The organism is Arthrobacter sp. UCD-GKA (assembly GCF_001863355.1).
Taxonomy (GTDB): Bacteria; Actinomycetota; Actinomycetes; order Actinomycetales; family Micrococcaceae; genus Paeniglutamicibacter.
In genome coordinates this window covers 170,428-225,745 of record NZ_MOLR01000004.1, presented here as the reverse complement: position 1 = coordinate 225,745, position 55,318 = coordinate 170,428, and the positions used below count along the sequence as shown (strand labels likewise).

The following is a 55,318-nucleotide window of genomic DNA, read 5'->3' as shown; positions in this document are numbered from 1 at the left end:
TCGTAGGTTTCGGCCTCGAAGGCCGCCACGTGGTTGGCCACCACCGGAAGTGCCTCGTCCATGTAACCGGAGTTGATGTGCATCTGGCCGCAGCATGCCTGGCCGGAGGGGAAGATGACCTCGTGGCCCAGCCGTTCAAGGATCTTGACCGTGGCACGCGCGGTTTGCGGGTACATGGCATCAACGATGCAGGTGGCGAAAAGTGCGATTTTCATTCAATGGCCCTTCCGGCGTGCTGTGCCGAGGATTTGATGTGGTCTGACCATACTATGGCGTGATCGGGCCCACGTCCAGCGAGTGCGCACCGCGAAAAATTTCTGTGACACCACTCACCATCGGGCCGGATCCTGGGTTATGCTGTTGTGGTCGGACCATAGTGGTCCGACCACGGATGTCTACAGGCGTCCACCACAAATCCCTTATCCGCGCTCCACTCCCAACGCGAAGGACGCCCAGTGGACACTTTCACACCATCCACAGATCCGCTGGCCGGAAGCATTGCGCTTTCCGCCATCATTTCCCTGTTGCCGCTGTTGACGTTCTTCATCATGCTGGCCGTGGTCAAGGCCAAGGCGCACGTCTCCGGCCTGGCCTCATTGCTCGTTGCCATCTTGGTCGCCGTCTTTGTCTTCAAGATGCCGGTGGGCATGGCCCTGATGTCAGGGGTCATGGGCGCGGTCTTTGGCGCCTTCCCCGTGGTCTGGATCGTCATCATGGCGATCTGGCTCTACCAGGTCACCGTCGTCTCCGGGCGGTTCGAGGACCTGCGCCGCGTCTTCGACGTGATCGGCGGCGGGGATGTGCGCATCCAATCCATCCTGATCGCCTTCTGCTTCGGCGGCCTGCTCGAAGCGCTGGCAGGGTTCGGCGCTCCGGTGGCCATCACCGCCACGATGCTCCTGGCCCTGGGCATGGCCCCGCTGCGTGCCGCTGCCGCGGTCCTGGTGGCCAACACCGCCCCCGTCGCTTTCGGCGCCGTGGCCATCCCCATCACCACCGCCGCCGGCCTGACAGGATTGGACGCCAACCACATCGGCGCCATCGTCGGCCACCAGGCACCGCTGCTGGCAATCTTCGTCCCAACCTTGCTGCTGTTCATCCTCGACGGAAAACGCGGCGTCAAGGAAGTCTGGCCCGCAGCGCTGGTCATCGGCGGCTCCTTCGCCGTCGCACAGTTCCTCTGCGCCACCTACTTCTCCTATGAACTCACCGACATCGTCGCCTCGCTGGCAGGTCTGGGAGCAGCGGTAATCTTCCTGCGGTTCTGGACCCCGAAGGGCCGCGACGAGGCACGCGCCCGCGTTCTTGTGGGCGAAGCTGCCCAGGGCGCGGATCAAGCAGGCGACGGCGGCAAGGCCGTCTCCGGTTCGGCCACCGTCTACCACGGACACGAACAAAAACTTCAGGCTGGCCCGACCTTCCTGGCGCTCTTCCCCTACCTGCTGGTCATCGTCGTCTTCGGCATTGCCAAGCTCTGGAAGCTGGGCGTGAACGTCCCGGGCGCGCTGGCCTCCACCGACGTGAAGGTCAAGTGGCCCATGCTCTACGGCCATGTGCTTGACGGCGAGGGAAACCCGGTTTCCTCGACGATCTACAACTTCCAGTGGCTCTCCAATCCCGGAACCCTGTTGCTGTTCACCGGCCTGATTGTCGCGATCGTCTATTCGCTGAACGACGCAGGCGGCAAGTACAAGATCAAGGTTTCGGATGCCGTCCTGGAAATCGGGCGCACTATCTACAACATGCGGTGGGCCGCCACCACGATCCTTTCGGTCCTGGCCCTGGCCTACGTCATGAACCTGTCGGGGCAGACCATCACCATCGGCACCTGGCTCGCGGGAACCGGCGCCTTCTTCGCGTTCCTGTCCCCGATCCTGGGCTGGATCGGCACGGCCGTCACCGGTTCCGACACCTCGGCCAATGCCCTGTTCGCGAAGCTGCAGCAGACTGCCGGCATCAACGCCGGAATCGATCCGAACCTGCTGGTCGCCGCCAACACCTCGGGAGGTGTCGTCGGCAAGCTGATTTCCCCGCAGAACCTGGCCATCGCCGCCACCGCGGTGGGCATGGAAGGCAAGGAGTCGGTCATCCTGAAGAAGGTCGCCGGCTGGTCCGTGGGCATGCTTCTGGTGCTGTGCGTGCTGGTGTATCTGCAGTCCACGCCGATCCTGAGCTGGATGTTGCCGACCCCTTAAAGCGGACGCGGCAAGACCGGCCGCGACGGCCGGCAAGCGGTCCCGTGGATCGGCGAGGAGTATCGCCGATCCACGGGGCCGCGGCCGGCTTCGCAACCCATTAGGCTTGGATGATTCGTTGATTGGCCAAGGGGCCAAACATGAGCAATGACCATGGGGACAAGAAGCAGTGAAAAGCACAACCAGGAATTCGCCGCAGCCGGCCCGGGCCTACGAGACGGTCCTAACCACCATCGAGGCCGACCTTCGCTCGGGAAAGCTCAAGATCGGCGACCAGTTGCCCGGCGAACGCTCGTTGGCCGAAACCCACGGCATTTCCCGGGCATCGGTCAGGGATGCCATCCGCATCCTCGATGCCATGGGCATGGTGCGCACCTCCACCGGGTCCGGGCCCAACTCCGGCGCCGTCGTCATTTCCGATCCCGCGGTGGGACTGTCGGCGACACTGCGGCTTCATGTTGCCTCGCGCCAGCTTTCCGTTGCCGACATCGTCGAATCCCGAATCCTGCTGGAAACCTGGGCGGCCGAGTCCGCCGACCTGGCCAGCGACCCCGAACGCAGCGCCGCGGTGTTGCGGCGGACCGCCGAGCTGCTTGAGGCCATGGACATGCCGGGCCTTGACCGCGAGGAATTTCACGACCTCGACTCCCAATTCCATGTGCTGCTCTCATCGCTTGCCGGCAACGCCGTCATCGAGGCCATGATGGAATCGCTGCGCCTGTCGATCAGCGACTACGTCAGCGAGTCCGTGGCCAGCGACGCCGCCTGGCAGAAGATCGCCAAGGTCCTTCGAGCCCAACACCACGGCATCCACCAGGCGGTTGCGGACGGTGACGGCCCGCTGGCCGCCAGGCTCCTGCGCGAGCACATCGAGTGGTTCTACACGGAGTCCAGGCAGCTCTGAATGGCGCCGGGGCCGTCTAGAGTTTGATGACCATCTTGCCGGTGTTGGCGCCGCGCATGAGGTCCAAGAACCCCTGCACCGCGTTGTCCAGGCCCTCGATGACGGTCTCGTCGAAGACGATCTTCCCCTGAGCAATCCATACGGACATGTCGGCCATGAATGCCGGGTAGTGTTCGGCATAGTTCCCCACGGTGAATCCCTTCAGGGTTAGTCCCCGGGTAACCATGTTGCTCATGTTTCGCGGACCCGCGGGGGCCTCTGTCGAATTGTAGACGGAGATGGCCCCGCACAAGGTGCCCCGGCCGCCGGGGTTGAACGCATCCAGTGCAGCCTCCAGGTGTTCACCACCCACGTTGTCGAAATACACGTCGATGCCTTCGGGTGCCGCTTCGTGCAACTGCCCGCGGACCGGTCCGTCCTTGTAGTTGAAGGCGGCGTCGTAGCCGTACTTTTCGGTCAGCAGATCGACCTTGGCCGCGCTGCCGGCGGAGCCGATGACACGCTTGGCGCCCTTGAGGCGAGCAATCTGGCCTGCCGCGCTGCCGACGGCCCCGGCTGCGCCGGAAATGAAGACCGTGTCGCCGTCCTTGGGGCCAGCGATTTCGGTCAACCCGACATAGGCGGTGAAGGCCGTCATGCCCAGAATGCCGAGGTAGGCCGACAGCGGCAGGCCGGGAATGTCCTGGACCACGCGGAAGTTGCCTGCCCCGGCCTGGGAGCGGTCCCGCCATCCCAGTTGGTGAAGCACCGGATCGCCGATGCTGAATCCCTCGGCGCGCGATTCGACCACGCGGCCTACCGCTCCACCCGTCATGACTTCGTCGAGGGCATACGGCGCAGCGTATGACTTGGTGTCGTTCATGCGCCCGCGCATATAAGGGTCAACGGAAATGAACTCGTTGGCCACCCGGATCTCGCCCTCGGCGAGGTCGGGCAGTTCCACCGTGACGGTGGAGAAGTTCGAGTCCGTAGGCCACCCGGTGGGGCGGCTGGCGAGGTGGATCTGGGTGCTGGTGGAAGTGGACATGTAATCGAGGCTCCTATGCAGAGAGGAATTTGGGGGACTTAGCGGGTGAAGGCAAACAGGCCAAAAATGATGGCCAGGGTGGGAGCCGTGAGCTGGAGGATCGCCGAGCGGGCAAGCTTGGGCGAGGAAAAGAGCAGGACCATCCCCGCTGCCGCCATCGAGCCGGTGCCTGCAAAGATCAACGTTGCTCCGACGGTCGTGGACGAAGCAATCACCAGGACCATGCCGAGGACCGTGAGAACGGCCAGGAACAAGTTGTAGAACCCCTGGTTGAAAGCCAGCGGCTTGGTCGCGCTTGCCTCGGCGTCCGTTTTGATGCCGAACGCCTTGCGTGTGGAGGGGAGGTCCCAGCGCAGGGACTCCAATACAAAGATGTACACATGGATTGCCGCGGCCAGTCCGGAGAAAATCATGGTTGTCAGCAGCATCTGGTGCGCCCCTAGGTTGAACGAGTGATTGTGTAACGATCGTTCCAATATATACTGGAATGACCGTTACACAAAGCAGGGGGATCCGGGTCTCATGGCCAGAACGCAAGAATTCGACACCAGCAAGGCGCTTGGCGATGCCCGGCGCGTATTTTGGGACAAGGGATTCGACGCCACATCCATCGCGGATCTTGAGGCCGCCACGGGACTTGGCCGTTCAAGCATTTATCACGGCTTTGGCTCCAAGCGGGGACTCTTTGACGCGGTGATCCAGGACTACATGGATACGATCCTGCGACCTCGCCTGACCCTGTTGCACAACCCGGCACACCCTGCCGAGGGCATCTCGACCTACCTGACCTCGTTGTCCGATGCCTTGGAGAAGACGGCGGACCAGACCACAAACCGAGGATGCCTGTTGCTGAACACTGCGGCGGGCATCGCGGGAAACGACGAGGCGCTGAGGCTGTTGATCGATGGGTACCAGGTCGAATTGCGGGACGGCGTTGCCGGCGCCCTGCGCGCAGCCGACCCGACGCAAACCGACGCGATGGTTCTTGCCCGGGCCCGTATCGTCGCGGGGCTGACCATGGGCGCACTGCTCATGGCGCGTGTGAATCTGGGCGAGGCACTGTCCACCCTGGAAGCAGCCGGGGAACAGGCGCAGCTGTGGCTTCCGGCGGGATCGCAAGCCAGGTAGGCCTGGTCCGCGGGGTTGCCGCGCGATTTCCCTTCGGGCGGAAACCCAAGAGAAGTAGCGCCGCGTCGATGTGAGCAACCTTGCCCCCGGTTCGCCGTCTCCCGCAAGGACTTGCCCAGTAATCTGTGAGCATGTCCAAGATGGAAAATCCGGCAGCCGACAGTCCGCTCAAGGTTCTGCGGCCGGCGTCCCGTGGATTCATGTTGTTGTCGTTACTCGCCGTGATTCTGGTCGGGCTGAACCTGCGTGCGGGCATCACCAGTGCTTCACCGCTTTTCCTGGACCTGCAGGAATTCCTGGGCTATGGCCCGTTCGTCACGGCGCTGCTGCCATCGATCCCCACCCTGGTTTTTGCCGTCGCCGGGATGGCGACGGCGTGGCTGGCCCGGCGCCTTGGCCTCTCCGGAACGATACTGCTCGCGCTGGGCGTGCTTGCCGCCGGGCTGGCATTCAGGGCATTGCCGACCACGTGGGCATTGCTGGCCGGAACGGTGGCGGCCATGTGCGGCATCGCGCTGTGCAATGTTGCCATGCCGTCGTTTATCCGCGAGAACTTTGCCCAGAAGACCTCGATGACGACCGGTCTGTACACGATCACCATGTCGGTGGGTGCCACCGCCGCCTCGGCCCTGAGCGTCCCCCTGGCGGTGGCCGCCGGCTCGCCGACCATGGGGCTTGCCACCTGGAGCTTCCTGGCGGTGGCCGCCGTGCTGGCGTTCCTGCCGTTCATGGTCATGGCCCGCGCGGACCGCGCCGCCGCACCGTCGCCATCGGGGGCCAGCCCGCTCTCGCTCATCCGCACCCGGCGCGGGATGGTCATCACCGGGCTCTTCACCGTCCAGGCACTGATGGCCTACGCCATGATGAGCTGGCTGCCCAGCATCCTGATCTCGCGGTCCATGTCGTCCGCCGATGCCGGGATCATCCTGGGGGCGCTGCAGGCCATGACGATCCCCGCAACCATGCTTTCCCTCTGGCTCGTCAACAAGCACGGAATGCTGCGCGGGGCCTTCATCATGTGTTCGGTCATGGTCGCCGCAGGACTGGCGGGCCTGGTGTGGCTGCCGCTCTCGTTCGCCTGGCTGTGCGCGGTCGCCATGGGAATCGGGTTCTCCGTGTTCCCTCTGGTGCTGCTGGTGATCTCCTACAGCGGGGACACCTCCGAGGAAACCACCGCAATGAGCACCCTGGCCCAGTCGGTCGGGTACCTGGTGGCCACCAGCGGGCCGTTCGGCATGGGCCTGTTGTACTCTCTCAGCGGCGACTGGACCTTGCCGTTGCTGCTGCTGATTCTCGTTGCCGGAATCCAGCTCTGGCTCGGTGTCGTGGCCAGCGGCTATCGCCGGGGAACCCCGCAGCGCGTGCAGTAGGTTCCCCGGCCGACGGGGCCGGGCTACGCCTTGGAGGCGAGCTCGTCTTCGACGTCCTGCGGCGCGGCCAGGTCCATTTCGAGCAATGGCACCACCTTGGACTTGGTGACAAAGCGGTGGACGAGCCACAGTCCCAGGAAGATCGGCAGACCGATGTAGGAGGAGAGCACCTCCATGCCCCGCCCGGCAAGGACCGCCTCGTAGTTCTGCCCGGCGATCACCAGGATCAGCACCGCGAACGCCAGCAGCGGCCCGATGGGGAAGAACGAAGCGCGGTACGGCAGGTCGCTGACCTTGTTGCCCTGGGCCAGGAAGCCGCGCCTGAAGCGGTAGTGCGAGATCGCGATCCCGGCCCACACGATGAAGCCACACAGGCCCGAGACGTTCAACAGCCAGGCGTAGGCGGCGCCCTGGCCGACGATGGCGGAGAGGAACCCGAAGAGTCCCACCGCGGCGGTGGCCAGCAGCGCGGGAATCGGCACGCCGCGCGAGTTGGTCCGACCGAAGATTTTCGGTGCCTTGCCGTCGTGGGCCATGGAATAAAGCATGCGTGTGGAGGCATACAGCCCGGAGTTGCCCGCCGACAGGATGGCGGTGAGGATGACCGCGTTCATCAGCGCCGCGGCAAAGGCAATGCCGGCGCGGGAAAAGACCAGGGTGAACGGGGATGCCGCGACGTCGGCCTCGCCGGAGGCCAGCAGGCTCGGGTCGGTGAAGGGGACCAGGCAGCCGATGATGAAGATGGCGCCGATGTAGAAAATCATGATGCGCCAAAAAACGTTGCGGATGGCCCGGGGGACCTCGCGCCGGGGGTTCTTCGCCTCGCCGGCGGCCACGCCGACCAGCTCGGTGCCCTGGAAGGAGAACCCGGCGATCATGAAGACCGAGATGATCGAGACCCAGCCTCCGTGGAAGACGTCCTCGCGGTTTTGCCAGTTGCTCAGCCCGGGGGAGTTGTCCCCGAGGATGCCGAAGATCATCAGCACCCCAGCGATCAGGAAGAGCACCACGGCCGCGACCTTGATCAGCGAGAGCCAGAACTCGGATTCGCCGAAGGCCTTGGCCGAGAGGGCGTTGAGGCCGGTGAGCACGAGCAGGAATACCCCGGCCCAGACCCACCCGGGCACCGACGGGAACCAGAAGTCCATGATGATCCCAGCGGCGACCAGTTCGGCGGCCACCGTGATGGCCCAGTTGAACCAGTAGTTCCAGCCGATCGCGAACCCGAAGGAGGGGGAGACGAAGCGGGTGGCGAAGGTCTGGAAGGAACCGGCGACCGGGATCTTGGCTGCCATCTCGCCCAGGGACTGCATCAACAGGAACACCATCAGGCCGACCAATGCGTAGGCGACCAGTGCGCCGCCGGGGCCGGCCTGGGAGATCGTGCCGCCGGAGGCGACGAACAGCCCGGTGCCGATCGCACCGCCGATGGCAATCATCTGCAGGTGGCGGCTGCTGAGCCCGCGCTTGAGTTCGTTGTCCGGCTTGCCGGGACCGGTGTCGGCCCCGGTGGCCAGGAAAGCTTCCGGTTGCGCCGTTGCAGCCGGCCGGATTTCTGTTGAAGTTCTGCTCATGGATGTCATGCAACACCACCCGGGGGCATCGATGCGACCCGGCTCACATTCGGGCCACGGGGTGCTATCGGCACCGGTCCGGGCAATGCGCCCGGGGTCGCCGTGCGGTCGACGGCGAAAGCCGGAAAGGAAGCCGTTTTGGGAGCCGGGGGACAGTAGCGCACGAGCTGCGGCGGTGCGAATCCGGGGCCGTGAGCCACAGATGATGGAACGAATGACCTTACTCTTGCGTGTCTCAAGACACAGCGTTGCTGATGCACAGACGGCTTCCCGGCGAATGGTCTAACTGGATCAAGACCATGCCACAGTCGTTGACCTGGAGTCTGTCGGACTCTGATGAGCCGTCTTCAAGCGCCGGTCAAGGGCCCCTGGTCATGAAGGCGACGCCGCTTTTGATGATGCGGATTCGTCCTATTATGACGCGTAATTGTCACAAAAGGGGAATCGTGCCAGCCGTTGGGCCCCGTCGGCGGGCGGCGCCCGCGACCTGGCTGGTGGCTCTGGGAAGTTCCGGGATCTGCCACGGAGGATTCCGGGTCCCGATGGCTGCAGGGGAGGTGTCTGGCCTGGGAGTCGCCGGGTCCATGAAGGTGGAATTCCGCCGTGCCGAATGGTCTCGGCAGGCAAAAGCGACCCTCCGCCGGGTGGAGGCTCGCTTTTGCCTGCCCTGTCTACTGGGCGACCTGCGCCCGGCCCAGCGGCGCAGGATCAACCATCGGGTGCGCCTGGAAGTACTCGATGCCGGCCACGAGGTCGATCTGGCCCGAATCGGCCACGTTGGCGCCCTGGGCGAAGGTGAAGAAGTTGTCTCCGCCGGCGGCCAGGAACGAGTTGGTGACAATGCGGAACACCGCGTCGTTGGCGACGGGTTCCCCCTGGTAGCTCATCGAAACGATGTGCTCCCCGCGCGCCGCATTCGGGTTGTAGGTGTAGCTGAAGCCCCCGGAAATGCCCAGGTGCAGCTTGGGTCGGCTCGCGCCGTCGGGCTGCCACTGCTCCTCGAGCACCGACTTGATCTGCGCGCCGGTCAAGTCCATGGTGAACAGCGTGTTGCCGAAGGGCTGCACGGAAGCCGCATCCTTGTACGTCACGGTTCCGTCCGTGCCGTAGAGCAGGTCCGCGCGCAGGCCGCCGGGATTCATGAAGGCGATCTGTGCGGGGACGCCGCCGAAGTTCTCGTTGGACGTCGCCCACAGGTGCATGTCGGCCACGAGGTTGCCCAGGGAGGATTCGACGCCGCGGTCCGAGCCGTTGGTTCCGCCGCGGAGGATGCTGGCGCTGATGTTGCCGATCTTCTGGGCGCCGACGACCTCGGCTTGCCGACTGGCTGCCTCGACGATCTTGGCGACCCCGGGCACGGCTTCGAAGCGCGGCACCGTGGTGCCGTCGGAGGCGATGGTGGTCAGCGAGATCAGCCCGCCCTCAAGGCCGGTGACCTGCTTGTGCTTCTTGGAGACGGTGATCTTCAGGGTATCGAGCGTGGTGCCGTATTGGTGCGCCTGGAGCACCGGGCGCTCAAGCCCCTTGGCCCAGCCCTGGACCGGGTAAGCGCAGGAGTAGCCGATGTGGGTGTGGCCGGAAACGATTCCGTCGATCTCTCCCGAGGCCTCGCGGACCAGGTCCCCGTAGGCGGTGTCCTCGGTGCCGATGCTGGCGCAATTGCTGCTTGACGAGCCTTCGTGGGTGAGCAGCACCAGCACGTCGGCCTCGCCGTTGGATTTGTCCCCGTCGCTCAGCTGCGCGGCGACCCGGTTGGCCGCCTCGACCTGGTCGCCGAAGTCCAGTCCGGAGATGCCGGCCGGGGTGACCAGCGAGGCGGTCTGGTCTGTCACGGTGCCGATCAGGCCGACGGTGACGCCGTTGAGCTTCTTGAGCGTGTATTCCTTCAGCGCCGGGGTCTTGGTTCCTTTCAGGTACACGTTTGCGCCCAGTGCGTAGTCGGCCCCGGCTGCAGCGTCCCCGTTGCCATAGCGGGGGATGACCCGGTTGAGCAGGTCGTCGAAGCCGCGGTCGAACTCGTGGTTCCCGACCGCGGAGGCGTCAAGCCCCGCTGCCTTCAACGCGTCGATGGTGGGGTTGTCCTGCTGGGAGAAGGACGTGAAGGTGGAGGCACCGATGTTGTCGCCCGCCGAGACGAAGAGCGTGTTGCGGTTCTTGGACTTGTAGTCCTTTACGGCTCCGGCCAGCACTGCGGCTCCGGCCTCGGCGCCGTTGGCCTCGATGCGGCCGTGGAAGTCGTTGATGCCCACCAGCTCGATGGTGGTGGACGGCGCGTTCTCCTGCTTGCTGGACTGTCCCTGTGCGCTTGGGTTCTCCGGGGCGGCCGTGGCCGGCCCGGCTACGGCGGTGGATGCCATGAGCGTGAGTGCTGCGGCCGCGACCAGGGCGCTGCGCCGCATTTGATGTTTCTCGGACACGTGGTTCTCCCTCAAGAATAGTGACGAGTGGCGTGTTCCCGGCCGATGGCGCAGGCCGGGGGCACGTGGGGCTGATACTACCGAGCGGATCCACCAAGTGAAAGAGTTCTTTGATGCTTTTTGGATCCCCGGGCGCGTGCCGGGAGGAGGAGCGGACCAGGGCCTGTGGCACGATTCGATCATGACCACGGAAAACGCGGCAAACAGGCCGGAACCGGAACCCTTTGAAAAGCTCCACAAGGATGGCAGCCGGTGGGCGCGCGGCTTCATGCTGGAGGGGGAAATGCAGGGGGATTGGGAATGGTTCAGGGTCGACGGAACACGCATGCGTTCCGGGGCCATGGATCGAGGTCGCCAGGTGGGGATCTGGACCACGTACGACAAGTCGGGCGTTCCCTACAAGGAGACCGACATGGGCAGGTAGCCGCCTCCGGCGCCCGCCGGACATGGTGCCGCCCGCCCTTCTGCGTGGCCGGCGGGTGGGATGCAACAGATTCGCTTTTGCGAATGATTCTCATTTAACTTACTGTTGTCGCCATGTCACATCACAAAACACGCAACAAGCCCCTTGCCCTTGCCCATTCGACTGTCCGTCTCAGGCGCAGGCGGTGGGGAGCGCTGGCGGTCCTGGCCACCGGGACGCTGCTGGCCGGATGTGCCTCCGCGGCCCCCGGCACGGCCGCACCCGGAAGCGAGGCCGCGCCATCGGCCCCGGCTCCGGTGGTGTCCGAGGCAGGCTCGGCCACGCCGCGGCTCGTGCTGACCTACGACGGGGGGCTGCTGGTTGCCGATGCGCGCGACGGCTCGGTCCTCTCGGAGCACAAGCTTGCGGGTTTCAACCGCGTCAATCCCGCGGGCGATGGCCGCCGTGTGCTCGTCTCCACCGCCGGGGGATTCAGGGTCCTGGATGCCGGGGCCTGGTCCGAGAAGCACGGGGAGCACTCACACCACTACGTCTCCGAACCGTCGCTGACCGAGCTGGTCTTCCCGGCCGGGAAGCCCGGGCACGCGGTGGTCCATGCCGGGCACACAGCCCTCTTCGACGACGCCACCGGCAAGATCAACATCTTCGAATCCGCCAAGCTCGCCAACCATGAACTGCCGCGCACCGACGACGTTGCACTGCCCGAGGCCCACCACGGCGTGGCCGTGCGGCGCGGGGACGGGACGCTGATGGTCACCGACGGCAATGCCGAGGCCGTCAACGCGGTGAAGCTGCTCTCCGCCCCGGACGCCGGACACCGACGCACCACGGTGTCCGAGTCCACGCAGTGCCCGGGTGTCCACGGCGAGGCTGTCGCCAAGGACGAGGCCATGGTGGTGGGTTGCGAGGACGGCATCCTGGTCATCAAGGGCGACAAGATTGCCAAGCTTGACGCCCCGGACGCCTACGGTCGGATCGGCAACCAGGCCGGATCCGCGGCCTCCACCGTGGTGCTCGGGGACTACAAGACGGACAAGGACGCCGAGCTTGAACGCCCGCGCACCTTTTCGCTGACGGACACCGCGTCCAATTCCCTGAAACTCATCGACATCGACTACAGCTACTCGTTCCGCTCCCTGGCCCGCAGCGCCTCGGGCGACGCACTGCTGTTGGGCACCGACGGCAAGCTGCACGTCTACGACGTGAAGACGGGCAAGGAAAAGAAGGCCATCGCGGTGGTCGAGGCGTGGGAGGAGCCGGTCGACTGGCAGCAGCCGCGCCCGACGGTGCACGTTTCCGGCCCAATCGCCTACGTCACCGAACCGGAAAGCAAGCAGCTGCACCTCGTGGACCTGAAGACCGGCAAGGTCTCCGGCACCGTCGACCTGCCCGAGGTGCCCAACGAGATCACCTCGACCGAGGGATAACCGGCACCCGGGCGCTGGCGGAAACCAAGAGCCGCGGGCCGGTGCCGATCCCCTCGATCGGCACCGGCCCGCGGCCGGATCATGGTGGCGCTAGCTTGCGGTGACCAATTCGACGCTCACCGGCGTCGGGTTGGTGAAGATGTCCAGAACCGGGCAGTGCTCGTCCACGGCAGCCTGGAGCTCTTCGTAGCGCTCGCGGGTTTCCGGGCCCTGGATCTTCACGGTGAGGCGGACCTCGCCGAAGCCGGGGCGGACGGTCTTCTCGATGCCGAACAGCCCGCGCACATCCAGGTCCGCATCGGCGTTGATTTCCAGCGAGTCGATCTTCAGGCCCAGCTGGTGCGCGTAGAGACGGTAGACCACAACCTGGCAGGAGATCAGCGCGCCCAAGGCGAACTCGACGGGGCTGGCTGCAACGTCGTCCCCGGCCAATGCCTCGGGCTCGTCGACGATGAAGCGGTGCTTGCCGGCGGTGATCTCGCTGGAGACCGATCCGGTGGACACGCCGCTGGCCTTGAAGGTCAGGGCAGCGCTGGTGGTGTTCTGCGAGATGCGCTCGCCCCAGGCGGTGCCGGCTGCGGTGAGCTTCTTTGCGCGAACGGAGTCCAGGGTGTTTTCGATCAGGGTTTCGGACATGGGAAACGGATCCTTTCGTGGTTGGCGCATGCGCTCGCACGGCGCCATACTTACGCCGGCCCGGTCGGGCGGCGTCGAATCTTCACCTGGAGCACCCCGCTATGACGAAGAGGGTTGCCGTCCCGCCGACCAGGGTCGTGAATGGCGGGAACTCGTGATTCTGCTGATGAGTCTTCCCGAAGCCGCACCACGGAGGCAAGGTGGGTGCTTAACAAATCGTCACGACAAAATCGCCTTTCGTCGAACAAGTGTCCGCTGAGGCCGCGACATGAGGCTGTTGGGCGAATGGGAATGGCCGCTTCAATCGAGATGTACGAATAATCTTCGAACTGCTGGACGGCCTGGTGTGCCGGAGGCTCCGGCTTTGATGCACGTGTGGTCCTCGGTACCAAGCGGGCGCCCCTGGCGCCGGGCATGAAAGAGGCCCCGGCCCTTCGGTGTGAAGGGCCGGGGCCGGGAACTCCATGGAGCCAAGTTATTTGCGGTGTTGGGGCTGGTCGTTCGCATTGAGCCGGGCCAGCAGGTCGGAGAAGCGCTTGATTTCCTCGGGTTCCCAGGAAATCAGCCTGTTGCGCAGCAGCTGGCGCGAGGCGGCGCTCGAGGCTGTCACGCCGGCCCGCGCCGCGTCTGTGATGCTGACCAGCATGGCCCGTCCGTCATTCGGGTCCGGTACACGGGTCACCAGTTCCTTGGCCTCGAGCCACTTGATCATCCGGCTCATTGTGGCCTTGTCCACCTGGAGTTCCTCGGCCAGGATGATCTGCTGCTGGGCCTGTTCGCGGGCCAGGATGGAGAGCACCTTGTAGCCCAGGGGCTGGAGCTCCGGGTGGATGGAGGCGGCGCGCCTGCGGATGGCCTGGCGCGCCTTGACGACCATCATGGAGAACTCTTTTTCCACATCCTCGATCAGCGGATCGAGTGCGGTGGAGTCGGTGGCCGATCCCGGGTCGGGACGGGAATCGGAAAACGGTGAAGTCATGTCATTCATTTTAGTTGCGATCTTCCGCTTCGACATCCTGGTTGCCGCGGGATTTCCCGGGGTGCGGCATCGGCGCGGCCGTTGCCAAGCCCTGCTTCGAAGCGGGCGGGGCCGCGGCACCATTCGCCCCTGCCCGTTTCCCGGCGGATACCCGGCAAACATCCGCCCGCAAGGGTTCCGGGGAGCGGGTGTGCCGGGCAGAATTGCTAGTTGTTGAACCCCGCCAAACGATGGAGAACACCATGGCCACGATCCTCAACCCCTACATCAGCTTCCGCGACACGGCGCGTCCCGCGCTCGAGTTCTACCAGTCGGTCTTCGGTGGCGAGCTGGACCTTCGTCCCTTCGCGGACTTCGAGTTCGCCAAGACGGACTACCCGGACGACGACAACAACAAGATCATGCACGGGCACCTGCGTGCACCCAACGGCTTGAACCTGATGGCCGCCGACACCCCCGCTTCCATGGAATGGAAGGGAGGAACCGCCATCTCCGTCACCCTCAGCGGCGACGACAAGGAAGAATTGACAAATTACTGGGAGAAGCTCATCGACGGAGCCAAGATCGGAGAGCAACTCGCTCAGGCCCCGTGGGGCGACTGGTTCGGCATGCTCACCGACAAGTTCGGCGTCGACTGGATGGTCAATATCGCCGGAGCGGACAGCGCCGGGCAATAGCGAACGCATGCTTGGCGCGCCGGCATCGGGCGTGCCAAGGCACGGAGCTGTGGGGTCAGGCCGTGTCGGCCGGGCCCCATAGGTCTTCCTCCGGGGTTTCTAGGCCTTGCGCACCAGTTGCAGGCGCCAGGCCTCCGGCCCCTCTTCGAGGTAGCTGATCTCGAATGCGCCGGGCGCCCGGCTTTCGAGCTGGTCCAGCAGCGGCAGGGGGTTGTGCGGCGCCACCAGGACCAGGCCGGCACCCGCGGCAAGGGAATCCAGGGCTCCAAAGATCGTGGCGTGGCGGATCGCGTGTGGGATGGACCGGGCGTCAAGCTCCGGAAGTTCGGCATCATGATCGCCGCAGGCGCACTCGTGGGCCGCGGGTTGGGTCTGCTTCTCGGCTTCTTCCTTGCTGGAGGAGATAACAATGTCAGCCATGATGGGGTTCCTTTGATCAAGTGGGGTCTCGGTTTCCAGCGTCGACTGGTAACCTTCGAATCATTTTATTACAGTTAACTACGTGGAAAACAATCGTAGTCGCCGTCGCCTGTCATTTGCCGCCTTGGCCACCCCGTGACCGGTCCCTCGGATCGTTCACCGGCCCGGACCAGACGCACGTCTTTCGGGCGCCCGCTCTCGCCCACGCGCCTGCGGATCCTTGAGCTGTTGGAAGCGCAATCGGCCCCCGCCACGATCGCTGCCATCACGCGCGCCTGTGGGCTGCATGAAAACACCGTCCGGGCTCATCTCGAGGATCTGTTGCGCGACGGCTACCTGAGCCGCGAGCGCGCCGTCTCGGAAGGCCGTGGCCGTCCCGCATGGCTCTGGGAAGCCAAGAAACCCATCGAGCATTCGCCCTATGCCTCCCTGGCCTCCGCCCTGGCCACCGTGTTGCATGAAACAAGTGCGCATCCGGTCCAGGATGCGGTGGGTGCAGGCAAGGTTTGGGGCAGGGAACTGACGCTCAAGCAACAAGGCGAGCACCATGGCGACCGCCCGGCGGAGGCGGCCCGGTCCCACCTGGTCGACATGCTTGAAGAAGTCGGATTCGCCCCTGAACCCGATGCCTCCAACGAACACGTGGTGCTGACCCGCTGTCCGCTCATTGAAGCGGCCAGCAAGCACCCGGACATCGTCTGTGGCGTCCACCTGGGGATCATCCAGGGGGCCTTCGCCGAGATGGGACTCGACGGCTCCTCCAGCACCCTGTTGCCGTTTTCGGCCCCCGGCCAGTGCGCCCTGCACCTGCGCGCCGCAGCCAGCGAAACCCTCTCCGAATGAATGCCGCCCGAAAATCCATCCAAGCCAAGCCCCGGCCGATCCCGGCACGCACCCTGTTCATGGTGCCCGCTGCCGCGAGCCTGCTGGCCGGGCTGAACGCAGCCTTGCTTCTCCTGGATTTGCCCGCTCCGCTGAACGCAGCCCACTGGAGCGAGGTCCACGGCATGGTGCTGGCCCTGGGGTTCGTGGGAACCTTGGTCGCTCTTGAACGCGCGGTGGCCCTGGGTCGGCGCGCCGGCTACCTCAGCCCGTTGCTGCTGGGGGTCGGATCTCTCCTGCTGCTTTCCAACGTGCCGCGTTACGCCGGAAAGCTGGGCCTGCTCGCCGGGATGGCGGCTCTTGTGTGGGTCTACCTGCCGCTCTGGCGCCGACAGCGCGACCACTCCGTGCTCATCCAGCTGCTGGGTGCTGCACTGGGCACAGGTGCCGCGATCCTGTGGCTCGGCGGGGTGGAAATGGCCCTGTTGCTGCCCTGGCTGGCAGCCTTCCTGGTGCTGAGCATCGCGGGCGAGCGCGTGGAACTGGCACGCATCTCCATGGGTCCGCTGGCCGGAACCCGGGCGCTCCAGCTGTCCTGGCTGCTCACCTTCGCGGTAGCGGCCTCGTTGCTGAACCCGGCGTGGGGATCAGTCGGGTTCGGCCTGGTCCTTGCCGTGCTGGTGTTGTGGCTGGCCGCCCACGACGTTGCCCGCCGCACCATCCGCGCCACCGGAGCCACCCGGTTCATGGCCACTTGCATGCTCGCCGGCTACGGATGGCTGCTGGTTGCCGCTATCACCTGGTGCTTCGGATTCCCCGCAACCCGGGCCGCCTACGACACGGTCATCCACGCAGTGTTCCTGGGATTCACGATCTCGATGGTCATTGCACACTCCTCGAGCATCCTTCCCGCGATCCTGCGCCGCCCCTTGCCCTATCGCCCGATGATGTGGGTCCCGGCGACCTTGCTGTGGGCGGGGTTGGCGTTGCGGCTGTGGATCGGCAACGGACTTGGATACGACTGGGCCTGGCGCGCCGGGGGCGCGGCCAACGTCCTGGCTCTGCTGCTTTTCCTGGTCCTGGCCGTCGCCTCCGTGCTGATGGGCGAGCCCCGGCCGAAGACTGTGGCACCAGCGCCGCCTGCCGCTGAGCCTCCCGGACCCGGCAAATCCTTGCTTGCGCCCAAGTTGCTGGGCATCGGCCCGCCGGAGGTGGCAAGACCATTGCCCGACACCAACCCCGCAGCGCAACCTCCGCGCTCCGGCCTACCGATAACGCTACGGAAGCCAGAATGATGAGCAAGAACCCGTCCAGGGGCTTCTGGCCCATGCGCGATCTGCCGGTGGCCCTCTGGCTGGTTCTCCTCGTGGCTGCCACGCTGGTCCACCGCCAGATCCCCGCGCCCCGCTGGCTCATGATCCACCTGCTGCTGCTCGGCGCGATCTCCCACGCGATCCTGGTCTGGTCCCAGTACTTTGCCATCGCCCTGCTGCGCACCCCGGCTCGGACCCATGACCGGGCCACCCAGAACTGGCGGCTTCTCATGCTCAACGCCGGCACCGTCGTGGTGGTCACCGGGGTGCTGTCCAGCTTCTGGCCCGTCACCGCGACCGGGGCCGCACTGGTGGCAGGGGCCGTGTTCTGGCACGGGGTGGACCTGCTCGCCCGCATGCAGCGCGCCCTGCCTTCCCGCTTTGGCGCAACCGTGAAGTACTACATCGCCGCGGCCGCCTTCCTGCCCGTCGGGGCGGTGCTGGGCACCGTGCTGGCCCATGGCACCGGCTCGCCGACCCATGAGCAGGTCACCCTGGCCCACGCGTTCCTCAACGTCCTGGGATGGGTGGGCCTGACGGTGGCGGGAACCCTGGTCACGCTCTGGCCCACCATGCTGCGCACCAGGATCGCCGACCAGGCCGCGGCCAATTCCCGGCGGGCCCTGCCGGTGCTCATTGCCTCTGCCCTGGCCGCGGGGCTCGGCGCCGGATTCGGTCTCCTGCCTGTGGCCGCGGCGGGCCTGCTCGGCTACATTGCGGGCCTCGGGATGATGGCGTCCTCCTTCATCCAGGTCGCTCGGAACAAGCCGCCGAAGACCTTCTCCACGCTCTCGGTGCTGGGCGCTGTCAGCTGGTGGATCGGGTGCCTGGTGGCCCTGGTCGTTTCCCTGCTGGGCACCGGCGACTGGCAGGTGGTCGGCCGCCAGTTCGCCTCCATCACCCCGTTCCTGGTGGCCGGGTTCGCCGCGCAGGTGCTGCTCGGTGCGCTGTCCTACCTGGTGCCGGTGGTCCTGGGTGGCGGTCCGGCCCCGGTCAGGGCCGCGACCACGGTGCTGGACCGCGGGGCGGTGCTGCGCGTGTCCACCGCGAATGCCGCGCTGCTGGTGTGTGCGCTGCCGGTTCCCTCGCTGGTTCGGGTGCTGTGCTCGGGGCTGTACCTGGTGTCCATGGCAAGCTTCCTCCCGCTGCTCTTTATGGCCCTGCGGGCCCACCGCGGTGCCAAGGTCAAGGCGGCCGCAGGCATCAAGGCCCTGGGCTTGCCCGCCGGAACCCCGGCCGCACGGGTGCGCCTGGAACCGGAAGGGGAGCGCCCCGCGGGCCAGCGTGCTGGCCAGGCCATGGCCGGACTCGTCGCCGTGGTGCTGGCCATCGCGGTGGGAGTGGCCATCGACCTGGCGGCCTCCGGCATCGCCGCACCGCCCGCCCCTCCCGAAGCCGGCACAGCGGCACCGGCAACCACGGCCGAAACCATGACAGTGGAGGTCCAGGCCGCCGACATGCGCTTCACCCCCTCCAGCATCGAGGTTCCCGCCGGCACGCATCTGGTCATCGAGCTGACCAACACCGATGCCACCGAAACGCACGACCTGGTGCTGGCAACCGGGGCAAACAGCGGTCGGCTGGCCCCGGGCCAAAGCGCCACCGTGGACGCCGGAGTCATCACCTCCGATGTCTCGGCCTGGTGTTCGATCGTGGGCCACAGGCAAATGGGCATGGTGCTGGACATCAAGGCCACCGGCACGCCCGCGGCACCCGGCGTCGATCCCGGAGCGGCTGACCCGGGCCACGGGTCCTTGCACCAGCCGGCGTCCCAGGCCCCGTCGGCCCCAGGCGCCCCGCTAGACTTGATGGAAGAACCCGATGCGTCCTTCACCGCGCATGACGCGTCGCTGCCCGTGCTTCCGCCACGGCCGAAGGACGGCAAGCCCGTTGTCCACCAGGCCACGTTCACCGCGCAGGAAGCAATTGCCGAGGTCTCCCCGGGAGTGCGGCAAAAACTCTGGACCTTCAACGGCACCGCGCCGGGCCCGCTGCTGCACGGCCGGGTCGGCGACAGATTCGAGATCACGCTGGTCAACGACGGAACCATGGGCCACTCCATCGACTTCCATGCCGGTGCGCTGGCACCGGACGAGCCCATGCGCACCATCCAGCCCGGCCAATCGCTGCGCTACGCGTTCACCGCCACCCGGGCGGGGATCTGGATGTACCACTGCTCGACCATGCCCATGAGCGCGCACATCGCCAACGGCATGTTCGGCACCGTGGTGATCGAGCCCGAGGGATTGCCCGAGGTGGACCGCTCCTACGTGCTGGCCCAGTCCGAGTTCTATCTGGGCGCCCAGGGCGCTGAGGTCGACACCGCGAAGCTGGCCGCGGAGAAGCCGGACCTGGTGGTCTTCAACGGCTACGCGAAGCAATACGTGCACCGGCCGCTGCCGGCCAGGGTCGGGGAACGCGTGCGGATCTGGCTGCTGGATGTCGGGCCCAACCGGGCCTCCTCCTTCCACGTGATCGGCGGGCAATTCGACACCACCTGGCTCGAGGGAAACTACCTGCTCGATGACCGCGAGGGTGGGGGCGGCGGAAGCCAGGCCCTTGCGCTCGGCGTGGCGCAGGGCGGATTCGTGGAACTGCAGTTCCCCGAGGCAGGAAACTATCCCTTCGTATCCCACGTGATGGTCGATGCCGAACGCGGTGCCCAAGGCGTGTTCAAGGTGGCCGAATAGAGGTCAGCATTTCAACGGCTTGGGAGCAGCGTTTCAACGGGTTGACTGTGAAGAACCCTGGTTTCTTGACCGCCCGCACCGCGGCGGAGCACACTCGAGTCTAGTCAACACGATAATTCCCGAAGCAAGGACGGCTTGATGGAATACGAACTGGATCTGATTGTCATCGGCTGGGGCAAGGGCGGAAAGACCCTGGCCGGGACCATGGCCCGCGCCGGGCAACGCGTGGCCATCGTCGAGGCCTCGGACCGGATGTATGGCGGCACCTGCATCAACATCGGCTGCGTTCCCACCAAGGCCCTGATCCACGACGCGGAGACCCGCACCGGCAACGGGTTCGATCCCGGCTACTTCGACACGGCCGTGCAGCGCCGGGACAAGCTCACCGCCGCCATGCGGGCCAAGAACTTCTCCATGCTCGATGACCTTGATTCGGTCATGACCATCACCGGGCGGGCCGCCTTCATCGGCCCGCGCCGCATCAGGATCCAGGCCGGCGACGAGACCCTGGAGCTGGGCGCCAAACGGATCATCATCAACACCGGAGCAGTTCCGCAGGTCCCGGACCTCGGCGGCGTGCGCATCGGCGGGCGGATCCACGACTCCACGACGCTGCAGCACGCGCCGTTGCCCAAATCCCTGGTGGTGGTCGGCGGCGGATACGTCGGCACGGAGTTCGCATCCATGTTCGCGCACTTCGGATCGAAGGTCACGGTGCTGGATCGCGGGCCCCGGGCGCTGAAAAAGGAAGACGAAGACGTGGCCGCCGAGGTCATCGGCGCGCTTGGGGATGTGGGCGTCGAGGTCCGCACCGGCGCCAGCGTGCAGGGCATCGGACAGGACGCCGGCAGCGCCCGGGTTTCCTACGTGCAAGACGGCCAGACACACGAGATCGAGGCCGACGCCGTACTCATCGCCCTGGGCCGTACCCCGGCCACCGACGGGTTGGACCTGGCCTCCGCGGGAATCGAGCGCACGGATTCCGGGGCCATCAAGGTGGACGACTACCTCCGCACGACCGCCGAGGGCGTGTACGCGCTGGGCGACGTGAACGGCGGACCCCAGTTCACCTACGTTTCCCTGGATGACAACAGGATCGTCGCCGATGCGATCCTGGGCGCCGGAGCACGTTCCACCGCCGACCGCGTGGCGGTTCCCTCCACCATCTTCACCACCCCGCCGTTGGCGCGCGTCGGGCTCAGCGAGGAAGCGGCCCGTGCCCGGGGACTGGACATCAAGGTCGCCGTCAAGAAGGTCGCCGAGATCGCCGCGATGCCGCGGCCCAAGATTGTGGGCGATCCCCGCGGCATCATCAAGTTCGTGGTCGATGCCAACACGGACCTGGTCCTTGGCGCTGCCCTGATGCATGTGGATTCGCAGGAGGTCATCAACCTGGTCGCCCTGGCCATGCGCCAGGGCGTCACCTCGGCCACGCTGCGCGATTCGATCTTCACGCACCCCTCGTCCACCGAGGCGCTGAACGAGGTGCTCGGGACCTTCAGCAGGTAGGTCCGCCGGGTTGCGTCGGCAACCCGATACTGTGCCGGGAAGCTCCAGACCATAAGATGGGAACGTGCAAGACCTGCTGACCAGCCTGGGCCCGGCACTCGACCTCATTGGGTGGGTGGCGCTGATTGCCGCGGCCGGATTCTATGGCTTCGCGTTGGCCGAACGCCGCCGGGATGCAGGATGGAAGACCGCCGACTATGAGATTGCGGTGCTCGAGGGCCAGGAATGCCTGGTCTTCCACACTTCCGACGGCACCGTCCGCAGCGAACTGCTGGTGCTGGAAAGCCCCCGGGCGCCCGACGGCCACGCCCTGGTGTATTACCGGGACGACAAGACCGGCTCCTGGCAGCTGGAAAAGCCCCGTTCACAGGTGCGCTTCCTGTACTGGACCGCCGCGGCACTGGTGGCCGGCTTCATCCTCAGCAAGGTCTTGGGCATCGTTGCCCACCTGTAACTAGGCGACGGGAAGCTCAAGGGCGATGATCCTCGAGTCCTCGCCCTCGTTGGTCGCCACCCACAATTCATCCCCGACCACCAGCACGTCGCGCAGCCGGCCTTCCTGGCCGGACAGCAAAGCACGGGCTCCCGGCAGTGTTCCGCCGGCGGGCGGATCACCGTCCGGCAGCGGCAACTCCCACAGCCTCTCTCCGCGCAGGCAGGCCACATAGGCAATGTCCCCGGCAACGGCCAGCGCGCTCGGTGAGGCGTCGGCGGGGCTGGGCCACACATGGATCGGGTCGACGAAACGCTCATCGTCAGCCACCCCTGTGGCCTCCGGCCACCCGTAGTTCTTGCCAGGCTCGATCAGGTTCACCTCGTCGTTTTTCTCCGGGCCCAGCTCACTGGCCCACAGCCTGCCCCTCGAATCCCAGCCGAGCCCCTGGACATTGCGGTGCCCGTAGGAATAGACCGGGGAACCGGCAAAGGGGTTGGCCCCGGGGATGCTTCCGTCGGGATTGATGCGCAGGATCTTGCCGTTGAGCCGGGACGGGTCCTGGGCCGCCTGCTGGTCGGTGGCGTCCCCGGTGCCGATGTAGAGCAGGCCGTCCGGGCCCTTCTTGAGGCGCCCGCCATTGTGGATGTTGGCCCGGGGGATGCCGGTGAGGATGTCTTCGGCAGGTCCGACGCCGGAGCCGCGCAACTCCAGGCGCACCACACGGTTGTCGGTTTCGGTGCCCAGATAGGCGTATAGCCATTCAGCCTCGCCGGATGCGGCGAAGATCTCGAGCCCCAGCAGCCCCGCTTCGCCACCGGCGACCACCTGGGGCAGATGCACCAGGGGCGCGAGGGCGCCGTCGGGAGAGAGCGCCAGGATTCGGGCGGTGTCGCGCTCGGAGACCAGGATGCGCCCGTCCGCGGTGCGGACCAAGGACCAGGGTGTGTCAAGGCCGCTGGCCTTGAGCATTCGCCGGGGATCTGTGCCGGTGGGCACGGGGCCGGGCGTGGCTGTACCGATGGGATTTTGCGGATGGGAACATCCGGCCACGGCGGCCAGGCCGAGGGCTCCGCCAAGGGCCAATACCGTGCGGCGATCCATCCGGGGGCCGGCCGCAGGCCAATGAGCCGTCATGGCCCGAGTCTAGTGCCCACCTTCGGCCGCGCGGAAGGACCGGACGGAGACGGCGAAGGGCCCGGGCCTTCCAAGGACACCGCGGTGTTGGGCGGTGTCCCGGACGGCCCGGGCCCCTGGAGCAGGTGCTGCGCGGCTACTTCTTCGCGGTCAGCGAATCGACCCATTCCTGGTTTTCGCCGATCCACTTCTCGACGATCGGACCGTAGTCCTGGGTTTCGTCCTGGTTGAACATGGCGTTTTCCAGGGAGAAGAGCTTCTCGTCATCCATCTTGAAGTCCTTCATCCAGCCCGCAACGGTGGGGAAGTCGTCCTTGAAGGTCAGGCTGCCGTAGGTGCTGATGTGCTCGGCTGCACCCAAGGCGCCCTTGGGGTCTTCGAGGTCCTTGATCGGGAACGCGTCATAGGCCCAGTGCGGACGCCACAGCGTCACCGCGATGTTGTCCCCGTCGGTGGTTGCCTTCTTCAGCTGGGTCAGCATTGCCGTGGTCGAGGATGTCACGAATTCCATCTTGTCCAGGCCGTATTCCGGGATGACACGGTCCTTCATGGCGGCGGTCAACCCCGCACCCGGGTCGATGCCCACGATTCGGTTGTCGAACATGTCGGCCTTGCTGGCGAGCTCGTCCAGGGACGTGATGTCGGCGTCCTTGTTCACGGCCACTGTCAGCTTGGCGTTTTCGTTCCAGGTGCCCAGTTCCTGCATCTTGTCGCCGTACTTTTCCAGGTACGTTTTGTGGGTGTCCGGAAGCCAGACATCCATGGTCATGTCGAAGTCGCCGGTGGTGATGCCCGTGAAGACCGGTGCCGCATCGGCGGTGGTCAATGTGACATCGTAGCCTTCCTTGTCGAGGATGCTCTTCCACAGGTTGGACACGGCAATGCCTTCGTCCCAGCCGGCGAACACGCCAATTGTCAGTTCCTTCTTGTCTCCGCCCGGTGAGCCAGAGGCTTCCGATCCGGCGTCGCCGGATCCGCAGGCGGTCAGGGCCAGTGCCGAGGCGGCAGCCAGGGCCATGAATGATACGAGTTTCTTCTTCATGAAATTTGCCTTTCTTGATGGTCCCCAACTTCGCGGGAGCCGCAAAATGGGGAACTGGTTACGCTGGGACGTGCTTCTTGACGTGGGTCAGCGAAGCGGTGATGCGATCGAGGAAGATCGCCAGGATGACAACGGCGAGGCCGGATTCCACACCGAGCGGCGTGTTCAACCCGGTCAGGGCCGAGTAGACCGCGCCACCGAGGCCGCCGGCACCCACCATGCCGGCAATGACGACCATCGACAGGGAGAGCATGATGATCTGGTTGATGCCCGCCATGATGGTGGGCATCGCCAGCGGGATCTGGATCTGGCGCAGGATGCGCATGGGCGAAGCGCCAAAGGCCTGGCCGGCCTCGACCACTTCACTGTCCACGGAGCGGATGCCCAGTTCCGTGAAACGGGCGCCTGGCGCCAGGGCAAACACGATGGTCGCCACGATGCCGGGAACCGGTCCGATGCCCAGCAACAAAAGCACCGGAATCAGGTAGACGAAGGCCGGCATGGTCTGAAGGAAGTCCATGACAGGCTTGACGACGCTGGAGACGGCCGTGGACTTGGCTGCGGCTATTCCCAAAGGCACGGAGATGATCACTGCCACCAGGGAGGCCACGAGTACCAGGGCCAGCGAATCCATGGCGTTGTCCCATTGGTTCATGCCGTAGATCAGCAGGAACCCGATGATGGTGCCCAAGGACAGTTTCCAGCCCTTGAGCCAGAAGGCCAGAGCCGCGAGAACGACGATGATGGCCCAGAAGGGAGGGGTGGACAGGACCCAGTCCAGTCCGTTGTAGAACTCGGCGAAGAAGGCCTTGACGCCGTCGAAAAAAGCGCCGAGGTTGGCGATGATCCAGTCGAGGGCTGTTTCCGCCCATTTGCCGACGGGAATCCGGAACAAGTCGTCCATTAGAGAGTGCCTCCCTCTTCACCGGATGGCTCCTGGGTGAAAATACCTGGTTTCTGGCTGCCGTCGTCGCTTCCGGCGGTTTGGCCCGGCTCGAGGATCTCCATGGAGCTGGTGGTGGACGGCACGTTGCCCAAGGCCGCCAACAACGTTGCCCGGGCCACGGCACCGACCAGCCGTCCCTGCTCATCGACGACCGGTAGGGGGGTGTTGCTTTCCACTGCGCGGCCAAAGAGGTCGTTGAGCGCGGTGTCGGCGGAAATTGCGTCCTCGGTCCGGGTCAGGATCTCGGTGAGGTCCGATCCGCCGCGGTCGGCAAGGGCCTGGGTCTCACGGTCGGTGACGATGCCGCGGAAGTTGCGGTTGCGGTCGATGACAAACGCGCCGGAGGTCAGCTGCCCACGCATGGTCAACAGGGCAGCGCGTGCTCCGCCGCTGATCGAAACGACTGCGCGCGGATTCTCCATGACAGCGCCGGCCGTGAGCACGCGGGTGCGGTCCACGTCGCGGACGAAGGATGCCACGTAGTCGTTGGCGGGGGAGGTGAGGATCTCGTCGGGGGTGCCGATCTGCACGATTTCCCCGTCGCGCATCACCGCGATGCGGTCCCCGAGGAACATAGCCTCGTTCAGGTCGTGAGTGATGAAGATGATGGTCTTGCCCAGGTCCGCCTGCAGGGAAGCGAGTTGTTCCTGCATGTCGCGGCGGATCAGCGGGTCGAGTGCGGAGAACGCCTCGTCCATCAGCAGGATGTCGGTTTCCGAGCACAAAGCCCGGGCCAAGCCGACGCGCTGCTTCATGCCGCCGGAGAGCTGTCCGGGGTACTTGTCTCCCCAGCCGGTGAGCCCCACCGTATCGAGCATCGCGGTGGCCAGTTCGGTGCGCTTCTTCTTGTCTACGCCTTGGATCTCGAGGGCGTAGGCGGCATTTTCCAGCACGGTGCGGTGCGGGAGCAAGGCGAAGTGCTGGAACACCATCGATATGCTCTTTTGCCGAACCTCACGCAGGCGCTTGCCGGAGATCTTGGAAATGTCTATGTCGCCGATGTGGACCGAGCCGCTGGTCATGGGCCATAGGCCGTTGAGCATCCGGATCAACGTCGACTTGCCCGAGCCGGACAGTCCCATGACGACGAAGATTTCACCCGGCTTGACATCAAACGAGGCGTCAATGACGGCCGCGGTGCCCATCGCGGCCACATCCTTGCGGGTTTTGCCGTCCTTGAGGGCCTTCACCGCTTCTTGGGGTCTACGTCCGAACACCTTGTAGGCATTGGCGACACGTAGGGCCGGTGAAGCCGTCCCTGGTGCTGAGTTCATGCGAGGTTCCATCCACGTGTCGCGCAGAAGAACCGGCAACACGATTTGTGCATTCTTGTTCACGTGGCCGTTGCGCTCGGCTGGTGAGCCTCTCGCAACGGATGAGACTTAGGCCTTCACGCTAACAGCCGTCGCGGGAAAGGAGGAGGGATAAGAGGGTTTTTTCATGATTTGTGACCATGTGGATATCGATTGGCCCGCGTAATCACGGGGCAGAAACGGTGTTACGACATCGTGATACTGGCGGTGGCCGGAAATTGATTTCACATCGGTTATCGTTGCGGATGGCTGCCGTTCTTCGGCCGCCGTTCGTGATGATTGAAAAACATTATCCGTACCTTATGCGGTGTTATCCGAAGATATAAACGTATTTGGGAAATTTGGGTGCAGGATCTTCCCGGCGGACTCACTGAGCCTTGGCGGTTGGGCCGTGGGCCGAAAGGCGGGATGATGGAGCAACATCTTTTCCTATATCCATCGCTTTCGCGCAAGGCGCGGAGGCGACGGGGCACACCAGGAGGCACCCTCATGAGCGAGGCAATAAACATCGGTTCCGTCGACAGCATCGATGAAGGCGAAGCCATCGTGATTCCGTCCGAAGACAACGGCACGAAGGACGACATCGCGGTGTTCCACGCCGAGGACGGGAACTTCTATGCCATCAACGACGAGTGCACCCACGAGACCGCTTCGTTGGCCGACGGTTGGATCGAGGGCACCGAGGTGGAATGCCCGGTCCACGCGGCGAAGTTCTGCCTGAAGTCCGGCACCGCACTCTGCCTGCCGGCTACCGTGGCTGCCCGCACGCACAAGATCGAGGTCCAGGACGGGGAGCTGCTGCTTTACCCCGACACCCCGGCCGTGTAGGCACTGTGGCCCAAGGGGCCCGTCCGGTGGCGCCAGGAATTTGTTCTTGGCTCGATCTGGACGGGCCCTTGCCGTTTGCGGGCGCCGACGGAGGCATGCCGGCCAATCGCGGTGAAGCCGAGATGATTGAACGGTGTTCAATTGGCGTGTAGTGTGATCCGGGAATGATTGAACGGTGTTCAATGGGTTGTTCGGGCTGCCAACGCATGGACCTGTTGCCCTGGCACCGCCGAGAAGCGCCCGACCGGAAGGCCCCGCCATGACCACGACCGATACCATCCCCGCCCCCGCTGCACCTGCCACCACCGCCGGGATCCTGGACGCAGCAGACCTGGCCGCCCGCATCGACGCCGGCCACCGGCTCACCGCCGACGAAGCCCTCGCCGTCCTGCAGACCCAGGACCAGGACACGCTCGGGCTGGTTGCCGCGGCCGGAACCCTGCGCCGCAGGCACTTCGGCAACACCGTGAAGGTCAACTACCTGGTCAACCTCAAATCGGGGCTCTGCCCCGAGGACTGCACCTACTGCTCCCAGCGTCTGGGCTCCAAGGCCGAGATCCTCAAGTACACCTGGCTCAAGCCCGAGGAAGCGGTGCATCAGGCCGGGCTCGGCATCGCCGGCGGAGCCTCGCGCGTGTGCATGGTCGCCTCCGGCAAGGGCCCCAGCGACCGCGACGTGGACCGCGTGGCCACCATGATCGGCCAGATCAAGGACGAGCACCCACAGGTGGAGGTCTGCGCCTGCCTGGGCATCCTCAAGGCCGGGCAGGCCCAACGGCTTGCCGCCTCCGGGGCCGATGCCTACAACCACAACCTGAACACCGCAGAGTCCCTCTACCCGGAGATCTGCTCGACCCACACCTTCGCCGAGCGCGTGGACACCGTCGGGGCGGCCAAGGACGCCGGGCTCTCCCCGTGCTCGGGGCTCATTGTGGGCATGGGCGAGACCCCCGAGCAGCTCGTCGAGGCCGTCTTCGCGCTGCGCGAGCTGGAGGCCGACTCCATCCCGGTGAACTTCCTGATGCCCTTTGACGGCACCCCGCTTGCCGGGACCTGGCACCTGACGCCGATGGCCTGCCTGCGGATCCTCTCCCTGGTCCGTCTCGCCGCCCCGGCCGCCGAGCTGCGCATGGCCGGCGGCCGCGAAATGCACCTGCGCACCCTGCAGGCCACCGCGCTGGCCGTGGCAAACTCCTTGTTCCTCGGCGACTACCTCACGTCCGAGGGCCAGGATGCGCGCCGCGACCTGGAAATGATCTCTGATGCCGGGTTCGTGATCCTGGGCCAGGAGGACACCGACCCGGCGGAGCTTGCCGCACGCCTGCGCCACCGGGCTGACGAAGCCCCTGCCGCAGCGAGCGAACCCGCCGGCTGCGGCAGTGCCTGCGGTTCCGGCTGCGGTGCGGGCGCTTCCCTGGGTTGCGGCCCGGCCCAAGGCGCCGAACCGGTGCTGCGCCGCCGCGGTGCAGGAACCGGCGAAAGCCCCAACGCATGAGCGCCGCAACGTCCTTGGTGAGCCAGGGACAGGACCTGCTGGCACGGGACGCAGGACTGCTCTGGCACCCCTACGCTTCCCTCGATGCAGGCGCCCGCTACGCGGTCACCGGTGCCAGCGGCGTGCGGCTCACCCTCGAGGACGCCAGCGGCAGCCATGAGGTCATCGACGGCATGGGCTCCTGGTGGTCGATGGTGCACGGCTACCGCAACCCGGTGCTGGATGCCGCTGCCCATGCGCAGATCGACTCGTTCAGCCACGTGATGTTCGGCGGGCTGACCCACGCCCCGGCCGTGGAACTGGCCGAGCGGCTCGTGGCCATGGCCCCGGGCGAGCTGGCCCACGTGTTCCTGGCCGACTCCGGCTCGATCTCCGTGGAGGTCTCGCTCAAGGTCGTGCTGCAATACCAGCACGCCCGCGGGCACAGCGGAAAGCAGCGCTTTGCGGCGCTGCGCGGCGGCTACCACGGGGACACCTTCGCGGCGATGGGTGTCTGCGACCCGGTGGACGGCATGCACGCCGCCTTCTCCCGGCCCGGGGCCGAACAGCTCTTCCTGCCCCGGCCGCCGGCCGCCCGGCTGACCGAGGAGGGCAGCTGGGAATTCGACGTGGTCGAATTTGCCGCCTGGGAAACCGAATCCCGCGCGCTGGCCGCGGCCCATGCCCCGGAACTGGCCGGGATCATTGCCGAGCCCCTCCTGCAGGGCGCCGGGGGCATGTACGCCTACGCCCCGGCGGCGCTGCGCGTGCTGCGCGAGATCGCCGACGCACACGACCTGCTGCTGGTGCTCGATGAGATCGCCACCGGCTTCGGGCGCACCGGGAAGCTGTTCGCCAGTGAATGGGCGGGCGTGGTGCCGGACGTGATGTGCGTGGGCAAGGCGCTGACCGGCGGCTACCTGAGCCTGGCCGCGATGCTCTGCACCCCGAAGGTCGCCGGCGCCCTGGACGGGGCGCACGGCAACGGCTCGGCGCTGCTGCACGGGCCCACGTTCATGGGCAACCCGCTGGCCTGCGCGGTGGCCAATGCCTCCCTCGAACTGCTCACCGGCGGAGGCAACCCGCGCGCCGCCGACGCACCCTGGAGCGGCCAGGTTTCCGCACTGTATGCCGGGCTGCGCGAGGCCCTCGCCCCGGCCGCCGTGTTGCCCTGCGTGAAGGACGTGCGGGTGCTGGGCGGGGTCGGCGTCATCCAGCTGCACGAGCAGGTGCGCGTGGCGGAGGTGACCGCGGCCGCGGTGCGCCACGGGGCATGGGTGCGCCCCTTCCGCGATTTGGTCTACGTGATGCCGCCCTACACCAGCGGCGCGGAGGAGATCCGGCTGCTGGGCGCCGCCCTTGTCGCGGCGGTGGACCATGTCCACGGCCCCTAGCCTTGCCCCGGCCGCCGATGCGCCCGCGGCCGTTCCGGAGGCGTGGGGAACGTGGCTGGGCGGGCGGGCACGGGTGCGCGCGGCCCGCGGGCTGCACCGGGTGGAGAGCGATCGCGGGCACCTGGTGGACCTGGCCTCCAACGACTACCTGGGCCTGGGTACGCACCCGGCGGTGCGTGCCGCCTCCGGGGAGGCCGCGGCCCGCCACGGAGCCGGTGCCGCCGCCAGCCGCGTGGCCACCGGCACCGTGGCGGTGCACAGCGCGCTCGAGGAGGCGCTGTGCGCCTACACCGGCAGGAACACCGCGCTGGTCTTTTCCAGCGGCTACACCGCCAACATCGGTGTCCTGCAGGCCCTGGGCGGACCGGGCAGCCACTTCATCCTCGACGCCCATGCCCACGCCAGCCTGATCGACGGCGCCCGCCTCTCCGGGGCCAGGGTGGCCACAGCCGCGCACAACGACCTCGACGCCGCCAGGGCGCTGCTCGAGGCGAACCGCGACTCGCCGGCACCGGCCCCGCGCGTGGCGCTGGTGCTCGAATCCCTCTATTCGGTGCTGGGGGATGCCGCCGACCTGGCCGCCGCGGATGCGCTGTGCGCCGAGTTCGGCGCGCTGCTTCTCGTCGACGAGGCCCACTCGCTGGCCGCCACGCGCAACGGCTCGGCGCTGCGTGCCGCCGGGCTGGCAGGTTCCGGGCACATCATCGCCACCGCCACGCTCTCCAAGGCCCTGGGCTCCCAGGGCGGGGTGGTGCTGCTGGGCGGGGAAACGGCGGGGTTGCTGCGCGAGCACCTGGTGAACACCGCCCGCAGCTTCCTCTTTGACACAGCGCTGGCCCCGGCCGCGGCCGGCGCCGCACTGGCCGCCTTGGAACTGGCCGACGCGCAACTGCTGGGACGGCTGGAACGCAACGCCGCCCTTGTGCACGACACACTGTCCGCGGTGCCGCATCTTTCCGGGCGCATCGAGCGGGGCGCCGGCGCGGTGCACTCGATCACCATGGCCAACGCCGCCACCGCGGTGCGCACCGCCGCGGCCCTGCGCGCCCGCGGCATCTCCGTGGCCTGCTTCCGGCCCCCGTCCGTGCCCGACGGGGTGTCCCGGCTGCGGATCACCGCCCACGCCAACCACCACCGGCGCGAGCTGCTCGCCGCGCTGCACACCATTGCCGCCACCATCCTGGAGGAAGAATCATGAGCTGTCCCTTTGCCGGGTCCACGGCCGTTGCCCCAACGTCCGCGCCGCTGGCCACGGCCCTGCCCGGCACCTACCCCGCGGCGGTCAACAACCGCTACCGCAGCATCGAGGACCCCGCCCTGGTGCGCCGGATCCTGCAGCGCCCCGAGGATTTCACCCCGGCCAACGCCCTGGACACCGCCATCGACCTCGAACCCGCGGCCCTGCGCATCCTGGCCGCCGAACGCTTCTTCCTGCCCCCGGTGCTGGCCAGCGCCGGCGGGGCAGCGCACCTGGCGGTCCGCCGCATCGTGGCACGCTTCTTCAGCCCCGCCAGGGTCGCCGCCCAGGCGGAGCCCATCCGGGCACGCGTGGCCGGGATCTGCGCCGCACTGGCCGCCGACTACCGCAACGGCGCCCGCGTCGACCTGGCCGCGCACCTGGCCGCGGTCATCCCGCCCGAGGTCATGGCCCGGCTCACCGGGATCCCGGTCCCGCCCGCCGCCGACCTCAAGGCCTGGAGCCTCGATTCCCTGGAGCTCTTCTGGGGCTGGCCCGACGCCGCCCGGCAGCGGGAACTTGCCGCCAGCGCCGCCGGATTCCACGCGTGGCTGCGCACCTCGGTCGCGCAGGCCGTGGCCCGCGACGACGGAAACCTCTATGCGGCGCTGCACCAAGGCGGGGTGGACCTGGACCGGATCCGCTCACTGGGCTACTTCCTGACCATTGCCGGACAGGAGACCACGGCGATGCTCATCTCCACGACGCTGGCCGCCGCGCTGCACGGGGGCCGCTGGGATTCCTGCGCGCAGGAATCCGCGGCCGCACAGCTGGTGGCCCGGTCGCTGGCGCGCGCGTCCTCGGTGCCGACCTGGCGCCGGGTGGTGCGGGCCGACATCGAGCTGGATGGTGTGCGCTTTGCCGCCGGGGAGCAGCTGGTGCTCCGGCTCTCGGGCGGTGCCCTGATGGAGGACGGGGACGATGATTCCCTGGCCTTCGGGTTCGGGATCCACCGCTGCCTCGGCGCGGGGCTGGCACGGATGGAAACCGAGGTGGTGCTGCACACCGCGGCCCGCGCGCTGCCGGGGCTCAACCCGGCCGGCGGGGAACCGGACTGGATGCACCTGCTCTCCTTCCAGTGGCCGCGTACCGTGTTCAGCTCGTGGCCGGGTGCGGGGGTGGCGGCATGATCGTCGCCGTCACCGGGACCGACACCGACGTCGGCAAGACCGTCCTCACCGCGGCCCTGGCCGCCGGAGCCCTGGATGCGGGGCATTCGGTGGCCATCTACAAGCCCGCCCAAACCGGCGTGGAACCGGGGCAGGGCGGGGATGTGCACGCGATCGGGTCCTGGCTGGGGAACCCGCCGGAGCTCACCCTGTCGGAGGGAGTGCGGCTGAAAGATCCGATGGCCCCGGTGGATGCCGCGCTGCACGCAGGGGGCCCGGCAGCCGCCGCGGCGCTGCCCACCCTGGCCGACCACCTGCGTCGCGCCCGGGCGCTGGCCAAGTGGCACGATGTGCTGCTCATCGAGGGCGCCGGCGGCCTGCTGGTGCCCTTGACCCTGGCGGGGGAAACCATCGCGGATATTGGCCGCGGGCTGGGTGCCCGGTTGGTGGTGGCCACCCGCCCGGACCTGGGGACGTTGAACCACACGGCGCTGACCCTGGAAGCCGCCGCGGCGCGCGGCTTTGCCCGCGGGGTGCTGGTGCCGGGAAGCTTCCCGGCCGACCCCACCGCACTGCAGCAGCGGAATCGGTCGAATTTGCGCGCGCTGGCCGGGCGCCACGGCTGGGCCTGGGCCGACGGCCCACCAGCCGGAGCCGTGGCCAACCCGGCGCACAGTCAGCTGATCCTGCACGCGGCGGGCCGGAAACTGGCCCCGGTGCTCGTCGAAGCGCCGTTGCACGTTGCCCCGGACACCACGGACGGCCGTCCCCGCTTTGTGGCGGAGCCCGCCCGCGCGGGATGATGGGAGGGCAGCAGTCGGGCACAAACTCGTGCCAGCACGCAGCACTGAACGTCCATGACCACATCCACGGATCGGCACCACACAACCATGAGCATTGAATCCATCCTGATCGTTGGCGGCGGCCTGGCCGGGTTCACCGTCGCGCAGAACCTGCGCACGCGCGGCTTCACCGGGACCATCGACCTCATCGACCCCGCCGGGATTCCCTACGACCGCCCACCGCTGAGCAAGGCCTACCTGCTGGGGGACAAGGACGCCGCGGGCATCGAACTGGCGCCGGCCTCCTGGTTCTCCGAACACCGGGTCGGACTTCTCCGCGCCACGGTGCACGCGCTGGCGATCGAACCGCTGGGCGTGGAACTGCAGGACGGCAGGAAACTGCACGCCGACATCCTGGTGCTGGCCACCGGCGGCTCCGCCCGTCCGTTGCCGGTGGCCGGCGGCGACCTGGACTCGGTGCTGGTGCTGCGCAGCCGCGCCGATGCAGACACGCTGCGCGGCAAGCTCGCCCCGGGCATCCGGCTGGCCATCGTCGGGGCCGGACTCATCGGCGCCGAGGTCGCCTCCTCGGCCCTCGCCCTCGGGGCAGAGGTCACGCTGATCGACCCCGTCGAGACCCCGCTGGTGCCCGCCGTGGGCCCAGAGCTGGCGCGACGCCTGCACGCCATGCACTCCGGTGCGGGCATCACCGTCGTCCACGGCACGCCCGCGGGCATCACGCGAACCGGGGCGGGCCACCGGATCGAGCTGGCCGACGGCCGGGTCCTCGAATGCGACGAGGTGCTCGTGGGCATCGGCATCATCCCCAACACCGCCCTCGCCCAGGGCGCAGGCCTGGCGACCGACAACGGCGTGCTGGTCGACGAGCACCAGCGCACTTCGCACCCGGGGATCTACGCGGTGGGGGACATGGCCCGCACCCGGTCCGTCGACGGGACGCTGCAACGGCGTGGCGAGCACTGGGAACACGCCATGAACACCGGGGCCACCGCGGCCGCGGCGATCCTGGGCCAGGAACCACCGGTGCACGGCGCCTCGTGGTTCTGGTCCGACCGCCACGGCACCCACGTCGAGGGCGTGGGGGACATGAACGCCGAGGGCACCACCATCCTGCGCCTGAAAGAGGGGGAACCGGTGGCCGCCTTCAACGTTGCCGCGGACGGGCGGATGCTCGGGGCCGCGGCGATCGACGGCGGGCTGATGATCCGGGCGGCCCGGCGCATCATCGACCGCGGCATCATTGTTCCGCCCGAAGCGCTTGCCGACCCCGAAGTCCCGCTGAAGAAACTGGCCCGCTGACTCCCGGCCCTTCCTTCGTGCCCCTTGCCCGCCGGTGCGCGGAAGGGCAAGACTGGGGGCAGTGGCGGCCGGTTCTCCCGGGCTGCCCTCCCGACGGAGAGGTGCGCGAATCACATGGACACCGAAAAAAGCCCCGGTTTGCCGGCCGTCGACCTGGGTGGCGAGGACCTGCTCGAACCGGGCACGGCCCTGCTGGTCCCCGCGGAAACCAGCGGATACCCGGAGGACATAGGGCTCTTTCGCGCCGACTCCGGGGTTTACTACGCGCTGGATGATGAATGCCCGCACGAGGTCGCGTCCCTGTCCGAGGGCTGGATCGAGGACGACGAGGTCGAATGCCCCTTGCATTCCTCGCGCTTTTGCCTGCGCGACGGGAAGGTGCTGTGCCTGCCGGCCGTCCGCGATGCCCGCACCCACAAGGTCCAGGTCCTTGCCGGGCGGGTGCTGCTGCATCCGGGAACGGCCGCCGGCGGGAACTAGGACTGCGAGGTGAATCCCCGCACGCGCTCCAGCGCCGCGGCCGTCCCGAGCTCGGCCCGGTCCGCCGGGTTGACCCAGTAATGCTCCAGGGTGCGCATCAGCTGGTCCGGGTTGGCGGTGAGCTCGTGGACCAGGATCACCAGGGACTTGGCCCCGACGGCCTCCCCGGCCCGGGGACGCACCACGATCCAGGCAGGGCCGCGCCTGCCCAGTGGCCGGTGGCGGGCCGGATCGGTTGGCTCGATGCCCTCGAGGTCGTTCCAGTAGATTTCCCGGGTGCCGCGCGAGGAATACAGCACGATGCGGCTGCGGGTGAGGTAGACCCCGGGATCCTGGGATGCGGCGGCAATGCGCGCCATGCGGATCCCGCGGTTCAAGACGTAGACCCCGATCCCGAGCAGGAAGACCGTCAGCAGGACGATCAGTACCATCGGGTCGTAGCTGTGGATGATCAGCAGCCGTGCGCTCAGCGCCACGGTGGCCACCAGGATCACCACGGCCAGGCCCATCACCGCGGCGGCCCACTGCGGGGAGGTCCGGAACATCGGGAAGCACGTGGCTGCCCGCGGTCCCGTGCTGGTTCCGACCGCCGCGGTCGCGGCCGCCTGGTCCTCGGTCGGGCGGCGATAGGCCGCCACCACGCCCATCAGCACGGCCAGGGCGCTGGCCAGCAGCCCGGTGGAGAGCACCGGCCGCTCGTGCAGCAGCGCGTACACCCCGGTGCCCGCCAGAAAGGCCAGCAACACAAAGGACGGCACCAAATGGTGGGCCAGATTCCAGCCGCTGTGGCGCGGTGCCCACAACATTTGCTCGGATCCGCTTTTGCTCATGCCAGTAGCGTAATCTGCCCCGGCCCGAAAGCATGCGCGGTACGCGCAAGACAGGTGTCGTCAAAGGGGCGTTCGGAGCAAAACTCGCCTACGATAAACGCACTATGGAATCGATTCGCAAACGTGTCAAAGTGATCACCTGGCTGCTCATCGGGGCCCTGCTCGTGGGGACCGGAGCCGGCATGCTCTCGGGCATGATCTAGTTGGCGCGCACACCCAACGATCCCACGGCCCTTGCCGGCGGCGGCGAGGCGGGGCTCCCCGAGGCCCTGCGCACGCCGACCAAGGACGTCGCCCGCAGCTGGGTGGCCTCGGTCGTGGCGATCAACATCGGCATCAACATCGTCTTCTTCGCCCCCATCAACGTGTTGCTGGGGCTGCAGGCCACGGCGATCGATGCCGGGTCCAAGGAAGCGATCCTCTCGCTGGTCACCGCCTGCGGCGCCTCGGTGGCACTGGTGGCCAACCCGCTCTTCGGCGCGCTCTCGGACCGCACGGTCTCCAAGATGGGACGCCGCTCGCCGTGGATCCTGGCCGGGGCCATCCTTGGCGCCGCCTCGCTGCTGATGCTCTCCGGGGCCACCACCGTCGCGCTGATGCTGCTGGGCTGGTGCGGGCTGCAGGCCGGCGCCAACGCCGCCTATTCGGCCGTCACCGCCACCATCCCGGACCGCGTTCCGGAGCGCCGGCGCGGAGGCATCGGCGGGCTGGCCGCCATGGGCCAGACCGTGGGCATCCTGCTGGGCGCGGTGGTGGGCTTCGCCATCACCGGGAACATCGCCGTGGGCTACATGATCTGCGCCGCGGCCCTGCTGGTTTCCGTGATCCCCTACGTGCTGCGGTCCAACGACCCGCAGCTGCCACGCGAGTTCCGCCCCGCCTTCAACCTGCTGGAGTTCGCCAAGGGCTTCTGGATCAACCCGCTGACCCACCGCGACTTCGGGTGGGCCTGGTTGACCCGGTTCATGATGAACACCGGCAACCAAATGACCATCGTCTACCTGCTCTTCTTCCTCACCGACGTCGTCAAGCACCCGGATCCCGCCGGCGGGGTGCTGGTGCTGACCGGCATCTACGCGGTCATGGTGATCATCAGCGCAGTGATCCTGGGGCCGATCAGCGACAGGAGCGGGAAGCGGAAGATCTTCGTGATCGTCTCCTCGATCGTGGTGGCCTGCTCCGCACTGATCATTGCCGTGTCGCAGAACTTCACCGGCGCCATCATCGGTGCCGCGGTGCTGGGGCTCGGTTTCGGCGCGTACCTGGCCGTGGACTTTGCGCTGCTGACCCAGGTGCTGCCCTCGGCCAAGTCCCGGGGCAAGGACATGGGCGTGATCAACGTGGCCAACTCCCTGCCCCAGGTCATTGCCCCCGCGCTGGCGTTCGTTTCGGTGAAGGTGCTCGGTGGCTATACGGCCCTGTTCATCGTGGCAGCCATCATCGGCATGTTCGGTGCCTTGCTGGTGCGCAACATCCGCTCGGTTCCCTAGGAAATACGCACTGGCCGTTCGATGTATGGCGGCTCACGAAAGTCCGGCTCCATCACCCGGCGCAGATAGGCTGGGAACCATGGACTGGTTAAAAGACGCACCCTTCGGCTGGGCGTTTGCCTTTCTGTTCCTGCTTTCCATGGCCCGTGCAAACACCACCTATTGGCTGGGCCGCGGCATCGCCGCCGGGGTGAAGCACACCCGGTTCCAGCATGTGCTCACCGGGCCGATCTACCAGCGGGCCGAACGCTTCATCCAGCGCTGGGGCATCTTCGCGATCCCGCTGTCCTTCATGACCGTGGGCATCCAGACCGCGGTCAACGCCAGCGCGGGTGTCGCCCGGATGCCGGTGCTGCGCTACCTCCCGGCGGTCGTCGTCGGCTGCCTGATCTGGGCCACCATCTATTCCACCGTGGGCATGGCCGTGATCTACGCATGGCTGGCCCTCGGCTGGCAGTGGATCGTGGCGGGAGCCTTGGTGCTGGCGATTACGACCCTGGCGTGGATCCGCTACCGCCGGCAAAACTCCTGACGCGCAGGCTCCCGCAATCGGCCCGGCCATGAAGTCCAGTCAAGGAGCTGGCGCACCGTCGTGTTCTTCCTGCGGCGCGTTGGGCGCTTTGGCAAATATTCGTCGGTACGATTCAGGGAACCAATGTTTTAGTGCGAAAGCTGGGTACCGGCATGGCCATCACTCAAAGGAATATTCGCCAGTCCAACCCCGTGGAGCTGGACGACATCGACCGCGGGCTGCTGCGCATGCTCACGGAGAATGCGCGCCGCACCAACAACTCGCTTGCCGAGGAACTGGGCATCGCCCCCTCGACCTGCCTGGCCCGGCTCAACGCCTTGCGCTCGGCGGGCGTCATCCGCCGCTTCACCCTGGAAATCGACCCCGAGGTGCTCGGCCACGCGCTCGAGGCGCTGATCTTCGTGAAGATCCGCCCCGGCGCCCGCCACCTGATGTCCTCCTTTGCCGAAGAAATGCGCGCCAAGCCCGGGGTCACGCAGCTGTTCTTCCTGGGTGGCGCCGACGATTTCCTGATCCACGTGGCGGTGCGCGACTCGAAGGACGTGCGCCAGTTCGTGCTCGACAACCTGTCGGCAAACCCGGCGGTGGCCACCACCCAGACGTCGCTGGTCTTCGAGCACAGCCAGGGAGCGGTGCCCTGGCTGTAGCCTTGGGCTACCAGGACACCTCGCGCGGGCGTCCCTCCTCGTAGCCGGCGGCCGACTGCACCCCGACGATGACGCGCTCGCGGAACTCCGCAATCGAAGCGGCCCCGGCGTAGCTGAAGGACGAGCGGACCCCGGAAACGATCGAATCGATCAGGTCCTCCACGCCCGGACGCTGCGTATCCAGGTACATGCGGGAATGCGAGATCCCCTCCTCGAAGAGCGCGGCGCGGGCACGCTCGAGGGCCGACTGGTGCCGGGTGCGTTGCTGCACCGCGCGCGCCGAGGCCATGCCGAAGCTCTCCTTGTAGAGCCGGCCCTCGCCGTCGGAGGCCAGGTCCCCGGCCGATTCGTAGGTCCCGGCGAACCAGGAACCGATCATCACGGACGCGGCGCCGGCGGCCAGGGCCAGGGCCACGTCGCGCGGGTACTTGACTCCGCCATCGGCCCACACCTCGACGCCGGCCTCCCGCGCGGCGGTGGCGCATTCCAGGACCGCGGAGAATTGCGGACGACCCACCCCGGTCATCATCCGGGTGGTGCACATGGCCCCGGGTCCCACCCCGACCTTCAGGATGTCGGCGCCGGCCGCGGCCAGGTCGCGGGTTCCGGCGGCGGTGACCACGTTTCCGGCAGCAATCTGGATCCGGCGCCCGGTGCGCCGGGCATAGTCGTCGCGGGCGGCGACCGCCAGCGGAAGGGCCTCGATCATCTTTTCCTGGTGCCCGTGGGCGGTGTCCAGCACGATCACATCCACACCGGCCTCGAGAAGTTCCCGGGTCTTGGAGCCGACGTCTCCGTTGATGCCTACGGCCGCACCGACCATGAGCCGGCCGTCCGGGTCCACCGCGGGGGTGTAGAGCCCGGAGCGCAGCACGCCCTTGCGCGTCAGCACGCCGGCCAGGTGCTCGCCGTCGAGCACCGGGACCATGCCCAGGTGCCGGGTGGCCAGGGTGTCGAACACCGAGTCCAGGTCCGCGTCCTTGGCCACCGTGACGATGTCCGGGGTCATGACCTTGTTGATCGGGGTGAAGCGGTCGACCTCGAAACAGTCCTTTTCCGTGACGATGCCCACCGGGCGGTGCCCGTCGAGCACCACCGCCGCGCCATGGGAGCGCTTGCCCAGCAGGGCCAGCGCGGTGGAGACAGAGTCGTTGACGTCCACGGTGATGGGGGTTTCAAAGACGGTGTGTGCTGCCTTGACCTTCGTGACCATGTCGGTGAGGGCGGCCAGCGAAATGTCCTGGGGCAGGATCGTGACCCCGCCGCGGCGGGCGACGGTTTCGGCCATGCGCTTGCCGGCGACGGCCGTCATGTTGGAGACCACCAGCGGAATGGAGGTTCCGACCCCGTCGGGGGTGGCCAGGTCCACCCCAGAGCGGGACACCACCGCCGATCGCGAGGGAACCATGAAGGTGTCGCTGTAGGTCAGGTCATGGGCGGGGCGCACATCGTTGAGAAACTTCACCCTGTCAGGCTACAGCCGCACGCACGTCCCGCGCGTGAGGTGCATCACCGTAGGCGGGGTGCGCGATCGGGATTCGGGCATGTTCCGCGCATGGAATCGCGCCCCGCAATCGTTTACCCGAGGGTAGCGACCCTCCCGATTAGGACCCATAAACAGCACTAATTTCCGGGCACGGTTTGGGGTTACCGTGGTACCTAGAGCGGTTCGAAATCCGCGAGACCGCCGGTTCGAGGAGTGCATCATGACAGTCACCGTGCCCGTTACCGAATGTTCCGTGTCCAATTGCTCGTTCAATGACCACACCCATTGCGGGGCATCCGGCATCACCATCGGCGGAAATGCCGACCACGCGCAATGCGCGACGTTCATCGACACCGGCGTGCACGGCGGCCTGCCCAAGATCCTGGCCTCGGTGGGTGCCTGCCAGCGCATGGAATGCACCCACAATGACCACTTGATGTGTGCGGCGGAATCGGTGCGCGTGGGGCCCGGCGCGGACAATGCGGACTGTCTCACGTACGAGCACGGCGCCTGAGCCGCGGCTGTTTGGGCCCTTCCCTGCGCCGGCGAACCGCGGCGCAGGGAAGGGCCTCGTCGTGTCCGGGTTCGGGTGCAATCCGCGGGTTTCCTTCGGCGTCGGGGGAGGGGATGCCCAGGATAAATTGTTGAACAACCTATTGCCAGGATTGTTCAACAACCTGTAGTGTACTTCTCATCGCTCCCACCTGTGACAGCAGTCACCCGCAACCCGATGGATGGAATCATGGCCACTCCTAGCACGAAACCGAAGCTCAGCACTTCAGCCAGGCGCACCGCAATGCTGGGCGCCATGTTCCTCATGGCCACCAGCGCCATCGGGCCCGGCTTCATCACCCAGACCACCGAATTCACCGTCCAGATCGGCGCCTCCTTCGCCTTCGCGATTGTCGTTTCCATCCTGGTGGACATCGCCGTCCAGCTGAACGTGTGGCGCATCATTGGCGTCTCGGGCCTGCGCGCCCAGGAGCTCGGCAACAAGGTCCTGCCGGGCATCGGCTGGGTCCTGGCCGCCCTGGTCTTCATCGGCGGAATGGTCTTCAACATCGGCAACATCGCCGGCACAGGCCTGGGCATGAACGCCATGATGGGGCTCGATCCCAAGATCGGCGGCATCATCTCCGCCGTCGTGGCGATCCTGATCTTCCTGTCCAAGCGAGCCGGCATGGCACTGGACAAGATCGTGGTGATGCTCGGCGCGATCATGATCCTGTTGATGCTCTACGTGGCCATCGTCGCCGCACCCCCGGTGGGCGAGGCCCTGAAGAACGCCGTCCTTCCGGAAAACATCAGCTTCCTGATCATCACCACGCTGATCGGCGGCACCGTCGGCGGCTACATCACATACGCCGGCGCCCACCGCATGCTCGACTCCGGCGCCGCCGGCATCGAGAACATCAAGGACATCACCAAGACCTCCATCCTGAGCATCATCGTCACCGGCATCATGCGCGTGCTGCTCTTCCTGGCCATCCTTGGAGTCGTCGCCGGCGGAGCCGTGCTGACCACGAACAACAAGGCCGCCGAGGCCTTCGGCATCGCCGCGGGCGATATCGGCATGCGTTCCTTCGGCGTGATCCTCTGGGCCGCGGCCCTGACTTCCGTCATCGGTGCCGCCTACACCTCGGTTTCCTTCATCACGAAGTCCACCACCCCCGAACGCACCCGCAACCTGATCACCGTCGCGTTCATCGCGGTGTGCGCGGTCATCTACCTCTTCCTGGGCCAGGCCCCGCAGACGCTGCTGATCTTCGCCGGCGCCTTCAACGGACTGATCCTGCCCGTCGGCTTCGCGGTCCTGCTCTATGCGGCCTGGCGCCGCCGCGACCTGCTGCAGGGCTACGTGTACCCCAAGTGGCTGCTCGGCATCGGCGTGGCCACCTGGCTGTTGACGCTCTTCCTCGGCTGGAACTCCCTGGCGGGCCTCTCCAAGCTCTGGGCCTAGCCCGAACGCCCCACAGCCCGCCAGCCACATCCACCCCTCCGGAAGGACTCCAGCAACCATGACACCCGCCAATTCGCCAACACCCGGAACCGGGGAACGAGCCGCTCTTTCCCCGGCCCGGGCACGTGAACTGTTCCGCAGCGGGTTGGCCGTGCCGACCGCCGGGTTCTCCCTGGGCTACGCGCAGGCCAACCTGATCATCGTGCCCAGGGACCAGGCCTTCGACGTGTTGCTCTTTGCCCAGCGCAACCCCAAGTCCTGCCCTATCCTGGGCGTGCTGGACGCGGGGGAGACCAGCGGGGAACTGCTGAAAGGCGGGGACATCCGCACCGACGTGCCGAAGTACGTGGTCTACGAAAACGGCTTGAAGGTCGCAGAACCCACCGACCTGTCCGAGTACTGGCGCGATGACCTGGTCACCTTCATCGTGGGCTGCTCGTTCACCTTCGAGACCGCATTGATGGAGGGCGGCATCAAGATCGCCCACATCGACCAGGGCGTGAACGTGCCGATGTACAAGTCGAACATCCGCAGCGCCTCCGCCGGGTCGATGTCCGGACCCATGGTGGTGTCGATGCGCCCGATCCCCGCCTCCCAGGTGTCCGATGCCGTGCGCATCACGTCCCGCTACCCGGCCGTGCACGGGGCCCCGGTGCACATCGGCAACCCCGAGGAACTTGGCATCACCGACCTGTCCAAGCCGGACTTCGGGGATCCGGTGGACATTCCCGCCGGGCACATCCCGGTGTTCTGGGCCTGCGGGGTCACTCCGCAGGCGGCGGTCATGGAATCCAAGCCCGCGCTGGCCATCGGCCACGCGCCCGGGCACATGCTCATCACCGACGCCCGCGACAGCAACTACCTGGTGCCCTAGCAAGGCAGCTCTTCCACGAGCCGGCTCCAGCGGGAGCCAGCCGTGGTCCTCGATCCGCCAGGGAATTTCCTGCTCCCCCATGCAGGGACTTCACTGGTGCCGCAAAGGGCGCCGGAGGCGGCATGCCGCCCCTCCCCATCACCGCCCTTGGGACGCGCGGCCCGGTTCTCCCCCCAGAACCCGACGGCCGCGCATCCCGCGCCCGGGAAGCGACCGTGGTTCCCAGCCGCTCGCTTCCCGGGCGCCCTTAACCGCCCGCTACAGGTGTTCGGCGGCCAGCCAGGCGTCCACCTCGGCGCACAGGCGCGCCTTCGCCGGCTCCTCCAGGAAGGAGGACTCGATCGAGTTCCGGGCCAGCACCGCCTGCTCCTCGCGGCTCAGCTCGAACTGCCCGATGACCGCGGCAAGGTTCGCGTCCAGGTAGCCGCCGAAGTAGGCGGGGTCATCCGAGTGGATCGATACCTTCAGCCCCGCCTCCAGCATCCGCCGCAGCGGATGCTCGGCCATGGTGTCAACCGTTCGCAGCCGCACGTTCGACAGCGGGCACACGGTCAGCGGCATCTGCTCTTTCACCAGCCGTTGAACCAGGGCCGGGTCCTCGAGGCAGCGGATTCCGTGGTCGATGCGCTCGACCTTCAGCAGGTCAAGGGCCTGGACGATGTACTCGGCCGGGCCCTCCTCGCCGGCATGGGCCACGACGTGCAAGCCGTGTTCGCGGGCGTAGGCGAAGACCTCCTGGAAGAGAACGGGAGGATATCCCAGTTCCGAGGAATCCAGCCCGATGCCGTCGATGGCGTGCCTTTCCTGCACCAGGGTGCGCAGGATCTCCATCGCCGATTCGGCGGGGGCATGGCGCCAGAAGCAGGCGATGAGCCGGTGCGTGATGCCCCAGCGGGCCAGGCCCGCGTCGAGGCCCGCCCGGATCCCGGCGATCACCTCGGCAAGTGCCAGGCCGCGCTCGAGGTGGGCCTGGGGATCGAAGAACAGCTCAACGTGCCGCACCCCGGATGCGTGGGCCCGGTGCAGGTAGGCGGTGGTGATCTCCTGGAAGTCCGCAGCGGTGCGCAGCACCGCCATGTTCGCGTAGAACAGGTCCAGGAAGGACTGCAGGTTGCTGAAGTCGTACTGCGCGCGCAGCTCCTGAAGCGAAGGCCAGGGCAGGTCGATGTTGTTCTGCCCGGCCAGGCGCAGGATGGTCTCGGGCTCCAGCGTCCCTTCCAGGTGTATGTGCAGTTCGGCAACGGGCAGTTTCACGGGCGGGCCGCCAATGGTGCATCGGCCAGCGCCAGGGTGCCGCGCATGATCTCCCCGATGGCGTCCCCGGTGGCAGCCAGCACCACGCGGCAGCGAGCGCCCTCCGGCTTGGGGTGGCCCTTGTAGCGTCCGCGCAGATCGCAGATGGTCTGCCCGCGCCCCGGCCCGTCGGTGGCGTCAACGACCACGCGTGCGTACGGGGCGGAGGCCGGCCGCACCTTCCCGATCGCGATGGCCGCGGCCAGCGGGTCGTGCATGACCGAGCAGCGCCGGCCAAAGACGCTGCGGTAGAAGTCGAAATAGTAGCCGAGCATCGTCGCGACGGACTGCACGGCCGGTGACGGGCTGGCCGCCAGGGTCTCGAGGTCGTGTTCCTCCAGCACGTGGTCCATGGTCACATCCAGCGGCACCAGCACGATCTCCCAGCCGGCGGCAAAGACCTCGGCGGCGGCCTCGGGATCATTGTGGATGTTGGCCTCGGACGCGGCGGTGATGTTGCCCGGGGCCAGGGCCGCGCCGCCCATGATGGTCAGTTCCTTCACCAGGGAGGGAAGCTCCGGGTCCAGGCGCAGCGCAGAAGCGATGTTGGTCAGCGGGCCGATGGCGATGACGCGCAATTCTCCGGCGTGCTCCCGGGCCAGCCGCACCAGCATCTCGGGCGCGGACTCGGGCGCAAGCTCCAGGCCCGCGTCGGGAAGCCGGACTTCGCCGATGCCGTTGATCCCGTGTACGTGGGGTGCCCCGCCGCCGTACGGGCGGGCCTGTGCGTCGTGGTGGCCCAGCGCGACAGGGATTTCCGCGTGGCCGGAGAGGGCCAGCAGGTTCTGCGTGTTGACCGCGCCCTGCGCCGCGCTGGTGTTTCCGGAGACCGAGCCGATGCCCACCAGGTTGGCCCCGGCCCCCAGCAGGTAGGCCAGGGCCAGCGCGTCATCGATCCCGGTGTCGCAATCCAGGAAGAACGGTCGCGTGTCGATGCTGCTGTCCATGTATGTTGCCCCTGCTGTTGGTCGGTGGGTTGGCCACGCGCAAGGCTCCCTCGGCCGGGGGTGCGTGGTGCGCCGTTGCCCGGGGGAGCCTTCGCGGAATCAGGTATCAAGCCTACCGGGCACCCGGGCTTCGGCCGACCGCGGGTGCTGGCCGGCGGCGTCCGGGGGCCTTCGGCAACCCGTGGACGAATCCGGGGTCCAGGAACCCGGTTCGCCCGCGCGGTCGGGAGCGATCCCGAGCCGGCGGTCCGTGGTTGTCGCGGTGCACCGAAGGGACCGGGCCGAACCGAACACCGCGATGCCCACCGGGACGGCGATGCACCGGGTCATCAACCCCGTCGATGGCGTGCAACCATGAAACACTGGCCAGCAAGCACTTGTGCCACCACGCCCTGAAGGATCGCGATCACAGCCATGTCCCGCCCAGCCAAGCCCTGGTTCCCCGCAGCACTGAGCCTGATGATGGTCGGTTGGGGCGCCAATCAGTTCGTCTCCCTGCTGGTCTTCTACCGGCAGGAGCACGGGTTCTCCGAGGTCATGGTCACCTCGATGCTGGGCATCTACGTCCTGGGCCTGGTGCCGGCGCTGCTGTTGGGCGGCCGCTATTCGGATCGTACCGGCCGCAAGCACATCACCCTCTTTGCCGTGGCCCTGTCGATGGCCGCCAACGTGGCGATGATGGGCTCGGTCTTTGGGACCCTGCCCCTGTTCACCGGCCGTTTCATGGCGGGTGTTGCCACGGGCCTGGCCATGGCCGCGGCCACCAGTTGGGTTAAGGAACTGTCCCAGGCGCCGTGGGACCTGCACTCGGCCGCCGGCTCGGGAGCCCGTCGCGCCTCGTTGTTGACCAGCGCGGGATTCTGGTTCGGCCCGGTGGTCGGCGGGCTGCTGGCCAACAATGCACCGGCCCCGGCGATCCTCCCGTACGCGGTGCACATTGCCCTGTGCATTCCGGTGCTCTTCGTGGTGGCCAGGCTGCCGGAGACCCGTGCCGCAGAACAAGCCAGCCACTCCGGCGAGGAGGCCCGGGTGGCCCATCCCGAGGCCCGCAAGCGGTTCCGGCTGGTGGTGGCGCCTGCGGCGGTGTGGGTGTTTGCCGCGGGAACCACCGGATTTGCCGTCGTTCCCGCCATCATCCCGGGGCTGGGGGAGGGCCGGCTGGCCTACGCCACGGCAGCGGTGGCCATCACGCTGGGCTGCAGCGTGCTGATCCAGCCGCTGGCCCGCCGGCTGGACACCGTGGTTTCCGCCCGCTCGCTGCTCACCGGCACCGTCGTTGTTTTCGTGGGCCTGTCCGCCTTGCTGGCGGCGATCCTTGTCCCGAGCCCCGCGCTGGGACTGGTGGCATCGGCAGTGCTGGGCTGCGGAAACGGGCTGCTGATGGTCGGCGGGTTGCTGGAGATCCAGCGGCTGGCCGCGGCCCACGAGCTGGGCAAGCTCACCGGGTTCTTCTACACGCTCGCCTACGTGGGCTTCCTGGCCCCGACCGCGGTCGCCGTGGCCGCGCAATGGGCCGACGGCGCCTGGATCATGCTCGCCATGATGATCCTGGCCATGGTGTCCCTGGCCTTCATCGGGACAAACTCGCGCAGGTTCCTGCCTCACACCCTGGAGCGGGTCGAACCGGATCCGGCTGTGAAGGCCCGCGGGCACAGTACCAGCTAGCCTTGGCGGGCACCTGCGGCCGCGAGGCTAGCCGGTCACGCGGACGGCCACATGGGGCGTGGCACAGGCGGCACGCACCGCGCTCAACCCGCTGTCCCTGAAACCGGGATTCTCCACCCGATTGTTGTGTCCGGTGTCGTCGCGCCAGTCCACGGAATCGGGGGCCGCCGAGATGCCGTAGGTGCCTGGTTTCAAGGTAGCCGGGATGTCCAGCACATGGCTGAAGGATCCGTCGTCCGACATCGGGGCGAGCTCGATGAGCAGGACCTCTTGGCGGGCGTCGACCAGATCGATCCGTACTCTTGCTGCCTCGCCATAGCGCGGATTGCACGTGGCTGCCGGAGCCGAAACGCGCAATGTCCCGCCCGGGGCAACGACGAGGGAATCCAACATGTAGCCGGGTGGCATGCAGGGACCGGAGGAATGCAGCATCAACGAACACCCCGGCAGTCCGAGCAGGGCACCCGCCCCCAGGGTGGCCACCAACAGGCCCCGTCTGCAAGCGGCCAATCCAGGAACCGGTGTCTCCATCCATGTCATGGAACCCAGTCTGCGCCCGCGGGACGCAGCGGGACAGGGGACGTGGAACAACGTTGCCTCATCGTTGTGCAGCGCCCGGGGGTGCCTGGAAACGGCCCCTGCCATCCACCGCGCCACCGAGTGTCCAGCGGCCGCCCTGTTTCGCCTGTTAGTGTTCCAAGCATCGATCCAAATGCTGGGAGCTTATGTTGCAGAAAAAGTGGGTTCTTTCCATGGCCCTTGTTGCCTCGTTGTCGTTCATGACCGGGTGCAGTGCCACGGCCGAACCGGAAGCGGCCCCCGCCTCCAGCAGCGCGGCCGCCGAGGCGGCACCGACAGATGCCGCAAGCCCGACCCCTGACCTCGCCGGGGTCCCCGAAATCGTTGCCACCGTCAACGGCGAGGAAATCACCAAGGCCGACTTCACCCGGATCTATGAAGGCCAATTCGCCCAGGTCCTGCAGCAGGCGCAGCTCTCCGGCGAGGAACTCGACCAAGAGCAATTGCGCAAGCAGACGGCAGAAGGCTTGGTGAACACCGAACTGCTGATCCAGCAGGCGGCCAAGAAGAAGGTCTTTGCCACCTCCAAGGACCTTGACGCGGCATTGGGGGACGTGGCCAAGTCCAACGACATGGATACCAAGGAATTCCTGGCGACCATGGATGCCCAGGGCCTGAACGAGGACGCGGTGCGCGCGCAGTTGAAGACCCAGCTCGAGGTCGAGCGGTTGATCTCCAAGGAAGTGGGAGATTTCCGGCCCTCCGAGAAGGAAACCAAGGCCGCGTACCAGGTGGTGCTCGACCAGTTCAAGAAGCAGGCGACCACCGACAAGGACGCGCCCAAGGATGCGCCCAAGGCACCGAGCTACAAGACGATGAAGCCCGAGCTCGAGCAGCAGCTCAAGCTCCAGAAGGAGGCCGCGGCGGTCAAGGACTACGTCGCGGTGCTGCGCAAGGACGCCAAGGTCACCATGAAAATGTAGGCCTGCCCGGCGGGGAGGCTCAGTTTCCTTCGGAGTCGCCCAGATGCGAGAGCAACTCGGCCTCCGCGCGATCCAGGTACCCGCGCATTTCCTCCGCTGCCTGCTCGCGCTTGCCGGATTGCAGCAGTTCCACCAGTGCGGCGTTCAGCTCCACATAGTGCGAGTGGAAGTCGGGGGCGTCCCCCATGGCATGGAAGACCAGGCGCATCTGCGCCAGGACCTTGGTCATGAGTTCCTGCAGGTGCACGCTGCCGGTGGCCCGGACCAGTTCCTCGTGGAAGCACTGGTTGGCATCGGCCATCTTGGCGATGTTTCCCTCCTCCAGCGCGGCACGCGCGTCCACGATGATGGCGGCCAGGGCCGCGACGTCCAGATCCGGCCCCCAGAGCACCGCGGCGGGCTCGATCATCCGGCGCACCGCGTAGATCTCCCGCACGCCCTCGGGCCCGGGGGAGGAGACGAAGACGCCGCGGTTGGGGATCCGGGTGATGACCAGCTCGTGGTCAAGCACCGCGAAGGCCTCGCGCAGCGTGTTGCGCGAAACCCCCATGGCGGCCGAAAGCGCCTGCTCGGAAAGCTTGGCGCCGGGCAGCAGCTGGCCCTCGGCGATCCGCGAGCGCAGCACCGCGGCTACCCACGCACCGGTGTGCGCGTGGGTTGACCCCTCGGCCAGGGGCAGGGACGATAACAAGGCGTTCACTGGCATCCTCTCAATCTAATCGAACCCTTCCGCGGAAACGGCAAGCGTTAAGCGATGCTCCCGAGTGCTTCGCCGCGGGCGATCGCGGTCCCCGGTTCCTGGGTTCCGCGGCCGAATGTGCCGGCTCGGTGGGCGGTGATGTTCGATTCCATCTTCATGGCCTCGAGGACCGCCACGGTGTCGCCCTCGGCCACGGCGGCGCCGTCCTCGGCGACCCACTTGACCAGGTTTCCGTTCATCGGGGCGGCCAAGGTCGATTCGTCGGCCGCCGCCGCGATGTTCTCGGCTGCCGCGTCGAGGGCGGCGCCGGTGCCGCCGTGGCGGATCGAGTCCACCAGCGAGGCCGGAAGGCCGATGTTCATGGCCTTGCCGTCCACCTCGATGGTCAGGGTCTCGCGCGCCGAGCCCGGCTCCGCCGCGGCGATCTCGGGGCTGGAAGCCAGCTCGTCGGCGAACTCGGATTCGATCCAGGTGGTGTAGACCCCGTAGCGCTCGTTGTTGGCGAAATCGGCGTTGCGCACCACCGCACGGTGGAACGGCAGCACCGAGGGAACGCCGGCGATGACCATCTCGTCCAGGGCGACCTTGGCACGGCGCAGCGCCTGGGCGCGGGTGGCGCCGGTGACGATCAGCTTGGCCATCAGCGAGTCGTAGTGCGGGGGGATCACCGAGCCGGTGCGCACGCCCGAATCGACGCGGATGCCCGAGCCGGTGGGCGCCTCGAAGGCGGTGATGCGCCCGGGGCCCGGCAGGAAGCCGCGGGCAGGGTCCTCGGCGTTGAGCCGGAACTCGAAGGAGTGGCCCATGGGGTCCGGATCCTCGGTGATTGACAGGGCATCGCCGGAGGCAATGCGGAACTGCTCGGCCACCAGGTCCACGCCCGTGGTTTCCTCGGTGATCGGGTGCTCGACCTGCAGCCGGGTGTTGACCTCCAGGAAGGAGATCAGCCCGTCCGGGGCCACCAGGTACTCGACGGTTCCGGCGCCGTGGTAGCCGGCCTCGCGGCAGATGGCCTTGGCCGAGGAATGGATGGAGGCGCGCTGCTCATCGGTCAGGAACGGCGCGGGGGCCTCCTCGACGAGCTTCTGGTGGCGGCGCTGCAGCGAGCAGTCGCGGGTGCCGACGACCACGACATTGCCGTGGGTGTCGGCCAGCACCTGGGCCTCGACGTGGCGGGGCTTGTCCAGGAAGCGTTCCACGTAGCACTCGCCGCGGCCGAAGGCCACGATGGCCTCGCGCACGGCGGAGTCGAAGGCATCGTCGATTTCCTCGAAGTTGCGCACGATCTTGATGCCGCGCCCGCCTCCGCCGAAGGCGGCCTTGATGGCCACCGGCAGCCCGAATTCCTCGGCAAAGGCGCGAACCTCGGCGCCCGATGCCACCGGGCCGTCGGTGCCCGGCACCAGCGGGGCGTTGGCGCGCACGGCGATCTCCCGGGCGGTGACCTTGTTGCCCAGTGCGCGGATCGAATCGGGGCTCGGGCCGATCCAGGTCAGCCCGGCGTCCATGACGGCCTGGGCGAAGTCGGCGTTCTCTGCCAGGAAGCCATAGCCCGGGTGCACCGCGTCGGCGCCCGAGCGGGCGGCGACGCCCAGGATCTTGTCGATGTCCAGGTAGGTCTCGGAGCTGGCCGCGCCGTTCAGGGCGTAGGCCTCATCGCTGCGGCGCACGTGCAGGGCGTCGGCGTCGGGGTCCGAATAGACGGCCACGGAAACCAGGGATGCGTCGGCACAGGCGCGGGCAATGCGGACGGCGATTTCCCCGCGGTTGGCGATCAGGACTTTTTTCATGCGTGGTTTCCTTCGTCGGTGGGAGTGCCGGATGGGGTGGGATCAACGAGTTCGAAGCGGATTCTGGCCCCGGGCGGCAGCTGGGCCGCGGCGGGCAGGTCCTCGGCGACGACCCCGGCGATGACCGGGTAGCCGCCGGTGACCGGGTGGTCTGCCAAAAAGAGCACCGGCAGCCCGGAGGGCGGGACCTGCAGGGCGCCGACGGCGACGCCCTCCGAGGCCAGTTCGCCCTCGCGGATGCGCTGGAGCGGTTCGGCGTCCCGGCCCAGGGCCAGGCGGACGCCGACACGGTTGGATTCGGCCGAGACCGTCCAGGCCTGGCCGGTGAGCCGGGCCAGGCCCGCTTCACCGAACCAGTCCCCGCGGGGGCCCTCGCTGATGCGCAGCGTGTAGATGCCCTGGGCGTCGGGAACCGGCAGCGGGGAGGGCTCGGGGTTGCCCACCACATGGGCCCCGTGGATCGCGCCGACCGGCAGCCGGGTGCCCGGCGTGAGCGGGGCCGGGCCGATGCCGGACATCGAGTCGGTGGAGCGCGAGCCGAGCACCGGTGCCACATCGATCCCGCCGCGCACCGCCAGGTAGCTGCGCAGCCCGTTGCCCCCGGGTTCCAGACTCAGCACCTCGCCGTCGAGGAGCGCAAAGGGCGTGTCCATGGGGATTTCGCGCTCTCCATGGAACTCGTCCCCGTCCACCGGGTCCACACGGAGGGTGGCGGTGGCGCCGGAGACCGCAATGACGGCGTCCCCGTGGGCGCGCAGGCTCATGGCACCGAGCAGGTTCTCGATGACGGCCTCGGTGGTGCGGTTGCCCACGAGCCGGTTGGCCTGCGCGGCGGAGGCGGTGTCCGCGGCGCCCGCCGCCGACACGCCCAGCTCGCCGTAGCCGGGGCGGCCCAGGTCCTGGACCAGGGACTGCAGCCCGGGGTCCAGGATTTCGAGCATGTTGCCGGTCTCGGGCGCGGGGACGGCTGCGGGACGCGGCGCGGGGGCCAGCCTCAGGCTGGTGCGGCTCGGGACGAAGCGCACCCGGTCCTGCGGGCGGATCAGCGCGGGATTTTTGCGCTCCAGGTCCCAGAGCACGGCGTCGGTGTGGCCGATCAGCTGCCAGCCGCCGGGGGACCGGCGCGGGTACACCGCCGAGTAGTCCCCGGCCAGCGCGACGGCGCCGGAGGGCACGACCTTGCGCGGGGTGGAACGGCGCGGCACGTTCAGCACCTGGTTCTCGCCCAGCAGGTAGGCGAAGCCCGGGGCGAAGCCGCCAAAGGCAGCCCGCCACAGCTGCTGCGAGTGGGCGTTGACGACGCCCTCGACGCTCAGCCCGGTTAGTTCGGCGACCTCGGCGAGGTCTTCCCCGTCGTAGTGCACGGGCACTTGAACCTCGGTGCCGGCGTTGTCCGGGGCGGCACCGAGTTCCAGGGTGCGCACGGTGGCGGCGATCTTCCGCGCATTGGCCCAGGAGTCGGCCTTGATGAACACGGTGCTTGCCGCGGCCAGCACATCGAGTTGCCCGGGCAGCGGGCTGGCCCCCAGCAGTGCGTCCAGGGCCAGCACCGAATCGAGGTCGGAGAGCTCCACGAGCACCGACCGGGTTCCGGCGAAGCGGGTGGCGATCACGCTCATGCGAAGCTCTTGATGGTGACACCGGCGGATTCCAGTCCCGCACGCACCGCGGCGGCCATGGCAACGGCCCCGGCGGTGTCGCCGTGCACGCAGATGCTCTCGGCGTCCATGGGGATGACCGAGCCGTCGATGGCCACGATGGTCTTCTCGGTGGCCAGGCGGATCATGTTGGCGGTGACGGTTGCCGGGTCGTGCAGCACCGCGTTGGCCTCGCGGCGCGAGACCAGGGTGCCGGCGGGGGTGTAGTTCCGGTCGGCGAAGGCCTCGGCGACCGGGCGCAGGCCCGCTGCCTCGGCCTTGGCCAGGGCGACGGATCCGGGCAACAGCAGCACCGGCAACTCGGAGCCGAAGGCGCGGATGGCGTCGACGACGGCCTGGGCGTGGGCCTCGTGGTGCACGATGGTGTTGTAGAGGGCGCCGTGCGGCTTGACGTACTTGATGGAGGAGCCGGCCGCGCGGGCCAGGGCCTCGAGGGCGCCAAGCTGGTAGAGCACGTCGTCGGCCAGCTCGACGGGGGAGCAGTCCAGGAAGCGGCGGCCGAAGCCGGCCAGGTCCCGGTAGCCCACGTGCGCACCGATGGTCACCCCTGCGGCAACGGCGTCGCGGCAGGTCTGGGCGATGACGCTGGGGTCGCCCGCGTGGAATCCGCAGGCAACGTTTGCCGAGGATACGGAGGTGAAAATGGCGGCGTCGTCGCCCATCACCCAGTTGCCGAAGGATTCCCCGACGTCGGAATTCAGGTCGATGTAAGGCATTTGTGACCCCCGTCTCGTGTTGTGGTTCCCTTAAGGATGCACTATGAACGCGGATTGTTCAACAATCTTCCATTGCTGGTTTTCCCCGCCGCCGCCTTTCGTCCCCGCGTTTCGTCGTGGCACATCCGCCGATATGGCGCCTAGGATGGGAAAACACAGGCAGCGGTGCCACCAAGCGGGCATTGCACCGATCCAAGGGGAGCGGACAGATGAGATTCATTTTCGAAGTCGACATGGGCACCGAGGCGATGAAACTGGACCCCGAGGCGGAAATCTCCCGTGCGCTGCGCTACTGGGCCGGGAACCTCAAGAACTACCCCATGGATCCCGGTGCCGGCGAAGACATCTACGACAGCGAATACAAGCCCGCGGGCAGCTGGGCCATCGTCGACGACTGAGCCGCTTTCCTGCCCCGGGTTCGGCGCGCCCCTCCGTGACGGGCCTGGCGGATGCAAGACTTGCACTTGTGGATATCCAAGTCATCACCACCGTTGTTGCCGGGTTGCTCCTGGCGGTCGCCGTCGTGGGAACCATCGTTCCGGTGCTCCCCGGAAGCCTGTTGGCCATCGGCACGCTGCTGGCCTGGGGCTGGATCCTGGGCAGTCCCGTCGCCTGGTGGTGCGCCGGGATCGGCATGGGCCTGGCGCTCGCCGGCTGGAGCGCCTCGACGGTGCTCACCGGCCGGAACCTCAAGCAGCAGAAGATCCCGCGCGGCTCCATTGCCCTGGCCATCGCGCTGGCCGTGGTGGGCATGTTCGTCATTCCCGTGCTGGGCCTGTTCATCGGCTTCGCACTGGGGCTGGTGCTGGGGGAATACGGGCGGCGCAAGGATTTTCCCGCCGCGTTGCGGGCCTCGGGATCCGCGCTCAAGGCCATGGGGATCGGCGTCCTGGTCGAATTCGGGTGCGCGGCCATGGCCTCGTCGGTGTGGATGATCGGTGTGATCGTGCACTTCACCACGTGCTGAGCCAGGCCTGCCGGGCTCAGGCCGGGTCCGGCCCGGCCAAACGGACCAGCGCCACCGTTATTTCGCCGCCCCCGACGTAGGTGAATTCGGCGCAAATGGAAGCCGTTCTGCCTGCCGCGTGAACGTGCGCCCACCGGAGCACCTCATGGACGTCGTCGGCGCCGACCAACCGCCACTCGTCGCTTGCGCCGTTTTCGTCCCGGAAATCCACCCGGTAGACCGGCTGCGGGTCCTCTTCCGATACGTAGCGCGGGTCGACATTGGTGGCGATCATCGTCCAAGCCTGGCCGCGCGGCAGCGGAGCCGCCGGGGTCCGGTCCGGGGCGTTTGGACGCATTGTGCCGCCCGCCACGGCTTTTGCGCGGCCCAGGCCACAACACCCTGTGAGCTTGCCAACCGAAAGCGCATAATAGCGCACCCGGGCGCAAAAGCGCACGTAATCTTGATGCTACAACGAACGAGTCTTGGGCGGGTGCTGATTTCTTTCCCCGCGAACTGAAAAAGGGGTAGGGAATGCGGTTGCTGCACAAGGCAATGCCACTGGGCGAAGACATCTTGCTGGCACGTCACGGCTCGAACATCGTCGAGATGACCCAGGACCGCAAGAACAACCTGACCCGCGCCCGCCTCGTCGACGGCAGCATCGACACCGCCTCGAACTTCCTGGTGAGCCTCAACGCCATGGCCGCGGTCACCCCGGCCGAGCGTTTCGGCAAGGTTGCCGGCGACTACTCGGCGGACCGGCTTCCGGTCAGCCGCCAGGAAATCCGGTTCATGGCCAAGCTCACCGGCGTCTGGGCCGTTGCCTCGACCGCCTTCATCGGCGCACTGGGCTGGGTCATTTTCAACTACGGTGATCCGGAGTCCCTCGTGGGCATCATGGGCACCTCGTTCTAGGGGCGACCCGCCCTTCCTGCCTGCAGCCCCGTCGCGACGCACCTTCGAAAAGGTGTCGGACCGACGGGGCTTTTTTGCGCCCGAGCAACACCCGGGCAGCGCCTTAGCGCTTGCGGAACGAGAAGCGCCCGATGGCCCAGCCAATGAGCAGCACCGCGCCCAGGGAAATCCACAGCGGTGCGTTCAGATCAAGGAACAGCAGCTCGATGCGGACCCGCTGGCGGTTCTGCAGGATGAAGACCAGCACCGCGACGGCACCTGCGATCGCGATCCAGTTCTTGGCGGTCATCCGCGAAAGGAACCGCACCACGGGGTTCGTTCGGGTTCCAGGGGTTTCGCTCATGGAGCCAGCTTATC

At 67.2% G+C, this 55,318-nt stretch carries 54 protein-coding genes and 1 riboswitch (1 of these 55 cut by a window edge); of the genes, 31 read left to right on the top strand and 23 right to left on the bottom strand.

Translation table 11 applies throughout. The features are described 5' to 3' along the window. Positions 1 to 215 carry the 5' portion of a (Fe-S)-binding protein gene (locus BLJ79_RS07325; protein ID WP_071214062.1) on the bottom strand. The gene continues 583 nt to the left of window position 1, outside the view, so only the first 215 of its 798 coding nucleotides appear in the window; its start codon is at positions 213 to 215; the stop codon falls past the left edge of the window. Positions 216 to 455: 240 nt separating this feature from the next. Between BLJ79_RS07325 and BLJ79_RS07320 the strand changes: the two genes are divergently transcribed. Both BLJ79_RS07320 and BLJ79_RS07315 read left to right on the top strand, forming a co-directional pair. Next, entirely contained in the window at positions 456 to 2,195 is a 1,740-nt protein-coding gene (locus tag BLJ79_RS07320) for an L-lactate permease (protein ID WP_071214061.1), read from the top strand. A 169-nt stretch (positions 2,196 to 2,364) separates the two neighbouring features. Then, on the top strand, positions 2,365 to 3,099 hold the full coding sequence (locus BLJ79_RS07315; protein ID WP_071214060.1) for a FadR/GntR family transcriptional regulator: 735 nt from the start codon (positions 2,365 to 2,367) through the stop codon (positions 3,097 to 3,099). 16 nt (positions 3,100 to 3,115) lie between these two features. On the opposite strand, the gene BLJ79_RS07310 is transcribed toward BLJ79_RS07315, so the two are convergent. Both BLJ79_RS07310 and BLJ79_RS07305 read right to left on the bottom strand, forming a co-directional pair. Beyond that, entirely contained in the window at positions 3,116 to 4,126 is a 1,011-nt protein-coding gene (locus BLJ79_RS07310; RefSeq protein ID WP_071214059.1) for an NADP-dependent oxidoreductase, read from the bottom strand. A gap of 38 nt (positions 4,127 to 4,164) precedes the next feature. Then, positions 4,165 to 4,554: a DUF1304 domain-containing protein gene (locus BLJ79_RS07305; RefSeq protein ID WP_071214058.1), complete on the bottom strand. Its 390-nt coding sequence runs from the start codon at positions 4,552 to 4,554 to the stop codon at positions 4,165 to 4,167. Positions 4,555 to 4,648: 94 nt separating this feature from the next. On the opposite strand from BLJ79_RS07305, the gene BLJ79_RS07300 reads away from it, so the two are divergent. After that, entirely contained in the window at positions 4,649 to 5,254 is a 606-nt protein-coding gene (locus BLJ79_RS07300) for a TetR/AcrR family transcriptional regulator (protein ID WP_071214057.1), read from the top strand. 200 nt (positions 5,255 to 5,454) lie between these two features. Beyond that, entirely contained in the window at positions 5,455 to 6,624 is a 1,170-nt protein-coding gene (locus BLJ79_RS07295; protein ID WP_083411158.1) for an MFS transporter, read from the top strand. Positions 6,625 to 6,647: 23 nt separating this feature from the next. Here the strand turns inward: BLJ79_RS07295 and BLJ79_RS07290 are convergent, their stop codons facing one another. Beyond that, positions 6,648 to 8,198: an amino acid permease gene (locus tag BLJ79_RS07290; RefSeq protein WP_071214056.1), complete on the bottom strand. Its 1,551-nt coding sequence runs from the start codon at positions 8,196 to 8,198 to the stop codon at positions 6,648 to 6,650. A gap of 671 nt (positions 8,199 to 8,869) precedes the next feature. After that, the gene (locus BLJ79_RS07285; protein WP_071214055.1) at positions 8,870 to 10,615 is read right to left on the bottom strand and encodes a bifunctional metallophosphatase/5'-nucleotidase; all 1,746 of its coding nucleotides are present in this window, start codon (positions 10,613 to 10,615) and stop codon (positions 8,870 to 8,872) included. A gap of 181 nt (positions 10,616 to 10,796) precedes the next feature. Here BLJ79_RS07285 and BLJ79_RS07280 point away from each other — a divergent pair, with 181 nt between their 5' ends. Next, positions 10,797 to 11,039 carry a toxin-antitoxin system YwqK family antitoxin gene (locus BLJ79_RS07280; protein ID WP_071214491.1) on the top strand — a complete coding sequence of 81 codons (243 nt, stop codon included), beginning with the start codon at positions 10,797 to 10,799 and terminating at the stop codon, positions 11,037 to 11,039. A gap of 113 nt (positions 11,040 to 11,152) precedes the next feature. Then, positions 11,153 to 12,466: a zinc metallochaperone AztD gene (gene aztD, locus BLJ79_RS07275; RefSeq protein WP_071214054.1), complete on the top strand. Its 1,314-nt coding sequence runs from the start codon at positions 11,153 to 11,155 to the stop codon at positions 12,464 to 12,466. A gap of 90 nt (positions 12,467 to 12,556) precedes the next feature. On the opposite strand, the gene BLJ79_RS07270 is transcribed toward aztD, so the two are convergent. Further along, the gene (locus BLJ79_RS07270) at positions 12,557 to 13,102 is read right to left on the bottom strand and encodes an OsmC family protein (protein WP_071214053.1); all 546 of its coding nucleotides are present in this window, start codon (positions 13,100 to 13,102) and stop codon (positions 12,557 to 12,559) included. Positions 13,103 to 13,143: 41 nt separating this feature from the next. After that, positions 13,144 to 13,262, bottom strand: a riboswitch (SAM riboswitch). Between the two features lie 315 nt (positions 13,263 to 13,577). Then, a complete protein-coding gene (locus BLJ79_RS07265) occupies positions 13,578 to 14,081 on the bottom strand; it encodes a MarR family winged helix-turn-helix transcriptional regulator (protein WP_071214052.1) in 504 nt (167 codons plus the stop codon). A 242-nt stretch (positions 14,082 to 14,323) separates the two neighbouring features. On the opposite strand from BLJ79_RS07265, the gene BLJ79_RS07260 reads away from it, so the two are divergent. After that, positions 14,324 to 14,758, top strand: a complete 435-nt coding sequence (locus tag BLJ79_RS07260; RefSeq protein ID WP_071214490.1) for a VOC family protein — start codon at positions 14,324 to 14,326, stop codon at positions 14,756 to 14,758. A 99-nt stretch (positions 14,759 to 14,857) separates the two neighbouring features. Here BLJ79_RS07260 and BLJ79_RS07255 read toward each other — a convergent pair whose 3' ends face one another. Next, positions 14,858 to 15,178, bottom strand: a complete 321-nt coding sequence (locus BLJ79_RS07255) for a DUF2249 domain-containing protein (RefSeq protein WP_071214051.1) — start codon at positions 15,176 to 15,178, stop codon at positions 14,858 to 14,860. 135 nt (positions 15,179 to 15,313) lie between these two features. Here BLJ79_RS07255 and BLJ79_RS07250 point away from each other — a divergent pair, with 135 nt between their 5' ends. The 5 genes from BLJ79_RS07250 to BLJ79_RS07230 all read left to right on the top strand — a co-directional run bounded on the left by BLJ79_RS07250 (position 15,314) and on the right by BLJ79_RS07230 (position 21,966). After that, positions 15,314 to 16,021 (top strand): helix-turn-helix transcriptional regulator, encoded by a 708-nt coding sequence (locus tag BLJ79_RS07250; RefSeq protein WP_071214050.1) that lies wholly within the window; start codon positions 15,314 to 15,316, stop codon positions 16,019 to 16,021. Beyond that, positions 16,018 to 17,295, top strand: a complete 1,278-nt coding sequence (locus BLJ79_RS07245) for a DUF8744 domain-containing protein (protein ID WP_071214049.1) — start codon at positions 16,018 to 16,020, stop codon at positions 17,293 to 17,295. The genes BLJ79_RS07250 and BLJ79_RS07245 overlap by 4 nt, the downstream gene beginning before the upstream one ends. Further along, positions 17,295 to 20,003, top strand: coding sequence for a multicopper oxidase domain-containing protein (locus tag BLJ79_RS07240; RefSeq protein WP_071214048.1), 2,709 nt, complete (start codon positions 17,295 to 17,297; stop codon positions 20,001 to 20,003). Before BLJ79_RS07245 ends, BLJ79_RS07240 begins: the two co-directional genes overlap by 1 nt. Before the next feature lie 138 nt (positions 20,004 to 20,141). Beyond that, entirely contained in the window at positions 20,142 to 21,512 is a 1,371-nt protein-coding gene (locus tag BLJ79_RS07235) for an FAD-dependent oxidoreductase (protein WP_071214047.1), read from the top strand. 64 nt (positions 21,513 to 21,576) lie between these two features. Then, positions 21,577 to 21,966 (top strand): hypothetical protein, encoded by a 390-nt coding sequence (locus tag BLJ79_RS07230; protein ID WP_071214046.1) that lies wholly within the window; start codon positions 21,577 to 21,579, stop codon positions 21,964 to 21,966. Here BLJ79_RS07230 and BLJ79_RS07225 read toward each other — a convergent pair whose 3' ends face one another. From BLJ79_RS07225 to BLJ79_RS07210, 4 genes are all read right to left on the bottom strand, one after another. Continuing rightward, on the bottom strand, positions 21,967 to 22,917 hold the full coding sequence (locus BLJ79_RS07225) for a PQQ-dependent sugar dehydrogenase (protein ID WP_175475415.1): 951 nt from the start codon (positions 22,915 to 22,917) through the stop codon (positions 21,967 to 21,969). Positions 22,918 to 23,218: 301 nt separating this feature from the next. Next, a complete protein-coding gene (locus BLJ79_RS07220; protein WP_071214044.1) occupies positions 23,219 to 24,124 on the bottom strand; it encodes a glycine betaine ABC transporter substrate-binding protein in 906 nt (301 codons plus the stop codon). Positions 24,125 to 24,182: 58 nt separating this feature from the next. Further along, positions 24,183 to 25,028, bottom strand: coding sequence for an ABC transporter permease (locus BLJ79_RS07215; protein ID WP_071214043.1), 846 nt, complete (start codon positions 25,026 to 25,028; stop codon positions 24,183 to 24,185). Beyond that, positions 25,028 to 26,344 carry a quaternary amine ABC transporter ATP-binding protein gene (locus BLJ79_RS07210; protein WP_286135300.1) on the bottom strand — a complete coding sequence of 439 codons (1,317 nt, stop codon included), beginning with the start codon at positions 26,342 to 26,344 and terminating at the stop codon, positions 25,028 to 25,030. Before BLJ79_RS07210 ends, BLJ79_RS07215 begins: the two co-directional genes overlap by 1 nt. 528 nt (positions 26,345 to 26,872) lie before the next feature. Here BLJ79_RS07210 and BLJ79_RS07205 point away from each other — a divergent pair. The 8 genes from BLJ79_RS07205 (at position 26,873) to BLJ79_RS07170 (ending at position 35,007) form a co-directional block, all read left to right on the top strand. Beyond that, positions 26,873 to 27,211, top strand: coding sequence for a bifunctional 3-phenylpropionate/cinnamic acid dioxygenase ferredoxin subunit (locus BLJ79_RS07205; RefSeq protein WP_071214042.1), 339 nt, complete (start codon positions 26,873 to 26,875; stop codon positions 27,209 to 27,211). A 259-nt stretch (positions 27,212 to 27,470) separates the two neighbouring features. Further along, positions 27,471 to 28,706, top strand: coding sequence for a biotin synthase BioB (bioB, locus tag BLJ79_RS07200; RefSeq protein WP_071214041.1), 1,236 nt, complete (start codon positions 27,471 to 27,473; stop codon positions 28,704 to 28,706). Further along, entirely contained in the window at positions 28,703 to 30,079 is a 1,377-nt protein-coding gene (gene bioA, locus BLJ79_RS07195) for an adenosylmethionine--8-amino-7-oxononanoate transaminase (RefSeq protein WP_071214040.1), read from the top strand. The genes bioB and bioA overlap by 4 nt, the downstream gene beginning before the upstream one ends. Further along, a complete protein-coding gene (locus BLJ79_RS07190; protein WP_071214039.1) occupies positions 30,063 to 31,277 on the top strand; it encodes an aminotransferase class I/II-fold pyridoxal phosphate-dependent enzyme in 1,215 nt (404 codons plus the stop codon). The genes bioA and BLJ79_RS07190 overlap by 17 nt, the downstream gene beginning before the upstream one ends. Next, positions 31,274 to 32,446, top strand: a complete 1,173-nt coding sequence (locus tag BLJ79_RS07185) for a cytochrome P450 (protein ID WP_071214038.1) — start codon at positions 31,274 to 31,276, stop codon at positions 32,444 to 32,446. The genes BLJ79_RS07190 and BLJ79_RS07185 overlap by 4 nt, the downstream gene beginning before the upstream one ends. After that, on the top strand, positions 32,443 to 33,228 hold the full coding sequence (gene bioD, locus BLJ79_RS07180) for a dethiobiotin synthase (protein ID WP_071214488.1): 786 nt from the start codon (positions 32,443 to 32,445) through the stop codon (positions 33,226 to 33,228). Before BLJ79_RS07185 ends, bioD begins: the two co-directional genes overlap by 4 nt. An 87-nt stretch (positions 33,229 to 33,315) precedes the next feature. Next, positions 33,316 to 34,527 (top strand): NAD(P)/FAD-dependent oxidoreductase, encoded by a 1,212-nt coding sequence (locus tag BLJ79_RS07175; RefSeq protein WP_071214037.1) that lies wholly within the window; start codon positions 33,316 to 33,318, stop codon positions 34,525 to 34,527. Positions 34,528 to 34,641: 114 nt separating this feature from the next. Beyond that, on the top strand, positions 34,642 to 35,007 hold the full coding sequence (locus BLJ79_RS07170) for a non-heme iron oxygenase ferredoxin subunit (RefSeq protein ID WP_071214036.1): 366 nt from the start codon (positions 34,642 to 34,644) through the stop codon (positions 35,005 to 35,007). Here the strand turns inward: BLJ79_RS07170 and BLJ79_RS07165 are convergent. Next, positions 35,004 to 35,837 carry a hypothetical protein gene (locus tag BLJ79_RS07165; protein WP_139194768.1) on the bottom strand — a complete coding sequence of 278 codons (834 nt, stop codon included), beginning with the start codon at positions 35,835 to 35,837 and terminating at the stop codon, positions 35,004 to 35,006. The genes BLJ79_RS07170 and BLJ79_RS07165 overlap by 4 nt on opposite strands. A gap of 203 nt (positions 35,838 to 36,040) precedes the next feature. Here BLJ79_RS07165 and BLJ79_RS07160 point away from each other — a divergent pair, with 203 nt between their 5' ends. The 3 genes from BLJ79_RS07160 to BLJ79_RS07150 all read left to right on the top strand — a co-directional run bounded on the left by BLJ79_RS07160 (position 36,041) and on the right by BLJ79_RS07150 (position 38,506). Beyond that, positions 36,041 to 37,327 (top strand): MFS transporter, encoded by a 1,287-nt coding sequence (locus BLJ79_RS07160; RefSeq protein WP_071214034.1) that lies wholly within the window; start codon positions 36,041 to 36,043, stop codon positions 37,325 to 37,327. Positions 37,328 to 37,406: 79 nt separating this feature from the next. Beyond that, positions 37,407 to 37,859, top strand: coding sequence for a DedA family protein (locus tag BLJ79_RS07155; RefSeq protein ID WP_071214033.1), 453 nt, complete (start codon positions 37,407 to 37,409; stop codon positions 37,857 to 37,859). A gap of 152 nt (positions 37,860 to 38,011) precedes the next feature. Next, complete coding sequence (locus BLJ79_RS07150; protein ID WP_071214487.1) at positions 38,012 to 38,506, top strand: Lrp/AsnC family transcriptional regulator; 495 nt, start codon at positions 38,012 to 38,014, stop codon at positions 38,504 to 38,506. A 7-nt stretch (positions 38,507 to 38,513) separates the two neighbouring features. Here BLJ79_RS07150 and BLJ79_RS07145 read toward each other — a convergent pair whose 3' ends face one another. Further along, positions 38,514 to 39,971 (bottom strand): GuaB1 family IMP dehydrogenase-related protein, encoded by a 1,458-nt coding sequence (locus BLJ79_RS07145; protein ID WP_071214032.1) that lies wholly within the window; start codon positions 39,969 to 39,971, stop codon positions 38,514 to 38,516. A 241-nt stretch (positions 39,972 to 40,212) separates the two neighbouring features. Here BLJ79_RS07145 and BLJ79_RS07140 point away from each other — a divergent pair, with 241 nt between their 5' ends. The 3 genes from BLJ79_RS07140 (at position 40,213) to BLJ79_RS07130 (ending at position 42,826) form a co-directional block, all read left to right on the top strand. After that, a complete protein-coding gene (locus BLJ79_RS07140; RefSeq protein ID WP_071214031.1) occupies positions 40,213 to 40,506 on the top strand; it encodes a DUF1540 domain-containing protein in 294 nt (97 codons plus the stop codon). A 228-nt stretch (positions 40,507 to 40,734) separates the two neighbouring features. Then, positions 40,735 to 41,952, top strand: coding sequence for an NRAMP family divalent metal transporter (locus BLJ79_RS07135; RefSeq protein ID WP_071214030.1), 1,218 nt, complete (start codon positions 40,735 to 40,737; stop codon positions 41,950 to 41,952). 58 nt (positions 41,953 to 42,010) lie between these two features. Then, positions 42,011 to 42,826, top strand: a complete 816-nt coding sequence (locus BLJ79_RS07130) for a putative hydro-lyase (protein ID WP_071214029.1) — start codon at positions 42,011 to 42,013, stop codon at positions 42,824 to 42,826. 258 nt (positions 42,827 to 43,084) lie between these two features. Here the strand turns inward: BLJ79_RS07130 and BLJ79_RS07125 are convergent, their stop codons facing one another. Beyond that, positions 43,085 to 44,080: an adenosine deaminase gene (locus tag BLJ79_RS07125; RefSeq protein ID WP_071214028.1), complete on the bottom strand. Its 996-nt coding sequence runs from the start codon at positions 44,078 to 44,080 to the stop codon at positions 43,085 to 43,087. Further along, positions 44,077 to 45,066, bottom strand: a complete 990-nt coding sequence (locus BLJ79_RS07120; protein WP_071214027.1) for a nucleoside hydrolase — start codon at positions 45,064 to 45,066, stop codon at positions 44,077 to 44,079. Before BLJ79_RS07120 ends, BLJ79_RS07125 begins: the two co-directional genes overlap by 4 nt. A 414-nt stretch (positions 45,067 to 45,480) precedes the next feature. Between BLJ79_RS07120 and BLJ79_RS07115 the strand changes: the two genes are divergently transcribed. Next, positions 45,481 to 46,731, top strand: a complete 1,251-nt coding sequence (locus tag BLJ79_RS07115) for an MFS transporter (protein WP_071214026.1) — start codon at positions 45,481 to 45,483, stop codon at positions 46,729 to 46,731. 27 nt (positions 46,732 to 46,758) lie between these two features. On the opposite strand, the gene BLJ79_RS07110 is transcribed toward BLJ79_RS07115, so the two are convergent. Further along, a complete protein-coding gene (locus BLJ79_RS07110; protein ID WP_139194767.1) occupies positions 46,759 to 47,214 on the bottom strand; it encodes a hypothetical protein in 456 nt (151 codons plus the stop codon). 269 nt (positions 47,215 to 47,483) lie between these two features. Between BLJ79_RS07110 and BLJ79_RS07105 the strand changes: the two genes are divergently transcribed. After that, positions 47,484 to 48,233 carry a SurA N-terminal domain-containing protein gene (locus BLJ79_RS07105; protein WP_175475414.1) on the top strand — a complete coding sequence of 250 codons (750 nt, stop codon included), beginning with the start codon at positions 47,484 to 47,486 and terminating at the stop codon, positions 48,231 to 48,233. Between the two features lie 19 nt (positions 48,234 to 48,252). On the opposite strand, the gene BLJ79_RS07100 is transcribed toward BLJ79_RS07105, so the two are convergent. From BLJ79_RS07100 to BLJ79_RS07085, 4 genes are read right to left on the bottom strand one after another with little or no spacing between them, the layout of a single operon-like run. Beyond that, positions 48,253 to 48,939, bottom strand: a complete 687-nt coding sequence (locus BLJ79_RS07100; protein WP_071214024.1) for a GntR family transcriptional regulator — start codon at positions 48,937 to 48,939, stop codon at positions 48,253 to 48,255. A 41-nt stretch (positions 48,940 to 48,980) separates the two neighbouring features. Next, the gene (locus BLJ79_RS07095) at positions 48,981 to 50,723 is read right to left on the bottom strand and encodes an acetyl/propionyl/methylcrotonyl-CoA carboxylase subunit alpha (RefSeq protein WP_071214023.1); all 1,743 of its coding nucleotides are present in this window, start codon (positions 50,721 to 50,723) and stop codon (positions 48,981 to 48,983) included. Further along, positions 50,720 to 52,342: a 5-oxoprolinase subunit B/C family protein gene (locus BLJ79_RS07090; RefSeq protein ID WP_071214022.1), complete on the bottom strand. Its 1,623-nt coding sequence runs from the start codon at positions 52,340 to 52,342 to the stop codon at positions 50,720 to 50,722. Before BLJ79_RS07090 ends, BLJ79_RS07095 begins: the two co-directional genes overlap by 4 nt. Next, entirely contained in the window at positions 52,339 to 53,097 is a 759-nt protein-coding gene (locus tag BLJ79_RS07085) for a LamB/YcsF family protein (RefSeq protein WP_071214021.1), read from the bottom strand. Before BLJ79_RS07085 ends, BLJ79_RS07090 begins: the two co-directional genes overlap by 4 nt. Before the next feature lie 209 nt (positions 53,098 to 53,306). On the opposite strand from BLJ79_RS07085, the gene BLJ79_RS07080 reads away from it, so the two are divergent. Then, positions 53,307 to 53,495 carry a hypothetical protein gene (locus BLJ79_RS07080; protein WP_071214020.1) on the top strand — a complete coding sequence of 63 codons (189 nt, stop codon included), beginning with the start codon at positions 53,307 to 53,309 and terminating at the stop codon, positions 53,493 to 53,495. 68 nt (positions 53,496 to 53,563) lie between these two features. Next, positions 53,564 to 54,064 (top strand): DUF456 domain-containing protein, encoded by a 501-nt coding sequence (locus BLJ79_RS07075; protein WP_071214485.1) that lies wholly within the window; start codon positions 53,564 to 53,566, stop codon positions 54,062 to 54,064. Positions 54,065 to 54,080: 16 nt separating this feature from the next. Here BLJ79_RS07075 and BLJ79_RS07070 read toward each other — a convergent pair whose 3' ends face one another. Next, positions 54,081 to 54,338: a hypothetical protein gene (locus BLJ79_RS07070; protein ID WP_071214019.1), complete on the bottom strand. Its 258-nt coding sequence runs from the start codon at positions 54,336 to 54,338 to the stop codon at positions 54,081 to 54,083. A 239-nt stretch (positions 54,339 to 54,577) separates the two neighbouring features. On the opposite strand from BLJ79_RS07070, the gene BLJ79_RS07065 reads away from it, so the two are divergent. Further along, positions 54,578 to 54,961, top strand: a complete 384-nt coding sequence (locus BLJ79_RS07065; RefSeq protein ID WP_071214018.1) for a hypothetical protein — start codon at positions 54,578 to 54,580, stop codon at positions 54,959 to 54,961. Between the two features lie 103 nt (positions 54,962 to 55,064). On the opposite strand, the gene BLJ79_RS07060 is transcribed toward BLJ79_RS07065, so the two are convergent. After that, positions 55,065 to 55,304, bottom strand: a complete 240-nt coding sequence (locus BLJ79_RS07060; RefSeq protein ID WP_071214017.1) for a LapA family protein — start codon at positions 55,302 to 55,304, stop codon at positions 55,065 to 55,067. Positions 55,305 to 55,318: the final 14 nt, after the last annotated feature.

Excerpts from the sequence above, each read along its gene's own strand:
- aztD (WP_071214054.1), top strand. The coding sequence starts at position 11,153 with ATGTCACATCACAAAACACGCAACAAGCCCCTTGCCCTTGCCCATTCG.
- BLJ79_RS07140 (WP_071214031.1), top strand. The coding sequence starts at position 40,213 with ATGACAGTCACCGTGCCCGTTACCGAATGTTCCGTGTCCAATTGCTCG.
- BLJ79_RS07295 (WP_083411158.1), top strand. The coding sequence starts at position 5,455 with ATGTTGTTGTCGTTACTCGCCGTGATTCTGGTCGGGCTGAACCTGCGT.
- BLJ79_RS07225 (WP_175475415.1), bottom strand. The coding sequence starts at position 22,917 with ATGCTCAAGGCCAGCGGCCTTGACACACCCTGGTCCTTGGTCCGCACC.
- BLJ79_RS07155 (WP_071214033.1), top strand. The coding sequence starts at position 37,407 with ATGGACTGGTTAAAAGACGCACCCTTCGGCTGGGCGTTTGCCTTTCTG.
- BLJ79_RS07090 (WP_071214022.1), bottom strand. The coding sequence starts at position 52,342 with ATGAGCGTGATCGCCACCCGCTTCGCCGGAACCCGGTCGGTGCTCGTG.
- BLJ79_RS07060 (WP_071214017.1), bottom strand. The coding sequence starts at position 55,304 with ATGAGCGAAACCCCTGGAACCCGAACGAACCCCGTGGTGCGGTTCCTT.
- bioA (WP_071214040.1), top strand. The coding sequence starts at position 28,703 with ATGAGCGCCGCAACGTCCTTGGTGAGCCAGGGACAGGACCTGCTGGCA.
- BLJ79_RS07170 (WP_071214036.1), top strand. The coding sequence starts at position 34,642 with ATGGACACCGAAAAAAGCCCCGGTTTGCCGGCCGTCGACCTGGGTGGC.
- BLJ79_RS07065 (WP_071214018.1), top strand. The coding sequence starts at position 54,578 with ATGCGGTTGCTGCACAAGGCAATGCCACTGGGCGAAGACATCTTGCTG.
- BLJ79_RS07280 (WP_071214491.1), top strand. The coding sequence starts at position 10,797 with ATGACCACGGAAAACGCGGCAAACAGGCCGGAACCGGAACCCTTTGAA.
- BLJ79_RS07265 (WP_071214052.1), bottom strand. The coding sequence starts at position 14,081 with ATGACTTCACCGTTTTCCGATTCCCGTCCCGACCCGGGATCGGCCACC.
- BLJ79_RS07205 (WP_071214042.1), top strand. The coding sequence starts at position 26,873 with ATGAGCGAGGCAATAAACATCGGTTCCGTCGACAGCATCGATGAAGGC.
- BLJ79_RS07270 (WP_071214053.1), bottom strand. The coding sequence starts at position 13,102 with ATGTCCGAAACCCTGATCGAAAACACCCTGGACTCCGTTCGCGCAAAG.
- BLJ79_RS07215 (WP_071214043.1), bottom strand. The coding sequence starts at position 25,028 with ATGGACGACTTGTTCCGGATTCCCGTCGGCAAATGGGCGGAAACAGCC.
- BLJ79_RS07150 (WP_071214487.1), top strand. The coding sequence starts at position 38,012 with ATGGCCATCACTCAAAGGAATATTCGCCAGTCCAACCCCGTGGAGCTG.
- BLJ79_RS07175 (WP_071214037.1), top strand. The coding sequence starts at position 33,316 with ATGAGCATTGAATCCATCCTGATCGTTGGCGGCGGCCTGGCCGGGTTC.
- BLJ79_RS07115 (WP_071214026.1), top strand. The coding sequence starts at position 45,481 with ATGTCCCGCCCAGCCAAGCCCTGGTTCCCCGCAGCACTGAGCCTGATG.
- BLJ79_RS07080 (WP_071214020.1), top strand. The coding sequence starts at position 53,307 with ATGAGATTCATTTTCGAAGTCGACATGGGCACCGAGGCGATGAAACTG.
- BLJ79_RS07190 (WP_071214039.1), top strand. The coding sequence starts at position 30,063 with ATGTCCACGGCCCCTAGCCTTGCCCCGGCCGCCGATGCGCCCGCGGCC.
- BLJ79_RS07185 (WP_071214038.1), top strand. The coding sequence starts at position 31,274 with ATGAGCTGTCCCTTTGCCGGGTCCACGGCCGTTGCCCCAACGTCCGCG.
- BLJ79_RS07240 (WP_071214048.1), top strand. The coding sequence starts at position 17,295 with ATGAGCAAGAACCCGTCCAGGGGCTTCTGGCCCATGCGCGATCTGCCG.
- BLJ79_RS07095 (WP_071214023.1), bottom strand. The coding sequence starts at position 50,723 with ATGAAAAAAGTCCTGATCGCCAACCGCGGGGAAATCGCCGTCCGCATT.
- BLJ79_RS07300 (WP_071214057.1), top strand. The coding sequence starts at position 4,649 with ATGGCCAGAACGCAAGAATTCGACACCAGCAAGGCGCTTGGCGATGCC.
- BLJ79_RS07070 (WP_071214019.1), bottom strand. The coding sequence starts at position 54,338 with ATGATCGCCACCAATGTCGACCCGCGCTACGTATCGGAAGAGGACCCG.
- BLJ79_RS07165 (WP_139194768.1), bottom strand. The coding sequence starts at position 35,837 with ATGAGCAAAAGCGGATCCGAGCAAATGTTGTGGGCACCGCGCCACAGC.
- BLJ79_RS07085 (WP_071214021.1), bottom strand. The coding sequence starts at position 53,097 with ATGCCTTACATCGACCTGAATTCCGACGTCGGGGAATCCTTCGGCAAC.
- BLJ79_RS07290 (WP_071214056.1), bottom strand. The coding sequence starts at position 8,198 with ATGAGCAGAACTTCAACAGAAATCCGGCCGGCTGCAACGGCGCAACCG.
- BLJ79_RS07235 (WP_071214047.1), top strand. The coding sequence starts at position 20,142 with ATGGAATACGAACTGGATCTGATTGTCATCGGCTGGGGCAAGGGCGGA.
- bioB (WP_071214041.1), top strand. The coding sequence starts at position 27,471 with ATGACCACGACCGATACCATCCCCGCCCCCGCTGCACCTGCCACCACC.
- BLJ79_RS07130 (WP_071214029.1), top strand. The coding sequence starts at position 42,011 with ATGACACCCGCCAATTCGCCAACACCCGGAACCGGGGAACGAGCCGCT.
- BLJ79_RS07100 (WP_071214024.1), bottom strand. The coding sequence starts at position 48,939 with ATGCCAGTGAACGCCTTGTTATCGTCCCTGCCCCTGGCCGAGGGGTCA.
- BLJ79_RS07105 (WP_175475414.1), top strand. The coding sequence starts at position 47,484 with ATGGCCCTTGTTGCCTCGTTGTCGTTCATGACCGGGTGCAGTGCCACG.
- BLJ79_RS07260 (WP_071214490.1), top strand. The coding sequence starts at position 14,324 with ATGGCCACGATCCTCAACCCCTACATCAGCTTCCGCGACACGGCGCGT.
- BLJ79_RS07310 (WP_071214059.1), bottom strand. The coding sequence starts at position 4,126 with ATGTCCACTTCCACCAGCACCCAGATCCACCTCGCCAGCCGCCCCACC.
- BLJ79_RS07120 (WP_071214027.1), bottom strand. The coding sequence starts at position 45,066 with ATGGACAGCAGCATCGACACGCGACCGTTCTTCCTGGATTGCGACACC.
- BLJ79_RS07135 (WP_071214030.1), top strand. The coding sequence starts at position 40,735 with ATGGCCACTCCTAGCACGAAACCGAAGCTCAGCACTTCAGCCAGGCGC.
- BLJ79_RS07245 (WP_071214049.1), top strand. The coding sequence starts at position 16,018 with ATGAATGCCGCCCGAAAATCCATCCAAGCCAAGCCCCGGCCGATCCCG.
- BLJ79_RS07255 (WP_071214051.1), bottom strand. The coding sequence starts at position 15,178 with ATGGCTGACATTGTTATCTCCTCCAGCAAGGAAGAAGCCGAGAAGCAG.
- bioD (WP_071214488.1), top strand. The coding sequence starts at position 32,443 with ATGATCGTCGCCGTCACCGGGACCGACACCGACGTCGGCAAGACCGTC.
- BLJ79_RS07210 (WP_286135300.1), bottom strand. The coding sequence starts at position 26,344 with ATGAACTCAGCACCAGGGACGGCTTCACCGGCCCTACGTGTCGCCAAT.
- BLJ79_RS07220 (WP_071214044.1), bottom strand. The coding sequence starts at position 24,124 with ATGAAGAAGAAACTCGTATCATTCATGGCCCTGGCTGCCGCCTCGGCA.
- BLJ79_RS07305 (WP_071214058.1), bottom strand. The coding sequence starts at position 4,554 with ATGCTGCTGACAACCATGATTTTCTCCGGACTGGCCGCGGCAATCCAT.